Genomic DNA, 41074 nt, shown 5'->3' on the forward strand with positions numbered 1-41074 from the left:
GCGATCGCCTCATTCCCCTCATTGATTGACTACAGAAGCCCAGCCTATGTCTATGGCTTGCGTTACGGCTATCGCTTAACGACACGGGCTTTGCCCGACTAGCCGTAAGCCAAGGCTTGGTAGTTCACACCGAATTATCCGCGCCGAGGTAGCCCCTAAATTTTATTTATGGGGTAAGGCGCGGGCGATTTTAATCGCCGTCAAGTTTCTTTCTGGTTTTGAATGTACATTTTAATTGTGTCTAAAGTAGCACCTCCAACAGTGGATACAAAGTAGGAATTAGTCCACAGAGAAGGTAATCGGCTTTTTAATTCCGGGAATTCCAATCGTAAGTATCTAGATGTTACACCCTTAAATCTTTTTACTGCTTTGTGTACTCCAAATTGAGGGTCAATATCTATTAATAAATGCACATGGTCGGGCATTATCTCCATTTATAAAATTTCGACTTTTATCTCAATCGCTATTTTAGCAAGTAATTCTTTAAATCTAGACGCAACCGTGTTAACTAGTACTTTTCTTCTGTATTTAGGGCAAAAAATAACGTGATACTTGCAAGAGTAAACAATATTATTGTTTGATTTCAAACTTTCAGTTATTTTCCGAAATAGTAGTTTACTATATTGTATCTATATGATAAAATTCAGAAAAAAATAAACAAGCACAGGGAGGTGATTCAATCTTGGCAGCAAAAACATCTAGTTTCATAACGGAGATACCATTAATTACGACTTCAAAAGATTTGGCTATACTTGCTGCCAGATTGGAAGCAGGAAGACAACTTTATAACGCTGTATTATCTGAGGGTAAAACGAGACTTGAGTTAATACGTAATTCCGAACTTTACCAACAAGCGAAGGCTATTACCAAAACAAAGAAAAAATCGCGCTCTACAGCATTCCAAAAAGCTCGTGAAGCTTACATATTTAGCGACTATGATTTACAGGCTTTTGCCAATAAAACAGCTATTGCAAGCGTTTGGATTAAGTCTCAACTTGACGCAAATACCATCCAAAAAATAGCGACTAGAGCATTTATTGCTTTGGAACGAATGATGTTTGGCAAGGCGAAAAAGGTTCGATTTAAACAAAAAGGACAGTTTGCATCTTTAGAAGGTAAAACCAATAAGCAAGGTATTCGCTGGACTGGTAATTGTGTTGAATGGTCTGGATTAAAGTTAAAAGCCATTATTACCAATGACCCTGTAATCTTGCACGGTTTAAATTCAAAGTTAAATATGTTCGCTTAGTGCGTCGTAACCTCAACCAAAAAACGTACTGGTTTGCTCAATTGGTTTGTGAAGGGATGCCCTATCAAAAGCCCAAAAACATTATCAATGATGGTAATGTAGGTATTGATTTAGGCGTTTCAACTGTTGCAATTGTTGGAGATAATGAGACAATCTGGACTCGTTTTGCTGTGGAATTAGCCTCAAAACAAAAAGAGGTTAGAAAACTGCAACGTAAGATGGATAGACAACGGCGTGCAGGTAATCCTAACAATTTTAATTCTAATGGCACGGTTAAGAAAGGTAAAAAACGCTGGAATAAATCAAACCGCTATAAAAAAATTGCGATTAAAAAACGTGAAATTGAACGCAAACAAGCTGCTCACCGTAAGTCTTTACATGGTAGATTAGTGAACCAAACTTGAAGTTTGGTAAGAATATTAAAACCGAAAAAATTTCGGTTAAAGCTTGGCAAAAGAATATTTGGTAAGAGTATTGGTTTTAAATCACCATCAAGCTTTCAATCTGAACTAAAACGCAAAGCTGAAAATGCTGGTGGTACAGTTCTCATGTTTTCGACTCGCAAAACTGCACTCTCTCAAACTTGTCTGTGCGGAAATAAACAGAAAAAGTCACTATCGCAACGTGTTCATCATTGCTCAATTTGTGGGTTAAAGATGCAACGTGATATTTTATCTGCTTATTTGAGTCGTTACGTCGATCCAAAAACAGAAACTCTGTCAATCCAACTAGCTAGAGATGGTTGGTTAGGGATGGAACAATCCTTGCTGGACGGTTGGCGGAGTCGGGTCAAATCAATCTGCGAGAACTGCGACTAGTTCGCGCGTCACCTACTAATAGTGGGTCAGAGCGGATGTCCAGTAATCTAATAGCTTGTAAGGAGTCGGAATCTGTAAGGATAAACGAAACTTGCACAGCAAGTTGGAACCCCCTGCCTTCAGGCATGGCGTAGTTCAGAAAACCGATGCGCCGATTACGAATATATGCTAATTCGTCATTGTTTAGCGTAGTTAGGTTTCTGCCTTCTAGAACATAATGCCCGGATGTTGGGCGATCAAGGCAACCGATGATATTCATCAGCGTAGACTTCCCCGAACCAGACATCCCCATAATTGCGACATATTCTCCTTCCTCGATAGACAAGTCAATGCCCTTGAGTACCGGAACCTCGACTTCACCGAGACGGTATGTTTTCTGAATTCCTTCCATCCAAATCATGGTTGCCATATTAGGTAATCCTCTGCTTCAACAATGTTTTAATCGCTCCTTAGCGCCGCGATCGGGTCAAGACTGGCAGCATTGCGAGCTGGAATTACGCCAGCCAGAAGCCCAATTAGAAATGTCAAACCAAAACCAAGCAGGATTGACCACAGCGAAATCACGAAGGGAAATTTGAAGAGGTTTGACGCTGCGAAGGCGATCGCAACTCCTAGCCCAATCCCAATCACCCCTCCCATTGCCGCAATGATCACTGCCTCGGCTAAAAACTGGCTTAAGATGGCAGCGCTAGTTGCTCCAATTGCTTTGCGAATTCCGATTTCCCGCGTTCGCTCGACCACTGACACGAGCATGATATTTGCAATGCCAATGCCACCAACGATTAAAGAAATTGCGGCGATCGCCACCACCATCACCGTAAAAAGTGACGCTGTACTGGTGAGCGTGTTGATAATATCGGCGGAATTCACGATCCTAAAATCATCCGTATCTCCTTCTTCGGGAAAAATGCCATGTCGTACCCGCAAGAGATTCGTAATTTGATACTGAGCAGCGTCTAGCTGATCCTGGCTTTTGACTTTGACATAAATTCCTCTGACGGCAACTCCCTTGACAGAGTTGTTTCCCACTAACCGGGCAGACATATTGGTAAGCGGGATATAAATTTGTTCATCCGGGTTTTGTGGACCTTGCGACCCCTTCGCTTCCATAACGCCAATCACATCATAGGTTTGTCCAGAGATGCGGATTTGTGAGCCTTCTGCATTGCTTCGTGTCCCCAGCAGGTCATCTCGTGCGGTGGGACCGAGAACCGCCACAGGTTTTGCCCCATCGACTTCCTCCTGAGTGAAAAATCTACCTGTTTGAGGATGCGTGTTGCGTACATCTGGGTAATTGACATCAGTACCAATAATGGTCATCGAGTCGTTGTTTTGGGCATAGACGACTTGGGCATTCTGTTGCAGGAAAGCAGACACTTTTTCAACCCCTAAAACCTGCTGAGCGATCGCCTGAGAATCTTCCAAAGTCAATGTCGTGGCGCTTCCACTGCCCTGCCGCACCCCACCACTTCTGGCTGCACCCGATTGCACTTGCAAAATGTCGGTTCCGAGTGATTGTAATCGTTGCTCGGTTGCTTTTTGGGTGCCTTGACCAATGGCGGTGACGGCGATTACTGCTGTAATACCAATAATGATACCTAGCATCGTGAGCACGGTGCGGAGTTTATTACTCCACAGTGCCTCAATCGCCATTGTCAGAATTTCAAAGACTGATACCGAAGAACTCTCGATGAGAGCAGATGCCTGTTTAACCAGTGGTTTGCGCTTGCGTGATTTTATCATTGCTATACCTCGTTTGTAACACCAAGTCTAAAAACCACTGGGGGGACGACCACCACCGGCGGGAAAACCACCCATGCTGCCGGAACGACCACGCCTGTTACTGGAGTTACTATCTTTGTTAGAAGATCCTGGTGGCGCACTCACCAAAACTTTTTCATCTCCTTGTAAACCGGAGCGTACTTCGGTTTTGTTATTCACGGTAACTCCGGTATTAACTGGAACAAAGCGAGTGCCGCCGTTTTCCATGAGTACCTGCACCCCGGTACCGTTCTTCTGGCGTGCGATCGCCACCGTTGGGACAACAAGTACGTTATTCAATTTGCCTGCATCGAACTTTGCATTGACATTCATACCCGGACGCAGGAGAGTTTCAGGATCGGTGAGATCTACTCTGATTTCAAAGCTGGTGACATTAGAAGTCACCGTTGCCTGAGCCGCAACAGCCGCAACCTTCCCCTGAAAGGTTTTGTCGGGGTAAGCATCAGCTTTGATGGCGACCGACTGCCCTAGCTTAATTCTCCCAATATCAGTTTCGGCAACATTTGCCACAACCTGATAAGTTGATGCGAGCGATAGAATCGAAGAAGAGGTTGCACTAGATACTGCACTTCCGGATGTGGTAGGTGTGACGAAACCGCCCGGATCGGCATACTTGGCAGTTACAATGCCACTGAAAGGAGCACGAATGACTGTATCTTCAATCTGCGTTTGAATCGTTTTTAGGTTGCCTTGTTGCTGAATTACCTGAGCGCGTGCAGAGTCAATATCTTCCTGGCGTGTTCCCGCTTTCAGCAGTGCTAAAGCTTCCTGTCTTTGCTTCACCACCGCTTTTGCTTGCTCGATATCTTCTTTGCGTGACCCTGCTTTTTGCAATGCCAACGCTTGCTGTGCTTCGTTTACCTGAGCTTGGGCGCTGTCTTTGTCGGCACGTTTTTGGTTTACAGTCTGAAGGGAAATGGCACCAGCATTGTATAGTTGCTGATTGCGGTTCAAATCATCTTCCGCTTTTGTTAAACTTGCTTGAGCACTTTTTAAACGTGCCTCAGCCTGACCGATATCTTCAGGGCGGTTACCTGCTTGTGCTTTTTGCAGATTCGCTTGGGCTTCTTCTAATTGTGCCTGTGAAGCAGCAATATCTTGAGGGCGATTCCCTGCTATTGCTTTTTGCAAATTTGCCTGGGCAGAAGCCAGAGATCCCTGTGCTTGAATCAGTTGTCCTTGAAAGTTTGAGTCATCCATGTATGCTAGGACTTGTCCCGCTTTAACATAGTCACCTTCCTTCACAAGCAAGCTCTTTAGCCGCCCAGAGTTTTTGGGGCTGACGTTGGTTGATTGTTTTGCTTTAATTGTGCCGTTGGCTGAGATCGTGATAGGTAACGTCTCTCGCTCGACTGGGACTGTCAGCATTTTGCTTCTGGCTTGCTGGCTTGTGGAAATCATCGTCTGACGGTAAACGAGATATCCACTCCCCGTTAGTGAACTGAGAATCAGTAACCCAATCAGCCACTTGGTTAGTTTGTGTTTCATCAAGCCTTTTCTTGAAGGCTTGAATATAGTGGGTTGAGGAGAATCAAGTGTCATACGTTTCTTTGCACTTGGGTTGTAAACAACAATTGAGTCGTTGCAATGCCCTTGCTTCTACAAACCTTCGCTCAAATTTCTGGTGAGAGTTGAAAGAGTCGATAGTTTCAATTACGGAAAAACTGGGTTTAAAGCCCTTCCTCAAAATTAATCGGACAGACCACTACCTGTTTGCAGGAGGACGCGGTGGAATGCCCAGTGCCTCTGTCAACTGTTGTTCAGTTACACCCAGCTTTGCCGCCGCCGCCTTAAAATCGGGGCGAGGAGGACGCCCATTTCTATCGGCTCCATTTGGAGGATTGGCAGGCACTCCCAGCGCATCCTTTAACTGTTGTTCAGTTACACCCAATTTCGCCGCAGCCGCTGCAAAATCAGGGCGAGGAGGACGCCCATTTCTATCAGCTCCATTTGGAGGATTGGCAGGCACTCCCAGCGCATCCTTTAACTGTTGTTCAGTTACACCCAACTTCGCCGCCGCCGTCTTAAAATCGGGTCGAGGAGGACGCCCATTTCTATCGGCTCCATTTGGAGGATTGGCAGGCACTCCCAGCGCATCCTTTAACTGTGCTTCTGTGACTCCCAGCTTCGCCGCCGCCGCTGCAAAATCAATCCGGGGTCTTCGCCGCTGTCCTTGCGGTGGTTGGTTAGGCGCATCTGTTGCCTGTGCGATTTGATGCAATGGAGCTTCGGCATTTGCCTGATTGGGTGAAGTAAAAACCAATGTGCCAGCCAGAACAGAAATCGCTGTCAGGACTAATGCTTGATTAATTTTCATGCTCGTTCACCAAAAGGTAGATTGTTTACATTTCTCATTCAGCCAACCCAAAATGACACTTCGCCCTGCTTTTTAATTACAGTTTTGTAATTTTTGTCATTAAATAAATTGCGTCAAAACTCAAACTCAGTGTTATGTCAACAAGTAAGACTTAATGCGATTATTTGAATAATTATTGAAAAGTGACTGCTATTATTGACAAAGCAGTCACTTTGGGATATTTACGCAGCCAATGACTCAAATCACGCCATCTGAAGTCCAACATCAAAGGTTGCTGCGTAGCCTTGTCCATTCTTGGTGAGCTTGAGCAACAATTGGTCGCCACCATCTTGAAAAATTCCGTCCTCAACGTTCTTTTGCGTGCGCTGTCCCTTACTGGCGTACGGTGCTTGGGTGTATACGCGATCGCTAATCGAGTCATCAAAGTACAGCTGTGACGTAAACTCATAACGCTGCCCTGATGTCGCATCTGTGCGTACCTTAAAATGGATATGGACCGTTCTGCCTGGATACCAACCAGGATAAATGGTTGTGAACTCGACAATTCCATTTGCGTCCGTCACTTGATAGCCGCGCAGGAACTTTTTCCCGACGGTATTGAAACTTCGGTCTGTCACGTCCGAATAAACGCCTAGGGCGTCACAGTGCCAAATATCCACGATCGCACCTGCTAGAGGGGTGCAGCCACTACCGCTGATCTCAGAAACGCGAAGCGTCAGTTTGAGCGGCACACCGTCTTTCACCGAACCGTCCGACGGATCGGAGCGGATGTCGGAGCGGTTGAGCTTCTCGTCCACGAAATAGGGTCCTTCAGTCTGCTCCGGACGCACGATACATGCAGGCAAGGTAGCAAGATTGCCGATCGATGATGCTGCGACGGCTACACTCGACTGTGCCTGTGCGGAGCTAGACTTTCTAGGTGTGCATCCAACCAGAAATATTGCGGTTCCGGCTACCCTAAAGAAACCAAGTGCCTCTCTTCGACTTAAAATCCGACCTAATTGGTGATTGTTGTTTTTCATACTGCCTATTTTTTAAGTATCACAATTCAACTGCGAACGCATAACCGTGCAGAGCCTCTATGCCTTCCTTCTAGGGTGCCGCAGGCAGAGGGTCGAGTGCAACAATCTGGTTTGAAATGCAGTGTATTTACTTATCTGTCTCCAAATTGTTTACATTTCTGATTAAGCACAATCAAAATGACAGCTTGCCTGCTTTGTAAATTACAGTTTTGTAATTTGAGCCAAAGAGTAATGAATCTAGAATGGAGCAATAGGTGAAGTCATAACATAAATAGTTGTAATAATATAGTTGTGAACGTTCTGTTTGTCGAAGATGAAGCAAAAATTGCTAACTTCGTCCGGGCTGGATTGAAGGAGCAGGGATTTGTCGTAGACTACTGCGACAACGGTGATGAAGGCTATCTGCGGGCATTAGACAACGAATACGACGCGATCGTACTCGACATTATGGTGCCGGGAAAAGATGGGCTATCAATTCTTAAACAACTGCGGCAAAAAGGTCGGAATGCTCCTGTGATTTTGTTGACGGCTCGCAATGAACTCGACGATCGCCTGTCCGGGCTGAATTTGGGAGCCGATGACTACATTGCCAAACCGTTTTTTGTGGAAGAGTTAGCGGCTCGAATTCATGCCGTTGTGCGCCGGAGTGTGGGCGTTCGCGGAGCGACTCCTTCGGAGTATCGCCAAAATCTGCTTGCGGTTGGACAGCTCAAGCTCGATCGCATCACACGAGAAGTCACCTGCAATCAACAGGCGATAGAACTCACCAGCCGCGAGTTTAATCTTCTGGAGTATCTCATGCGCTCTCCGGGACGGGTTTTTACCCGTACCCAAATTCTGGAACACGTTTGGGGCTATGACTTTAATCCCAACACGAACGTCGTGGATGTTTGTATCCAGAGAATTCGTAAAAAAATTGACCCGATTGATGAAGCAGGCTGGATTGAAAGCATTCGAGGCGTTGGATATCGGTTTCGCAAGCCAGAGCCTCAATCATGAAACTGCGTTCGTTTCGACTCCGGATTGCCCTGTTGTCTACGGCTTTGGCTGGAAGCGCATTAGTAGGATTTGGCGCAGTCTCCTGGTTCCAAATTTACAATGCTCAGATCAGCCGCCTCGATGCACAACTGTTAAATCAGTTGATGCGGGCAACTCGTCCACCCGAACGAGAGCGATGGCAGTTCTACGGAGACTCATTAACCTATGCCTTTGGAACAAAGACAAAAATCCCGATCGCACTGCTGGTGCTTGACGCAAACGGCAACACACTTTATCAATCCAACGAAGTGCCTGGCGACAAGGACGTAAATCGTTTGCTGCTTAAGCGTCTTGAGTTGACTCCTCTGCCACAGTTTCCTAAGCGTCAACCACCGCCAAAACCTGAGAGTACAAATCCATCCGCCCTTGCACCACCCTTGATTCCCCCACGCCCACCTCGATTCGTCACCCAGCAGACGGCAACAGAAACCTGGCGGATTGGGGCAGTTAAATTTCGCAATGTTCAGGTTGCCATTGCTGTTAGCCTGCAAGCCGTCAATCAAGAGATGGCTACCATTCGCAATATCTTCCTTGTTTCAATTCCGGGGGCGCTTGTGCTGGTTGCCTCTGGGGCATGGTTGGTTGCTGGTAGTGCGTTGCGTCCCATAGGTCAATTAACAGGTGTTATTCAACAGGTGACGGTTAAAGGGTTAGATCAGCGAATTCCAATTGGGACAACGGATGTTGAATTTGTCGAACTGATTCGGGTGTTTAACCAAATGCTGGAACGCCTGGAACGCAGTTTTACACAAGCTTCGCGCTTTAGTGCTGACGCCGCCCACGAACTGAAAACCCCACTCACCATTCTGCAAGGCGAATTGGAACGAACGCTACAACAGGTGAAGAACGGAAGTGAAATGCAACAGCGCTTAAGCAACCTGTTGGATGAGGTACGCCGCCTGAGTGGAATTATGCGGAAACTCTTGCTGCTGTCTTTGGCAGATGCGGGACAAATGAGCTTGTATTTGGTTGAGGTGGATATGTCACAGTTGCTCATCGAGATGGTAGAGGATGTGGAACTGCTGGCTCCCCACCTGAGTGTACAAATTGATATTACTGATGGATTACGGGTACAGGGCGATCGCGATCTCCTCATTCAAGTTCTGCAAAACCTGTTGAGTAATGCCATCAAATACAATCTCGCCAACGGCTGGATACAGATTCACGCTCACCAAACTGAAACAACTCTCTACGTCACGATTGCTAATGCTTCAATTGACATTCCAGTCAGCGATCGCTCACGCATTTTTGACCGCTTCCATCGCGGTGATCCTGCGCGAACCCGCAAGGTAGAAGGAATCGGACTGGGACTCAGCCTAGCCCGTGAAATTGCCCGCGCACATCGTGGCGACCTCATCCTTGACTCAACATCGTCCGGTCAAACAGCGTTCACCCTCACCTTGCCGATTACGTTACACAGTTGAGCGATGGCTTCCCACCAATAATCTCTTTCTGCTGCTAACCCTGCTGAGCGATCCACTCTAAAATCCGATTCCATGCCCACCACTGGTCGGGGTCTTTTGCTTGGCGCTGGCACTCTTTACTACTTATATAGCCAACATGACCGCCGTAACGGGTTAGTAACAAATCTACCACGGGGTTGCTAGCACAGGCAATTTGCAATTCAGGTATGATTGCTGGTTCAAAGAACGGGTCGTCTTCGGCGTATATAATCAAAGTTGGTTTTGTCAGGTTTGGCAGCAGTGGTAAAGCGCTACTTGCGTTGTAGTAAGCTTCCACTGTGGGAAAACCCAATCGCTGTATTACCAGTTCGTCGTCAAAACCCCAGATACTGTTAGCTCTTTCAATCGCTTGCGGGTCAAGAGTTCCAGGATGAGCATCATGAATTCGCCATGCGAGTTTTTTCAACTGCCGCGCGATCGCCCTCTCAAAATATTTTCCCACAGGGTGTTTGACCAAAAAAGAGAGCGATCGCGCTGAATCCAAACTCGGACAAATGACTGCTGCACCGCCAATGTCGCTATCTTCTAGCCCTAAATTTTCATCCTCTTTAGTTAATTCCACAGCAGCTTTCACTGCCCATAGCGCCAATTGTCCCCCCAGAGAGTAGCCCGTAAACCAAAATTTTCCTGGGCATCCCATTGCTTTGGCAGTGGCGCTAATGCGAACAAAATCTTCTCCCTCGTACAACCCATCACTTGTTAACGTTGGCGACAACTGAGCCGTCTTACCGTGGGCACGCCAATCAAAGAGTACGACGGCATACCCTTGAGCATATGCTTTGCGCCCCAGCAGCCTCAAATACCATTGGTCATCCAAATCGCCTGTAATGCCATAAGTGCCGACGATAGTGCCATGAGCATTTTCAGGGATAGCTACCCAGCCAAAAATGGGTACTCCTTGGGCACCTGTAAAGATTTTTTCCTCATAGGGCGGCTCTGGGTTTTGGGTTGTACGTTCCCAATCACGACTAGCCCGAAGAGCGGTGTAGAGAGTCAGGACAACACCGTTTTGCAAAAACCACGCTGGACTGTAAGAGGAGTCACACATTAAGACCAAAATTTAGTATAGTTTAGGTTTGGTTGCACAATCCTTTATTCTTAATCTTTATGTTAGATTTAAAATATTTTTTATAATCAATAAAGCAATCTTTGTATCTACCAAAGGTTCTTATTTATCCTTAATAAGTAGTAATAAATTTTTACTAATGCCGAGGATTCTTGTCATAGACGATGACCCTGCAATTTCAGAACTCGTTGCCGTCAACTTAGAAATGGCTGGATATGATGTCAGCCAAGCTGAAGACGGCATCAAAGGTCAGGCGCTAGCTCTCCAGCTACAGCCAGATTTGATTATGCTCGACTTGATGCTGCCCAGGGTAGATGGATTTACCGTTTGCCAACGCCTGCGGCGGGATGAGCGTACAGCCGAGATTCCCGTGTTGATGTTAACGGCTTTAAGCCAAACTCAGGACAAAGTCGAAGGTTTCAACGCTGGCGCAGATGATTACCTCACCAAGCCCTTTGAAGTTGAAGAAATGCTAGCACGGGTGCGGGCGCTCTTGCGACGTACTGACCGAATTCCTCAAGCTGCCAAGCACAGCGAAATTCTCAACTACGGATCGCTTACCTTGGTTCCAGAACGGTTTGAAGCGATATGGTTTGGGCAAACAGTGAAACTGACTCACTTGGAGTTTGAGCTTCTGCACTGCTTGCTGCAACGCCACGGTCAGACAGTTTCCCCCAGTGAAATCCTTAGGGAAGTCTGGGGTTACGATCCAGATGATGATATCGAAACCATTCGCGTACACATTCGCCACTTGCGAACCAAACTAGAACCTGACCCGCGCCATCCCCGCTACATCAAAACGGTATATGGTGCGGGTTACTGCTTGGAGTTGCCCAGCGTACCTCAATCAACTGAAGGTGCTTCGACGACATCAGGAGTTGAGTAACGAAAGTTAAACAAGGGAGGTGATGACCCTGCGGAAAGTCGTTATGCGTCTTGTGCAGTCTTCTGCGCTGCTGATGGCTCGACCTGCTGCAAAGTGTCTCACATATTGGTTTCCAAGTCTACCAAAAAGGGGCGCGGTTTGATTTGATGGAGGATAAACTTACTCTCGCGCCCCCCGTGATAGATAATTGCGCCTCAATTCGACTATCATTGTCTTTAAGTTGATTCAAAAAATTGACACTCTACGCTACGGAAAATTTAGAGAGTGCCAATAGTGTATCGTGTACCCAATTTGTTTGATTTCAAGACCGCCGAGCTAGGGGTTTTAACCCCTGGCTATACGCAGAACATGAATACAGATGATGTATGAGCGGTTAGCAATTGATCAGTTGTTTGCCCTCAAGGATTTCTTACGTGTTATGAGGTAGATGCCTAGCACTGATAACCCAACTGTGCTTCCTGTTTCAGGAATTTTTTGCGGTGGTGTCACCCGAGTGATTCTGCCATAGAGACCTGGTGTCGTTTTCTGATCTTCAAGAACACGAAATTCGCGAACACTTGTATTACCGCCATCTTGGCTAAAGCCAATGATATTCAGTAAGTACTCATTGCCATCCAACTTGAAACTGCGAGTGCCAAAATTTTCTTTGACATACACAGTATCGGCATCGTCGTCAGGATCTTCTCCTGAGTTCGTTGTATTATCAAGCAGAAAGCCGAAGTTGAAAACTTCGCTGAGATTACTCGGGTCGGTAAATGATAAAGTGAGATTTAAAGGTACGGAATTAACGTTCGTATTTTCCTCAACCTTGCCGTTGTAGTATTCTAAAGCTCCTATCTTAAACAGTGAGCCGACGTCGTCTGTGGAAATAGAATTTCCAGTAAAGATCAGTTGATTTGCAGGTGTTCCATAGTTGTTTTCACGATCATCTGGACGAGGACGTCCCCAAGTAAATGTGTTAGTTCCCACACCAGAAAAAATGGGGTCGGTATTGCTCCCTGAATTAGGTGTTCCCCAGATACCACTCGAGTTGCCTAAAAAAGTTAGACCCTGAGCTTGACTGGAGAAACCAAGCGCTGTGATCACACTCACAGCAAAAGTTGACAAAGCAGTTGCAAAAACTGGACTTAGTTTCATAGCTAGGCTTTTACTCCTATTCAGGAGCTTGTCTCAAGTTGGTATCCCGTCCACCTTAGTAAATCCACGGAAAAGTTGCCAAGAAATTAATCGAATTTTCATGAAATCTTTATATAGACTTTGTAAATTCTTATCAAAGCAACTCTCTTTTGAGATTGTTCATAACGCTATTATTATAAGGCTTTCACAAAATATTTAGTGTTATTTAAAGGTTAACCTAAACTTAACATATAACTTTTTTATCAGAAAAACAAAGCAAAATGCACATATAACAGTGAACAGTTATCAGTTGTCAGATCAACAAGGATTTTTTTTGATTTCTCCACGTATGAATTCGGGAGCGTTTCACTTAGTGTTTTGTCCTCGGTCGGTGCGACTAGTTTGTTGCTGTATCCCTTTTTCGGATGACATGAGCACTGTTTACTGATAACTAATAACTGTTCACTGTTAAATTGACGAGGTATGGAGTTTTTTTTTACTTCCCCACCTCTTCGTGTCCCTTCTAAGGAGCAAGGGCGTTACCGCGAAGTAAGCTACCAATAGTCTTGGCAGTAATTTTCAGTTGAGTGATGGGATTAGCCGGCACAACTGTTTTGTAGAGATAGCTATCAAAAGTCAGCCGTTGGACATCCAGGTCAGCGCACATTTCCACAAAAGCTTCGCGGGTGGCGTCAGAACGGTAAAATACGGATTGCAGGAGATCCAGTACTTTGTAGGTCAGCCCGTATTTGCGATCCCAGCGCTTAATATACACCTTGAGGTCAGCTTCTGTAGGAATGCGGCTACCGCCATTCGACATTTCTACAATTGTTTCGGCACACATCCGTCCTGATTTGGCTGCAAAGTAAATGCCTTCACCAGAAGACTTGGTGACATAACCAGCAGCATCACCCACCAAAGCTATTCTGCCAACAACGCGACGCGGACGCGGATGTTCGGGAATCGGGTGTGCTTCTACTTTGATAATTTGACCGCCAATCAGCTTGCGGGCTGCACGGGCGCGGATACCAGCTTGCAATTGTTTGATGCTAGCTTTGTTAACGTGCATCGTACCAGTGCCTACTGCGACGTGGTCGTATTTGGGGAAAACCCAAGCGTAGAAATCTGGAGACACATCGTCGCCGACGTACATTTCGGCGAGATCTTCGTAGTAAGCCATTTTGTCTTTAGGTAGACGAATACGCTCTTGGAAGGCGATCGCATAGTTGTAATCCCCTGCATCCATTTCTTTGGCAATGCGGGAATTTGCCCCATCAGCCCCAATGATCACATCGACTTTCAGGGTTTTGGCAATACCTTGGGCACCGCCTTCTGTGTGGTCTACATAATGAATGGTATAGGGATCTGTATTATTGGTCGGAATATCGAGTTTATGAACGGTGGCATTAATTAAATTTGCGCCCAATTTTGCCGCGCGATTCCGCAGATAACCATCTAGCACCTCACGGCGGCACATTCCTATATATTCGTCTTGTTTTTCTAAATTGATGTCAACCTCACGATTCGAGGGCGAAATCATTTTCATCTTCCGCACTTGGCGGTCAATAATATTCTGCGGCAGGTCAAATTCACTCACCATGCACAAGGGAATTGCACCGCCACAAGGCTTGGCATTGTCTAGCTTGCGTTCAAACAGGTAGGTTTCAATTCCAGCTTTGCAGAGCGTTTCTGCGGCAGATGAACCAGCTGGACCGGACCCAATAACAGCAACCCGTAGTGTCAAAGGTCTTCTCCCAATCTTGACATTTACCGAAAGCATCGTATCACGGACTTTTGCTAGAGTCTGCACTCCACTTTCGAGATTTGATATAAATGCAATATTCCTTAATATTTCGCTACAAACACTTAGGTTGAAAATTGGTCATCGAAAATTTTTATGCAAATTTTACGGTATTGACGCACAAGGTGTGTTTATTGAAGCCGAGGAGATCCAACCAACCTTTCTGGTTGCCTTTGAACCTGATCAATTTCAAGAGTCCTGCATCCTGTATCTCTATTTTGAGGCGATGGGCAACGAGTTGCAGTTGCTGCACATCGCGAGCCGTGAATTCGTGAGGCTCCAAAGTGCCGACGTGCAGCACCCCAACCACTTCTTGATTCAAGGACACGGGGATGCCGACGAGCGATCGCAGACCCTTCTGGCGTAAAATAGGGCTAATAACCTCGACCTGCGCCAGGTTATTGACTATCATTGGCGACCTACTTGCGGCGATGCGACCAGCGACGCCCTGTCCCATTGGGATACGGATCTGTTGTACAATTTCCTCCTCAAGTCCGAGGGTAGCGTACACTGCTAAATTCTGCCGATCCGCAATAGGCAGCAGCAACGTAACGGTATCTACAGACATATACTCTTGCAGCCACGCGAGCAGCTTTTTCAAGGAAGCGGCTAGCTTTGTTGTCGTGCCGTTCTGCTCCCCAGCTACAAACACATCCCAGCCCCTATAAGGTTTTGGTAAACCAGTATAATCTCCCCAAAATACCATGATTGCACTCCAGTAACTGTAAAATACTGACGTTGCTACGGTTGCATAAGCTCCCACCTCCCCGTCCTTCCCTAATCCAAACGAAGTGGGGATTCGGGGGAGGGGTCGGGGGCTGGGGTACTTTTATTATTGACTTATGATATATGTAATATACGCTAATCTTCTTCCTAAACCGTAGATTAGTTGCACAGGTGCAGTAGCAGTGGGCATACTATGGGCATAGTAGTTGAGAACGTATCCAAACAGTTTGGCAGTTTTAAAGCAGTCGATCAGGTCAGTCTAGAAGTTGAAAGTGGCTCGCTGGTAGCGTTGTTGGGACCGTCAGGTTCCGGAAAATCTACCCTGCTACGGCTGATTGCAGGTTTGGAGTTGCCAGATACTGGTAGAATTTTGCTGACTGGCAAAGATGCGACATATAAAAGTGTGCAAGAGCGGAACATTGGGTTTTTGTTCCAGCACTATGCCTTATTCAAGCATCTAACAGTGAGGCAAAACATAGCCTTTGGCTTAGAGATTCGCAAAGCAACAAAAACAAAAGTCAAAGAGCGAGTCGAAGAATTGCTGGATTTAGTGCAACTACGTGGACTGGGTAATCGCTACCCATCGCAGCTTTCCGGCGGTCAACGCCAACGGGTAGCATTAGCACGGGCATTGGCAGTAGAACCCGAAGTATTACTCTTAGATGAACCATTTGGCGCACTCGATGCCAAAGTCCGTAAAGATTTACGGGCATGGTTACGCCGCCTCCATGATGAAGTTCATGTTACCACAGTTTTCGTCACCCACGACCAAGAAGAAGCAATGGAAGTCTCCGATCAAGTCGTGGTGATGAATGAAGGGCGCGTGGAACAGATAGGCACGCCAGCGGAAATTTACGATTATCCAGCGACAGCATTTGTCATGAGTTTTATTGGACCTGTTAACGTGCTGCCCAGCACAGCACAGATTTTCCGGAGTAATGGGTTTGATTCTGCACATCCAGAAACATTTTTGCGTCCGCAAGACGTGATTGTGGAAAGGATCGCCAATGGAGCTACGGTACCAGCTACGGTTAGTCGGTTGATAAATCTAGGTTGGGAAGTGCAAGCAGAGTTGACCTTAGATGACGGACAAGTAGTTACAGCGCATTTGACGCGCGATCGCTTTGACGAGTTGAAGTTGGAACCGCAACAAAAGGTTTATGTGAAGCCCAAGGATGCAAAGTCTTTCCCGCTTTATTACTCGATTTAGCCGTACTATTCCTGCACGTGGAATGACTTTGCTACCTTTGCCAAACTTGCAAGGGCGCACAACCCGTTTCTTAACTGCTGCTCAAATGCATTTGCCCTCAAGTTATGAGGATTATGACTTGAGCGCACTGACTTCTAATTTCACCATACGAACATGTACTAATCCATTTTGGTCAAGCGGAATCCTTTCCAGGTATGTCTCCACAAAATGAGTGATAAAATCGCCCCGTTTACTCTCAGGTACGCACTGTGTGAAAGGCATCCAGGTTGTGCGTATCCAACCTGTTAAACCCTCTTTACCAAAATGCGTCATGTCTTTTGGAATTAACTCAAGCCGCTCAATGTTAAAACCAGCTTTTTCTAACCATAGTGAATAGTCCTGATCCCCGTAGAAGAAATAGGGATTGTGAAAGCCATCAAAATAGTGCTTCCAAGGTTCGCAGGAGATAAGTTCAGAAAAAATTTGCACGCATATCCGCTGCAGTTAAGAGACCACCACATGCAATAACCAACCGACCCCCACGCCGCAACGACCGACTCGCACCTCCAAGAAATGCTTGGTGATCGTCAACCCAGTGCAGTGCCTCATTTGAAAAGCACAGATGGAACTCCTGCTCGAAATCGAGAGAACGTGCATCAACACAAGCGAAAGAAAGATTTGGATATACATGAGCCGCATAGGTGCGAGTAGCATAAGCAATCATATCGGGGGAACTATCTATACCAACCACTCTGCCTCTAGGTAAAGTAGTTGCAAAGTCAGCCGTAATTTTTCCATCTCCACAGCCAACATCCAGAACGGATTCATCACCTTGCAAATTAAGACTTTGCTTTAGTTCCTTTGCCCATTTCAATTGAGCATCCGAGTTTTTCGCATAGTCTTGTGGATTCCACTTCATACACTACTACCCAAGTTGAAATACAATCCGTGAAGATGTCCTGACATCTTATCACACAGCTTGTTGCTGAGCGGACTTTTGTAAAGCAATCTCTCCTGCACCACCTTCAGGCTGCGGTAGTCCTACACCCGACACTGGATCTGCCCTTACGGATACGCCTCTCTAAAGTTCGCAAAGGGCGCGAGTGAGGTTTTAACGTAACTTGGTAGGAAGTGAAACAGTAGCTTGGGATTCTCTTTAAAAATTCTTAATAAACAAAATTCAAAATACTATGATAATCATTATCTTAGTCGAAAATCAGACTTAGATGGAGAAGCATTGTGGTTGCGAATAACAGGACCTGGTTTCTTAAGCAACGAATTCAAACAGGGAAAGCATCTGTGTCTATTGCAGTCAGCTTTTTAGTGTCAGCACCCCTAGTGTTATCTACCGCACTGACATCAGCACAAGCTCATGACGCTCATAGTCATGCTGATGAAACTGAATACTTCATAGGGCGAGATACTTTGCAGGTTCTTACCAGCGGTACGTACGCTGGATTGGAAAACCCAAACTACAATCGTCTGACCTTTCTATACGCACATAGGGAAGAAGACCCCACAACCAACCATTTCCACGGCATTGGTGCTTACAGCTATTTAGGATCACAAAACAGTCCAACCATTACCTTAACCAGCACAAATAACAGAATTCCTGAACCATATACACAACGATCGCCTCTAACATTATTACCAGGAACAGGAGTTTTTACTGGTCGTTTAATTACCACTCCGACAAACGAGGAGTACAGCGATCTCAATATACAGCCTGTGCGATCGCTCCAAAATTCTACCGAACCAGAAAACCAATATCTGTTTAATAGCAGTAATAGTCGTTGGCAAGGATCGCTTAAGGGAGCAACAATTGGTTTACAATTGGTGTCATTAAGCAATGGTTTAAATATTGCTGACCAGTCAGGGTCAAATCTCTTCAACTCTGTTGGCGATATTTACACTATCGGCACTGGGGATGATTTTTCTTTCACTCCTACTTTTTGGACTGACGCTGCTACCCCACAAGGAAACTATTCAGCTACATTCAAGCTTATAGATTTAGGTACTGCTAATAACCGCACACTTCTCGGCGAGTCTGGCACCTTCAGTTTTGATTTTCAAGTCAAGCCAATACCTGAACCTACAACCACAATTGGACTCGGTGTTGTTGGGTTACTAGCGTTTTCGCTTTTTCGACACAAGAAACGTACTGCTAACAGATTGGGTAGCTAATCAGGTGACAATAGAAAGCGGGTTTCTTGGAGAAAGCCGCTTTCTGTCTACAGTCGATTAAATTTCAGGAAGATAATAAAAAGTCCCGAACCGCTTCAACCACAGCCTGTGGGTATTCCTCATGCATTCCTAACGAACCTGGAAGAACAACTGTTTGTACTCCCGGTAAAGTTGCCAAAGCATCCATTTCAGCACGAGATTTCGCAGGGCTGGATTCTCCAATAACAACTTTCAACGGTACAGACAAACCCCGAGCAAGTGCTAGAAAATCATCTTGGTTGTCTACAGCATCGAGGGTACCAGTGACAAACGCAGCCGGAGCATATCTTCCCCCTGGCTGTTGAGTATTGCGCCATTTATGCTGGATGAAGTCGGGCGTCAGTTTTGCCGCATCTACGTAGACGTGGCGGCGATACATAAAACTCAGGAAAGAGGGTAAGGTGTTGAGCTTGTAAAGAATTTGACCAACAAAAGGCGATCGCACTAACTCTCTAACCATCCCAGTAGTTTGCTGATTCAGTCCCATAACCCGTAACGGACCGCGCCAAGTCGGAGCTACCAAGACTACACGCGAAAATGCTGATGGTATTTTATTTGCAAGTTGCAGAACATACGCTGCGCTATGACCAGCCGCAACCACTGCTACTGGCGTCTTTATTACAGATGTGACGAAACCTTCCAGAAATTCCTGGTACAAAGCTGGTCCATAATTTACCGCTAGGCGTGAGGATTGCCCAAAACCAGGCCAATCCACTGCGACTACTTGAAAATTGGGAGAGAGCAATTTGCCGATTTCGCCCATTTCTGAGCGCATAGAAACGGTACTGAAAGCTGGGAGTAGCAAAAGCTGCGAACCTTTTCCTAAACTTTCATACACAGCACGCAATTGCTGGTTTTCCCAGTTCCAAAAATATTCTTGAACGACTCCACCAATCTCACTATAGGGAGATGCAGATAATAAGTTGGTTGACATGACAAAACATTTTCTTAAAAGGTTTGGCTATTTGAGTTTTCTGATAAGTCAATAGTCCGGTGTCCATAGCCTATAATCCATAGTTTTTTACTATTAACTATTGACTATTAACTATTAACTAACTATTGACGATTAACTATATGTTAGCCATTAGCGATTAACTGACATTCCAACGCTTTTTTTTGCATAGTTTTAAAAATGTTGTAAAATCCATTAGCTCGCGAGGGTGTCAGGCTGACATTTAAACCTGTTTCTTGAATAAAATCTGGAGTGAGTTGCACAATTTCACCACAGGTTAATCCATTTAACCCTTCGACCAAAAGCCCGACTAATCCTTTGGTTAATTGAGAATCAGAATCTCCTTGGAATATGACTTTATCGTCTTCCAGAGTCGCTGTGACAAAAACTTGGGAAGCGCAGCCAGAAACTTTGTTTTCTGGTACTTTGTCAGCTTCTGGGAACTCCTTGAGCCGCTGACCATACCAAATGAGCTGTTCATAACGTCGCTTAGGGTCAGAGGCTCGTTGGAAGCGTTGGACAATTTTAGCAAGATTTGGTGGCAAGGAATCAATGGTAGAGGACATAACACAGGTAGGAACTATGAATCTACATCACCTTGAGTTTAAATTATCTTCATGATGATTGCTTGTTTACTGTTAATTAACCTCTTTCCAGAAAGGCTCATTGACACTTAGCACTTGCCTGACTACGTGAAACATTATTTAGGGGTCATTCGTCATTACATACCGTAATACCCCAACCTACGGGTACCTTGAGGATGGGGCATTATGGTGCTTTTGGATAATTTATGGCTCTTGTGTGCCTATTTTCCTCGCTTGTTCACTATCCTGTCACAGGAGCAAGACCTCGCATTTGACGAATACCATTGATGCAGGCTACGCAATCACAGCCATATTTGGCTACGGCTGCTTCGCTTTCTTCATCAGTGAATTTCAGTTCTCCGGCGGCTTTATTTTGATCGCCTTGTGGTGCGGCAAATTCCACGGAGGAACCAGAAGTGTTGTTAACCCGCGAACACGTTAGACGAGGGGTTGCTTTGTGAGGGGAACTTGTGCAGGAGAGATTGTTGCTGGCTGGCTTCACTGTTTGATTTGCTCTAGCTGGTTGGGTCATCATTGCCAAAGACAGCATAGAAGCAAACAGTACTGGACTAGAAAGCAAGGTGAAGACAAATTTTCTGTTCATCTGCTTAAAAACATCTGTAACTACAGAAGGTATGGCTTTAATGTTTTCAGATCCTTTGGTTGGTATTCAGTAAATTTTGTGCAAAGTTGCGTCATGAAATTGCACTTAATACTAACAAAGTAGCCATCATTGTACCAGAAGCGATTTATCGCGTCCAGAAAAAGGCAAGAGGAATAAAGAGGTAGATGCAGCTAAGGAGAAACACTTGACACGAAAAATGAAACTGTTCTCTCGTCTTTTTTTACTCGCCCTTGCGTTCAAGCTTACTTTGTTTGATGTAAATGAGTCTTTACTGCAATTTTGAACTACCTTTAACCAAATGGAAAAATACGTAACATAGTAAGTCAAAGTTATTGACTGAGTTAGCATGAGCTAAGTTCCTGACTCAGGCGAAGTCAGTCAAAATCTCAGCATCCAACCAAATGTAGTTAGTAATAATAAAGACAAACGTGGTTTTAGCAGTTGATTGTACGCCGGGAATATGTCGAGTAGATCCCGCAAATTCATTTGTGGGCTGTGTTGCGAGCTTAAGCCAAATCTCGGTACACTGATAGTTCATCCACTCTCATTTCAAAAGGCATTCCTTGACCCTTGGGAGGACAGAGGCGAATTTTTGCACTGCTGACAAGTGTATGTAGCAATGCAGCCATCGTCACAAGTTTCTGTAACATACGCCAGTTTGTCACTTGGTCTGGACATTCAATGACTAAAGTCAAAGTACTCACGTGAGTGGTTACGTACCAGCGACAATTAGACAATAAATCTTGGATAGTGCGATCGCACCCTTCATAAAAGTATCTACTAATAGAATACTCGAGTTGCTGCCGCAGGATAATATCTGCTGATGTAGCTTGAACAGGGCGTGAATCCTCTTCGTGAAAAAAATGTTTGCTCTTCATCTCCTTGTCTCTCGATTACTCTAACTATTTTCCAATGACCATTGCATAGAGTACGTCTTTCTTTGTTTCTAAAAATTCCTGAGTTTCGTCATCATAGAAAGCACCAATACCGCTACACTGAATATCCCAATAGTTGCTGAATAAATACACTCTCTGTCCCAAAAAACCAGCAACTTGCATCGCCGTTTGATAATTGCTGTAGTTAGAAACAAAAAATAAAGTTACAGCACTATCTCTAGCAAGGGCTTGATTCACACACAAGTAACCCACCTTGTCATTGAAATTACCTGCTTTAACCAAACGCTTTCCTTGATATAAGCCAGGCGATATTCCCTCAACTCGATGAATAACAGAGTAAATTTCTATATCCTCGAAATTTTCTGTTGGTATCGGTTTTTCTACTTCCTGTAAGATATTCCAGAAATCTTTTGCAGAGATAGACTTTTTCTGAAAACGCCTGATTGAGCGTCTGTTCCAAACAGTTTGGTAAAATCTTTCCTTGTCAAAGTCAAACTGCGGATATTCTAGTTGTTTTTGGGAACTCCCAGAAGTAGCAGTTGCTTGATAGCCATCTTCAATCAGTTGATTAGCTTCAAAATAATCAGTTCCGCAAACGAAAGGCATTTTCAGCCTTAAACGTCTGACTGTCTTTTCTTGGAACTCACCAGAGATAGCACAAGCAGTTATAAACTCTTTATTCTCAAAGCCTAAATCAGCATTGAGAGCGAGTTTATCAAAATCAAAAAATAATTGTAGCTTTCTATTGTGTAGATAAGTTGAGGCTGCAATAGCGCCTAAATGGTGCCCGCTATCTAAACAGCAATACCTCACACTCCTTTCTTTATATTTCCAACTAGACCTATAATAAACGCAACTGATTAAAAAAATGAATCCGATGATACGATTATTCGGTAATATGTAACTCTCTAATCCATCATCAATCAATTCATAGATGAGTGTTAGACAATTATTTGCAACTTCTAGATGATAGATACCATCTACTATCCCCTCTATCCCTCGAATTTGTACGTAAACTTCAGTAGGATAGAGAGCGCCAGCTGATGGATTGACTCGCAGCTTATATGGACCATCTTGATAATTTTTTTCAAAAGTAATAGCGCTGGTTAGCCAAAGAAATGAATGAATAGGATTATTGACATTTAATTTCAATCTCCTATAAAACTTTGGATAGAATTTAAATGGTGATGGTTGGGTAGATGCATCGACATAATTTGGATCGAGCATCACTGATAAGTAAGAATGCTTTGTGGAGTCGTGATAAGTTTTACCTAATTTTTGGTATTGTTGCATCTTTCAGTATTGTTAAAACTTCTATAGTGCTGGCAAAATCTAGAGCTTTAAAATCATCTAAGTTCTTCAAATCTAGGTTAGGGTTATGCTTTAAAAGCAGCTTGACAACTTCTACTTTGCCCGCTGATGCTGCGTACATCAAAACAGTAGCGCCGTTATCATTTTGGTTGTCAATGTTAATATTCGTCATCAGTAATAAATTCATCAAATCGTAGTGGTTGCCAAAACAAGCAAACCACAAAGCATTATTGCCGTCATTGTTTCTAGCATTGATATTTGCACCTGCGTCAATCAGTTCTTTAACGACTGAGTAAACGCCTTCTCTTGTGGCTTTCATCAAAGCTGTATCGCCATTTTCACCTCTGGAATTTAAATCTTGAATATTGTAAGCTTTTGCTATAAGCCATTGGGTTGTCGTCTCACTCAAATATTGCTTCATAAACATTCGTTAGTTTTACTTTGAAATACTCTATTTATTTTTTTACCATTACTTTGTTGTTTAGTTTGTTAACGTATAACAATAACTTACGAATATCGGTGCATTTCTAGATTTCAGAGCATTGTCAAGACCAATAGTACTATTAATTCAATTTTCGCTTTTAGAAAAATTGATAACTAGCAAAAAACATTTTTGAATAAAATTTTAACTACTTTTTCAAAAATGCTAAATCAAAAGCATTGATTTTAGTAAAAATAGCAAACCTAAATTTTTTATGAAAACACAAGTTCTCCGACTTCTTTAAGAAGTCGGAGAACTGAATCACAAATGAAATAAGTCTGTTATTAAAAAAGAGATTGGAGATGCTTACAAGTATTATGAACTTGGTATAGCAAGCATTTAACTTGATGATCAGGAACATACTTACCCACAACTCCAAAGTCACTCTATAGATGGAAGGGGAGGATATTCCTGAGGTAGAAGTTTGAAGAAGCTACAGTAGTTACCTTTTCATAAGAACCAAATAAATTAAGCTCAAGCCTGCCTTAACAACTCAACGGCAACAAGGCTTGACTTGAATGCTCTTTTGACCTGTATTTGTGCGAGGAAGACCGTTAGAAGCAAAGCATCCTTAAAGTTCCTATTAAACTTGATTTTTGGCTTGATTTTTGGAACATACCTTGCTCTGAATCTCCTTCAAGAGCGCTCAGGAATCAAAATTATAACTACCTTTCAAAGATTCAAACACACAACAGATATCAACGAATATGCACAATCACACACGGTTAATCAAAAAGTTTGTTGGCAGCTTTGTGGGAGTGGCTGGCGTAAGTAGCTTCATTGTTTTGCAAGGAATAGCACAAGCAAACATTAGATCTGCTTCTTCTAACAGTTCCAGTCAGTTCATCCTTTCCCAAAATTCCCCAGGGACAACAAGCCCTTCTACTCCAACCCCGCCTTCTCCTCGCACTACGTCTTCTCCTGGTGGCACGTCTTCTCCTGGCACCACGAGTCCTAATCGTTCGCTCACTGCTGTGGATAAACAATTTATCACCAAGGCAGCGCAAAGTGACCAGACAGAGATCCAAACAAGTCAACTGGCACTTAAACGGTCTCAAAACCAAGAAGTGAGAAGCTTTGCAGAGCGTATGATTCAAGAACATACAACTTCGAGCGAACAACTGACGCCCATAGCCCAGCAAAAGGGTTTTACACCACCAAAAGACATCGGCAAGGAAAACAGAGCTTTATTGACGAAACTGAGCAACCTAAAAGGTACAGAGTTTGACCGAGCATATATGCAAGGGCAGGCTCAAGCTCATGCCAAAACTCTGGCTAATTACCAAAATTACCTCAAACAGGGACAAGATCCTGATCTGAGAGCGTTTGCAACTCAGTTTGCTCCAATCGTCGCCGATCACCTACAAATGGCACAGAACATGGCAGGAGGCTCGGGAACTACCGGCTCAAGCGGCTCTGGACATTCTGGCTCTGGACATTCTGGGACAGGAACCTCTGGTTCGGGCACTTCTGGTACAGGAACTTCCGGTTCGGGCACTTCTGGTACAGGAACCTCCAATCCAGGACGTTAACCACTAGTAAGGATACGGTGGGTACTGTCTATCTAATGATGAATGGGTAGGCAGTGCCTACTGATTTGCTTGGCGAAGATTTTCTATCATAAAAATCTTACTTTTTGCGAGCCACAACATGAAAAATATGCCAGTGCTTGTCTTCCCCTATAGCTGTTTTTCCGGGATGATCTTCTTCCTGTAACATTTCGATTTCAAAAGGTTGCAGCAGCATTTCTATCTGTTGGCGCGTATGATGATTCATCGAAGCATAAATTGCCCAAGAATCGCGTTCCCCAAACAATTGTCCACAGAAACGACCACCAGAACGCAATGATGAAATAATTTTTTCCCATAAAGTAGGGAAAGAGTTTGGCGGACAAAATGGTAATGAAAAGCTGGCGTTTACTAAATCTACTGATTCGGGTAGCACTACGTCTTTAAAGAGAACAACCTGAGTTTCTAGAAGTTGGGAGTTAATATCTGAACGATTTAATAAACGGGCGATCGCTTCAGCTTCACCATCAATAGCCAAAACCCGCCAACCCCGACGCAACAGTTCTACTGTATCTCGCCCTTCCCCGCAGCCCAAGTCAATTGCAAACCGTGGCTGTTGGACAGCTGTTTCTTGTTGGTTAAGACTTGCAGCCTCAAAACGCGCTAAAGCTTCAAGTAGGGTGTCTCGTGGTGGACGACCCACAACAGCGTTATAATAATCCGACCACTTGCGCTCAAAATCTTTACCTTCAGATTGATAATTATTGACTTCTGACATAATATATACAATTACAAGTGGAAATTTTCACAACTAACCCATATATAAAAATCCTATTTGATTTATGGAAATCGCGCATGTTCAGATTCCCGACTTCTTAAAGAAGTCGTGAATCTTGTTGTTGACGTAGCCGAAGGCAGCCCGTAGAGCTTATGATTTAGAATTACTATATTAATTAATATTAAAAAATTACATTGCTTATTCTATGATTAAATCATAAATCATAGGGTATTGGTTGCTTAGAAAAGCCGATTTGGTGGACATTTGAGATTTTCGCGAGCAATACCCACCCGAAAGAAAATCACTGTAATAGATTTTGCATCTTAGCTTCTTCGCCGTAAGCCCCGCGCTATAACGGTACTCCGGTTAGCGTCGGGATATAAGGCGGGGGAGAAGGAAGACATCCCCGACCTATGTTAAATGTCATTTAACGCGGGAATCAACATTAAGCGCGTTGGGCTGGGACTGTTCCCAACGATAAAACGGCGTAAAGGGAATCCGGTTGTAAGTAACTCTACTACCAACAGTACCTTGAAGGAAGTTCTGGAAACATTAAAAATGTACCAGAAGCCTACACCAAGTTGGGTACAACTATGGTGTAGGTAGTTCACTAAAGCTACGGTAGACGTTACCACAATAGTAAATTTACTGAGGACGGTAATCCTTCTAACAAGCTAGTATTAACATGATAATTGCTGTTGCTTGAGAAAGTGGCTGGCTTTTTCCTGCAACTCTTTATCTTGAACGAAAAATGACTCGGTTTGGACTTTGGATGTGAGATCAGCAATTAGGTAATGGTGTAAGGGAAAAGGTAAAATATACTATGCCTTTTTCCTTCTACCTTTTTTTTGTGTTATCTCCCATCTAAAATCTCAAATCTAAAATTGCTCCGATTAGCCGATGAGTTAACGGCAAGCTATCAATCACCATTCCAACGCATAGCAACATCATATAAAAAATTGAGTAGAGAAATAGAGAACGCGCTAGTTGTTTATCATCTGGATTGTGCAAAAGCGCCCAAGCTTTTTTGATGAAAATAGCCCCTAGTACAAGGGCGATACAGGCGTAAACAGCACCAGTAACAGCAAGCGGATAGACGAGTAAAAATGTAGTGGGGATAAGAAGCAAAGAGTACACCCAAATCTGACGAGTCGCAGCAACATTACCAGCGACAACAGGAAGCATCGGTACACTAACTTTGGCATACTCATCACGGATCATCAATGCTAAAGCCCAGAAATGGGGAGGTGTCCACAAGAATATGATCGCAAATAGTAACCATGCTGCCCAGCTTAAAGTATCTGTTACCGCCGCCCAACCTACTAAGGTCGGAATTGCTCCAGCAGCACCACCAATGACGATATTTGCAGAATTATGGCGTTTGAGTAAGTGAGTGTAGACGCCTATATAAAAGACAATACCAGACATTGTTAATAAAGCACTTAGCAAGTTGACGAACACAGCAAGTAGGCTGAAGGAAAGACAAGCAAGTGCGATCGCAAATATCAAAGCATGCGATGGCTGTATGCGACCGGAAACCAAAGGTCGATGACGCGTGCGTTCCATTTGGTCATCAATGTCGCGGTCATAGATACAGTTAATTGTCTGGGCGCTAGCAGCGGCGAAAGTCCCGCCACAGAGAGTCACAAGCAGCAATACTGGGTTGACGTTTCCCTCGGATGCAATCCACATACTAGCAGCAGTCGTCATGAGGAGCAGCGGGATAATCCTAGGCTTTGTGAGTTGATAGTAACTCTGAATGACTTGTAAAAAGTTTTGATGGTGGCGTACAGCGGTATTCTCAATCATGGTTCTAGAAATTCCTCATTGGTTTACTGATTATCAATGCGGACATAAATTCTTCCAGCAATTTCCTTTTGCAGTGTCAATCTGTTTTCTCCTACTGTGATGACAAAACAAGGAAACTGCTGTTCTAAAGTTATGGAAGCTCCTGGTATTATTCCCATTGATATCAGTTCTTCGAGAAATTTTTCGTCCTTAATGTTGCAGAACTTGACGATTCCTCGCTCTCCTATTTTCAGCAATTCTAGCGAGGAACCACTGACACTAAATTTAGAGAACATTAATAACTAAATTGCTATTGTTTGTAAGACTTAAACATCTTTAATAAAGATTGTAGAGACGTAGCATGCTACGTCTCTACATGAGTAAGGGAATTTATTTCCTTACGGGTGAAAACACTGCAACAAGATATGAACTAGACTAAGTACGGTTCTTGATGAGTCTTAATCGTGCAATTAGAACGTGGATAAGTCACGCAAAGTAGAGCGAAACCCTTCGACATTTGCTCGTCATCCAAAAAGCTTTGCTCCGATTGATCGATTTCACCTTCAACAACTTTACCAACGCAGCTAGAACAAGCACCTGCGTGACAAGAAAAGGGCAAATCAATACCCTTTTCTTCAGCTGCATCGAGGATGGTTGTCTCCTCATCAACTTCAATTGTGGTATCCAGACCTTCTTTCTTGCTGATTAATCGAACTTGGTATGTAGTCATTTTCTGATTCTTTTCACACGCGGTACAGTTCAGTTAGGTTTTATGACTTCAAGGGCTTTAACAATCCAAAAGTCAAAATTCAAAATTCAAAAAATTCTTGAATTCTAATTTTGAATTTTGAATTGCTTTCCAGGGGAACGAGCTAATTGGCTATTAGACATCTCCAGAAATTAGATTTCAGACCATACAGCATAAGGATCTGAAACTGATTTTCAATCATAGGTCTATTAGCTGCAAGGTACACCTTCAGAGGAACAGTCAGCCGTTCTAAATGACTTTCCACAACCGCAGGTATCAGTAGCCTTGGGGTTGATGAACCTAAACCCGCCGTCCATGACGCCTTCTACAAAATCGACAATTACCCCTTCCAATAACGGCGCACTTTTGGCATCAACGTAAACTTGCACCTTGCCTTGCTGGCTGACTAAATCATCTGGTTGGGGCGAGCTTGTGACTTCCATTGCATACTCATAGCCACTGCAACCACCATCTTTGACAGAGATGCGGATACCTTTAGTTGGCGTATTGGTTTCGGGAGTAGAATCCCGCAGAAACGCGCGCAGGCGAAATTCTGCTTTTTCCGTCAAAGTAACCGTCATCAAACCTCCTAATGAGTTGGAATTAGTTGTTGTGATTCAAAGTGTGAATTTGTCTAGTGGTGATGAGTAAAGCAATCACAATCAGCACTTCAATTGGCACAGGTGAAAAAATGAAGCTTAAACCTAGGCAGAACAAAGCAATCAATATAGCCAGGAACTGCCAAATTTGATTTGCGATTTTTGCACTGACTTGAGACAACGCTATGGCAAACCCTAAAGCAATGAATGAAGACACCAACATGACTCATATTTACTTGCAATGACTGGTGGTTTCCATAGGATTGGATTGCGAGTATCTCCAAGGCGCACTGTTACCGCATACAGGACACGAGCGATCGCGGTAAGAACGGCGCTTGACAAATTCCATCCGGGTTAAGTCAATTGTCAAAAGTTCTGACAACAGAGGTTGACTCAACCCAGTGATCAGCTTGATAGCCTCCAGCGCCGCCAGACAAGCCAGTGTTCCAGAAACAGCACCCAGAACTGCAAAGCCACGCGTATCCCAATCAGGCTTCTCAGGAAACAGACAAGATAAACAAGGCGTCACACCAGGAATAATCGTGGTTAAGTAAGCCTCCATCCCGTCCATTGCTGCTTCCACCATAGGCTTACGCCAGCGCACGCAAGCTTCATTTAACAAATCGCGCTCCGTAAAGTTATGAGCGCAGTCAAGAGCCATATCAGCTGATTGCACCAAGGAGTCTACATTTTCCGGGGTGACATATTCATGAACTGCTTCCACCTCGACATCAGGATTGATGGCTTTCAGAGTTTCTTGTGCTTTGAATACTCTGGGTTTGCCTACCCAATCGTGCGTCATCAGAATCTGACGATTCATATCATCAAGCCGCAGATCACCACCCCGAACCAGAATCAGCCGCCCAACGCCAGCTACCGCGAGGTATAGCGCCGCCGTACCGCCCAAGCCTCCTACTCCTGTAACCACAACCGTCGCTGACTTGAGGCGCTTCTGTGCTACTTCGCCAAAATTAGGAAGCATCATTTGGCGACGGTAACGTTCCAATTCGGTAGGCGTTAGGTTTACCACTTTTTACCTCCTAATCCGATGTGATTTCTGTCAGCGTGACTACATTTTTAGGCTTCTCATTAAACACTTTGAACAGCTTTTGTTCTTGGGGTGTTGATTCAAGAAATACCTCATAGGCTTTAGAAAAAGCCTCACGATATTTACTTAACCTATCTGAGAGACTGAGGTCAGTATAATTTTCATCAATTTCTTTGATAAGTTGAGAAAACTTTTTCAAAATATGCAAACGGTTTACGTGCACAACATTTTGGTCGTAGGGGAGTTCAAAAAAATCAAAATACTCCTCTGCATCTACGAGATTTTTGAATTTATTATAATCCCAGTTCATTTTGCCTGCTCCAGTTTTTTTAGCTGTTGCTTAAGTTCATCTAATTGACGATAAATTTCATATGTCTCAGAGGCAGCATCCATAAGCTGTTGATAATTTGTTGGTAATCCCTCTGCTAAATCATGCAAGTCCATTTTCATTTGACCTGCTTTACTATTGAGACGTTTTATCTGAGTTTTCAACTCCTCAATAGTAGATATTTCTTCAGCTTGTGCCATCAATATCTCCTTGTGTAAAAGAAAGAAGATAGAAGATAAAAGATAGAAAAAGTATTTTTTTCTAAATTCAATCTTCACTCTTCGCTCTTCGCTCTTCTTTTTTAAACCTTGCTGACTTCGGGAAAGCGCTTAGCCAAATCAATTCCCTTTTGTACGAACTTTTCTCCCTCTTCTGCTAATTTTTCCAACGAATCAAAGCCAAAGCGATGTGCATCGCGTAAGGTCTTTGTTACTAACAAAAGACGGCCGGAAAAGACGAGCGCCCAGCCAAATCCTTCATGACTCAAATCAATGACAACTTGCGATAAAAGACCTGTTTCCTTTTCAATACAAGCAGCTACAGCGCGATAAAACACCATAATGCGTGCCTGAGTCATTGGATCGACTTCACCCTCAAGAGAAATTTCGCGTTTCTTTTGTTTACTCACAATAAATGGTTTGAGCAGCAACTCATCCGACCAATTACGGTAAGTTCCATAACTATCTTGACCCCGGAATTGTTGCACGATCGCCTTGAGAAAAGGCGAGTTTAAGATTTCTGTTGGAGTTGTTCCGTTAACACTATTAGTTGTCGTCATACGGTTGCTTCCTCTTCCAATTCATCTTCAAAGCTTTGGGGTTTTTGTTGTAAAGCTTTACGCAGCCAAGGCGGAGGGCTTCCTTTGAGAGTTTGCACTAACTTATTGAGAATCTCAGCAATCTCTTCTTCTTCTGATTTCGCCTTGACTGGAGTGACACCTTTCTTGATTAACCGAGCAGCTGCACTACCTCCAATTGCCGCAACATAAACAATCGTGCAGTCAGCCAGTGCATCAAGTTTCGGTGTGACTTTATCCTCATTACCATCTTGTTTGAGATCACCATCAAAGGTGAGAGTTTCTAGAAACTGATATCCAGAATCAGAAATCTCATAAACATCAATTTCTTTCGCCCAGCCGAAGTGAGCATTAATATGAAGTCGGTCGCTTGTTGTGAAGGCAATTTTCATCCTTATTCTCCTCTACTCAATTTATGAGTGATGAGTAATGAGTAGTAAATAAACATTTACGACAACTCATAATTCATAACTCATATTTTCTAAATTTCATGAATGCTAAAACTGACACCGACTTCTCATTCTTTGTCGGGGTTTTCTGCGTATTTGTGGTTCATGAAATGCTTAGCTTTCCCTTCTTCTTCCTCTAAAAAGAGGTTCCCAATGTCAAACAAAAGCTGTATCGTGCCTCGGTAGCCAACTTTGGTAAACTGACCATTTCCCAAGCGGTCAAAAATGGGAATGCCTTGGCGGTAAACAGGAATTCCTAAGCGTTTGGCGATCGCCACTGTATGAGAATTACCAATCAACAAGTCAGATCCAGGTGCCAGTTGCTCGAACTCTTCCAAATCACCGATAGTGACGGTTTTAACGGGGAGTTTTTCCAGCACAGCAGAACGTGTTGTCGTCACTGCTGCATGAATCTGAGACCCCATTGATTGCAGAAAACGAACTGTTGACCAAAGCAAGTCCGGTTCCAGTGCTAAAGACACTCGCTTACAACCAAAGTAAAAGTGAGTATCCAACATGGCATCCTGTAACTGGCGGCGTTGGCGGCGGTATTTCTCTGGTACACTCATACCGCTGATGTCTGCCAATGCTTGTAGGAAAGAGTCCACCGCTTCTAATCCCGTCAGTTCACCAAACACCTCGTAAGGTATGCCAAACTGCTGTTCCAGGATTTGCGCTGCACCCCGCATACTTTCACCGAGTGCCAGAGTGAACGAAGAACTGCCGATTTGCCGCAGTTGTGTCAAACTTGTGCCAGATGCTGTTATGGGGCTGTAGGAATCCTCTAAGTGACCATCTAGTGAAGCGGAAAGATCGGGCACGAAGATTGGCTTTAGTCCAAAGGCGGTGACAATTTCTTTGATTTCCTGCACATCCCCTGGGGTGAAGGCAGAACTTGCCAAAATCGTGATTTGCTGCGCTTTGGTTTCGCCCTGTTGCGGAATTTCCTTAACTATACTCTCAACAGCGGCGGCAAAGCCATCCTGCAATGCACCCTTAAAATCAGGTGTAGAGACTAACACAATCGGCAGGTAATCCAATTCTGGGTGACGTTTGCGGATTTCCTTGAGAAAGCCCGGCATATCATCCCCTCTGGTTTCCGTCAGTCCAGTGGTACACAAACCAATAATTTCTGGCTTAGACTTTTGCACCAGCGTTAGGATTGCCTGTTCAACATTTTCCTCCCCACCCAAAATAGTTGAGACTTCAGTCATCGCTGTGGTGGAAAGGGGAATCGCCTCACGGAAATGCCGCACCAGAACTACTTTGGCAAAGGCAGTACAGCCTTGAGAACCGTGCATTAAGGGAATTATGCCTTTTAATCCCAAAAAGGCTAAGGCTGCACCCAAGGCTTGGCTTTGCTTGAGGGGATTAACTGCAACTGATGAGTTTGTGACGCTGACAATCGCCATCACCTCACCTCCTGTAGAAGAGATGGGGATGAGGAGGATATTGCTACCTCATCTGCCTTATCTCCTGCTGCTTCCCACGGAGCCGGCTTGCGTACTTGGTTCCACACAGGGCTATAAAGGGCTTCATACACTTCTCGTGCCATTTCTAACATCCCCACATAGCCTGCATAAGGATGATGGCGTTCTTGGTTAATGTCTAAGAAAGGAATCCGGGCTTTCAGAGCGGTGTATTGATTGCGACCACCAGCAATTAACATATCTGCCTTAGATTCGTCAATGATTCGCAAGATTTCCTTAGGACTTTCTTGTTCGAGAATGACGCCATCTTTACCTAGCAACCTCTTGATTCGGGCTTTATCCTCCTCAGTACTTTTTCTGGCGCTGGTTGCAACAACTTCCATCCCCAAGTCACGAGCCGCTGAAATAATTGACCAACTCTTGACACCTCCGGTATAAAGGACAACACGCTTTCCTTTGAGGCGATCGCGATAGGGAGCCAGTCCCAGATCCAGCGCGGCGGTTTCTTCAGCAATGAGCTTTTCTGTACGTTCTTGCAAATCAGGATCGCCCAATTTCGCGGCAATGTTCCGCAGACAGCGGTTCATGTCTTCTATGCCGTAGAAAGACTCTTCAATGTAGGGGATGCCGTAGCGCTCTTCCATCTTTCTGCCCATGTTGACTAGCGCTTTCGAGCAGATCATCACGTTGAGCTTGGCACGGTGGGCGTAGCAAATTTCTTCGTAGCGAGCATCACCTGTAATTTTTGCCAAGACTCGAATACCTAATTTCTCCAACAGTGGGAGCACTCCCCACATTTCACCGGCGATGTTGTATTCACCGATCAGGTTGATGTCATAAGGTGTGGTAAATTCAGGTTCGGCTGTTCCGACAACGTGTTCCAGCAAAGCTTCACCAGCAAGGCGGTTGCCGAGATTTTTACTACCGATGAACCCCGGTGCATTTACGGGGATAACAGGAGTTCCTAATTTCTTGGCAGCGGCTTCGCAGACTGCATCTATATCCTCACCAATCAAGGCGGTGACACACGTGGAGTAAACAAAGATGGCAGCTGGTTGGTAACGCTTGTGTATGTCCTGGATGGCTTTGTAGAGCTTTTTTTCGCCGCCAAAGATGACATCATTCTCACTCAAATCGGTGGTAAAGCCCGTTTTGTAGAGCATAGGACCAGAGGAGAGGCTACCACGACTTCCCCAGGAGTTACCAGAGCAGGCGATCGGTCCGTGGACTAAATGAGCAGCATCGGTAATTGGGACTAGGGAAATCATTGCACCATCAAAGGCACAACCACCCTGAGCAGCACCAGGCTTGGGTAATTGCGTGCAAGACTTGTTTTTCTTGTCTCCATGCTTGTCTTTATTGTGTTCGCATCCAGGCTCAGTGAGCAGCTCGTTGATTTTGCCTTGGGTGATTTTCATCTGATTTTTCCTTTGTCGTTTGTTATCTGTCTTTCATCCTTTGTCATTTGTTTTTGTTCGTTGCTTTGTGATTAACCAATGACTGATGACTAATGACCAATGACTAATGACTAATGACTCATGACTAATAACTAGCAAATATATTTTGTGACATCCTCTCCACACTCATCGCTTAGGTAAGATAAGGCACGGAAACGTAATCCAACAAAATTGTCATACAGGGGATTAAGTTTGCACAGTGGGGGAATGTGAAGGGTATGTCCAAAGAAATGAATCTTTCGCTCAAAGGGGCAACAACAAGGAATGACTTGGCAAATTAAATGAGCGAAGCGAGCATTTTTAACTTGAATTTCATCCACGCGACGGCGCAATGGATTTAGAATATCAAAACCAGATTTTTTATATTTAGGTGGATAATAGTTTTCGTGAGTATGAGTGTGAGTGTGAGTTACCGATTTCATAATACAATCCTTAGGAAAAAGGTAAAAAGAAAAAGGAAAAAGGAAAAAGGCATTCATTAAGAAATGTTCAATTTTACTTTTGCCTTTTCCTTTTCCTTTATTGGCACGACGCGAGTTGAAGCAATCTCTAACGAATCAAGTCGTAGGAGATATCGGTCTTAGCAGGAATGTTGGTGTTGCGATCGATTTCCTCGAAGATGGTATTCACGATCCAGTTGAGCAAGTTGATCGCACCTTGATATCCGATAGTGGCGTAGCGGTGCAGGTGGTGACGATCCATGATCGGATACCCAATTCTCACGAGGGGAACCTTGCAATCACGCCACAGGTACTTACCGTAGGTGTTACCGATGAGCAAGTCTACGGGTTCGGTGAATAGCAAAGAACGCATATGCCACAGGTCTTTACCAGGCCAGATGGTAGCACTCTTACCATTGGGGCTAGAATCCAGCAACTCTTTAAGTTCTTTCTCAAAGTGTTCATTGCTGTTATGAACCAGGATATGCACAGGTTCAGCACCCATTTCCAGCATGAAGCTTACCATGCAGTACACGAGATCAGGCTCACCGTAGATAGCGAAGCGCTTGCCGTGAACCCATGCATGGGAGTCAGTCATCGCATCAACTGCGCGACCGCGTTCGATTTCCAGTTCTTTAGGAATGGGTTTACCAGTCAGTTCACTGAGTTTCATCAAGAACTCATCAGTACCCAATACCCCAAGGACGAGAAACTACGGTCTGTTGCTTCCATTCTTTTTCAATGTATTCGCGGGTTTTGGGGGTAGAGTGTGCTTGCAGAGCAATTGTAGCTTTAGCATTAATTGAATCTGCTGCTTCTTCTAGGGGAGTACCACCTGGGTACATATCAAATTCACCTGTGTTGGGTGAATCCAGATAGTCACTGTTATCTGCCAGCACGGTGTAATCGATACCCATCAGATTACAAATCCGCTTGATTTCCCGGTTGTTACCAACATAGGTGTCAAAACCAGGGATAAAGTTGATTTTGCCATTGCTGGTTTCTTTCTTCTTACCTGCTGTGAGGTTAGAAAGAATACCCTTCATCATGTTGTCGTAGCCTGTGATGTGGGAACCAACAAAGCTAGGAGTGTGAGCAAAAGGCACTGGGAAATCTTGAGGAACTGAACCTGCATTCTTGGCGTTGTTGATGAAAGCCTGCAAGTCATCACCGATAACCTCTGCCATACAGGTGGTGCAGACAGCAATCATCTTGGGCTTGTAGAGCTGGTAGGAATTCGCCAAGCCGTCGATCATGTTTTGCAGTCCACCGAACACCGCTGCGTCTTCAGTCATTGAGGAAGACACGCCAGAAAAGGGTTCTTTGTAGTGACGGGTTAGGTGAGTACGGAAGTAAGCAACGCAACCTTGGGAACCTTGGACAAAAGGTAGAGTGCCTTCAAAACCAACAGCAGCGAAGATTGCCCCTAATGGTTGGCAGCCTTTAGCAGGGTTAACGGTCAATGCTTCACGAGCGAAGTTCTTTTCACGATACTCCCAACTCTTCGTCCATTCTGCAACCCTTTTTACTTCTTCAGGGTCGTGTCCGTTTTCAAATTGCTTTTTGTTCTCAAATAGCTGCTGGTATTCCGGTTGGTGGAATAGTTCGACGTGATCTTGAATCTTTTCCGGATTCTGAGGCATTTTCCTATCCTTAGGTTGCTGTAATGAGTTACTGGTCGAGGAATAAAGATTCGAGGCAATGGAGAGTGCGTAATAAGAGTTGGGAGTGGGGAGTGGGAAGTGGTGAGTGTTACATTCCCTACTTTCTACTCCCCCCTGGGGTAAAAACCCCAGGTTATCCCCACATCTTTTTTTCTCCCATTTCCCTAGGCGACAGCTTTAGCCTTAGCTTTAGCGTTTTGATTCCAGGGAGCGCCGATTAATCCCCAGGTGGGGCTGTTGAGTGCCAGATCCATGTCGCGGGCAAAGATAGCGAAGCCATCGTAACCATGATAAGGACCGGAGTAATCCTTTTTATGGTTTAATGACTCTAAACAGCCTAATGTTTGCAGCAATCAATGTCACTTCTAAACATTGTTCGCTGATAACACATTTATTTTTAGGCTAAATATAGGCTAAAAGCACAGCGATGCATAACCAGGATAAAGACAAGTATCAAGAAGCTTTTGAAGACTTGGAGCTAATTTCATCTACCGATGGCAGTTTTCTTGGCTCAAGTCAGCAAGCACAGCAGCAAAGAGAGTATATGAGAACAAAAGTACTACAAGAATTAGAGAAAGTTAATCAGCGTTTGAAGTCTGCAAAGACAAAGGTGACAATTAGAGAATCGAATGGAAGTCTGCAATTACGAGCGACCTTACCCATTAAACCCGGAGATAAGGACACAAACGGAACTGGAAGAAAGCAATATAATCTCAGTTTGAATATTCCTGCTAACTTGGATGGATTAAAAACGGCAGAGGAAGAAGCATATGAATTAGGAAAGTTAATCGCTCGTAAAACTTTTGAATGGAATGATAAATATTTAGGTAATGAAGCAATTAGAAAAGACTTTAAAACAATAGGACAGTTACTTGAAGAATTTGAAAATGAGTATTTTAAAACTCATAAACGTACGACAAAAAGCGAGCATACTTTTTTTTATTACTTCTCTCGAACCAAGCGATTCACTAATCCTAAAGATTTGGCAACTCCGGAAAATCTGATTAATTCCATTGAAAAGATTGATAAAGAATGGGCTAAATATAATGCTGCCAGAGCTATATCGGCATTTTGCATAACCTTCAAAATTGAGATTGATTTATCTAAATACTCTAAAATGCCTGAGAATAATTCCCGGAAGATACCGAGCGATGTAGAAATATCCGCAGGAATTATCAAGTTTGCTGATTACCTTAATAACAGAGGTAATCAAGTTAATCCAGATGTTAAAGATAGTTGGCAGCTTTGGCGATGGACTTATGGAATGTTAGCAACTTTTGGTTTACGACCACGGGAGCTTTTTATGAGTCCTGATATCGATTGGTGGTTAAGCCAAGAAAATGCAGATATGACATGGAAAGTTCATAAAGATTGTAAAACTGGAGAAAGGCAAGCATTACCATTACATAAGCAATGGATTGAAGAATTTGATTTAAGAAATCCGAAATATTTAGAAATGCTAGCAACAGCAATTAGTAAAAAAGATAAAAGTAATCATGCAGAGATAACGGCATTAACACAACGAGTTAGTTGGTGGTTCCGGAAAATAGGATTGGATTTTAAGCCGTATGATTTACGCCATGCATGGGCAATTCGGGCGCATATTTTGGGAATACCTATAAAAGCAGCAGCGGATAATTTGGGACATAGCGTCCAAGTTCATACTCAAACTTATCAGCGTTGGTTCTCGCTAGATATGCGAAAGTTAGCGATGAATCAGGCTTTAAGTAAGAGGAATGAAATTGAGTTGATGAGGGAAGAAAATGCGAAGCTCAAGATGGAGAATGAAAAGTTGAAGCTTGAGATTGAAAAGTTGAAAATGGAGTTGGTTTATAAGCGTAGTTAAATTTGCTAAAAAAATTGATGTGGTGCGCTTACCTTGTGCGAGAACGCACCCTACTACGTATCTAGCAAAAGTTTCACTCCTGGCTACCCTCAAATGCTGCTAGGATATCTTCCGGCAAAGGAGCGTTGAAGTCCTCTAGAATTACGAAACGCCCTCGATCCTGCCCTAGACTACTCCGTCGATTGGATGAGGATCGAAACGGAATCAGCTTGGCGATCGCAGTACCTCGGTTTGAAATAATGATTTCTTCTCCAAGTTCTACCCGCGACAAAAGCCCTGAGAGATTTGTTTTAGCTTGGTGGATATTGACTGTTTCCATAATGAGAATAAACTTAGTTTGTAGACTAAGTTTATTCTCATTATAATCTAAGCAAGCTAGCATTTTCTCTGGCACTCTACGCGATCGCCCTTTGGGCACTGGCAACTTTGCAATCGCTATTCAATTGCGCTTCGCCGTCAAAAATCATTACGTCTGGATCTACTCCGCGTCGATGTTCGGGAATCTACAGTCGCAAATCGTTGTTAATTGGCTGAAATTGAGTATCGCGCAGCACAGAGGTAAGATAGGTCAAAATTGTTATGACCGATGCGGCTGTGTTTGAGCGTTCCTCCAGCCATGGGTACGATTTCTCCATCTCGATATTCGCTGCGTCCTTCCGCTTTTTCTTCAATCACGCGATATTCTTCCAAACTGTAGCGGCGGTTGATGGTAGAAACCATAGCTCGTAGCCGAGCACATTGGCTGTAGGACAACAAAACTATTTGTCACAGATTTTGTTGTGAGGTGATGTCATGCTGCGATGCCTAGTACTGCTTGAGTGTGATGCACGATAGAATTTAGCCAAACACTTGATTAATCCTTTTGGCTAGCTGTCCACGATGTCCGCAAGAGATAGGTTTCATCAACTAGTCAGGACTGCCCTTGAGAACGAAGGGTGGATAATTACTCATGATCCGTACCACATTGATTTGGGGTTTGTTGATTTTTACATCGACTTGGGTGCAGAGCTGTTGCTAGCAGCGACAAAGGATGATCAAAAGATTGCAGTTGAGATCAAAACATTTTTGGCAGCCTCAACGATTTCTGAGTTCCATACTGCAATTGGACAATTTATTAATTACCGCATTGCGTTGGAAGATGATGATCCAGAGCGGCAGCTGTATTTGGCAGTTCCGCTCGACGTTTATAAGCGATTTTTCAGATATCCATTTATTCAAACGGTCATTCGCCGTAACCAAATTCCCCTTTTGGTGTACGACACAGAAAAACAGGAGATTGCAGAATGGATAAGCTAAATTTGTATCGCAAACTCATTCAGGAATTATTGACAGCGCGGGCAAAGTTGCGCTCTGAGAGTGATCCAATAGAAAGTCAAACCATTTTTGATACGACACAAGACCACTATCAGCTTGTGCATCTGGGATGGAAGGATGGCAGTACCCGGATTTACGGCTGTGTGCTGCATGTAGATATCAAGGATGGGAAAATTTGGGTGCAGCATGACGGAACGGAGGATGCAATTGCGGATCAACTCGTGAGAGAGGGAGTTCCTAAGCAGGACATAGTGATAGCATATCATGCGCCTCATGTACGGCAGTATACAGAGTTTGCAGTAGGGTGACTTACAAGCATAAATTCAAATATTGCACCGAACGATTTAATGCGATGTCTACGACAGCCAACGCCTACGCATCCCTCGCGTAGGGTGCGTTGTCGCAAAGCGCAACGCACCATGATCTCAAATATCCCAAATATCCAATGCAAGCTGAACCTCACCACTGCCACCCCAATATTGAGGTGGTGCGTTGTCACGCAGCGCAACGCACCCTACCATCTGTCAGCATTATGATCGGGTAGTTAACACTTATTCTATTTGTTAAGTATGAGTGACGATCAAGGCTTGTTTCAACTAACCGTTGATGATTTGTATTGCAAGGCAAAAAATGATCTTGAGAGTTTTCTTAAAAATCCGAACGATGATGTATTGCTGAATGTTCTGTTCTCTTTCAATCACTTGAGAGATTGGATCTATCCAAAAGGTCATGAAGCATATAAGAATAAAATTGAAAACCAACGAACTAAAGAGGAGAAAATTCATGCTCAGTTGCATGAGGATGAAGATTACAAAATAGTTCGAGAACTATGTAACAGAATAAAGCATGTAAACAAGAAAGATTCAGCAAGCGAAACTGAGGTGAAGCATGGATTATTTGCTGGTATAGCGCGTGCAGGGGATAAATTAGACAATCGGAATTATTTGGTAGACGGTCAAGATTTGAGGTCTATACTAGAGCGTGTTTTTGACTTATACAAAGGTTATTTTGGGAATGAATAGAAGTTTTAAGATTTTTATAAATTGGTATAGATAGAAAAATAGCGGAACAGTGAGGTCTGTGTTTGGCTGGTTGTTGGATAGAACTACCTACACTACCTTTAACAGTGAGAGCGATCACTATGCTCTGGGCGATCGCACTTATTCCCGCTTGACAAAATTTTGAGTAATAGCGCATATCTTAGCTTGTGGCTGCTGTGTTCTTTCCATTTTGATTGGCGTCCACACTGGCAACGTTCATTTTACTGCATCAGAATTTGTACCAATAACTCTGGTGCAATCCGAAATCCTGCTTTACTTATCAGTTCATCAATCAC

The 41074-nt window shown here is 44.0% G+C and carries 44 protein-coding genes and 6 pseudogenes; 14 read left to right on the forward strand and 36 right to left on the reverse strand.

Annotated elements, in window-relative coordinates; genetic code table 11:
- Positions 1-200 precede the first annotated feature (200 nt).
- A pseudogene (gene tnpA / locus V5G28_RS33240) lies at positions 201-599 on the reverse strand (IS200/IS605 family transposase).
- Positions 600-682: 83 nt separating this feature from the next.
- On the opposite strand from tnpA, the gene V5G28_RS33245 reads away from it, so the two are divergent.
- The 4 genes and pseudogenes from V5G28_RS33245 to V5G28_RS33260 all read left to right on the forward strand — a co-directional run bounded on the left by V5G28_RS33245 (position 683) and on the right by V5G28_RS33260 (position 2067).
- Complete coding sequence (locus V5G28_RS33245; protein WP_336231525.1) at positions 683-1249, forward strand: hypothetical protein; 567 nt, start codon at positions 683-685, stop codon at positions 1247-1249.
- A gap of 56 nt (positions 1250-1305) precedes the next feature.
- On the forward strand, positions 1306-1653 hold the full coding sequence (locus V5G28_RS33250) for a hypothetical protein (protein ID WP_336231526.1): 348 nt from the start codon (positions 1306-1308) through the stop codon (positions 1651-1653).
- Between the two features lie 144 nt (positions 1654-1797).
- Positions 1798-1872, forward strand: a pseudogene (locus V5G28_RS33255) (hypothetical protein); the annotation flags it as partial.
- 33 nt (positions 1873-1905) lie between these two features.
- The gene (locus V5G28_RS33260; RefSeq protein ID WP_332994288.1) at positions 1906-2067 is read left to right on the forward strand and encodes a hypothetical protein; all 162 of its coding nucleotides are present in this window, start codon (positions 1906-1908) and stop codon (positions 2065-2067) included.
- A gap of 136 nt (positions 2068-2203) precedes the next feature.
- Here V5G28_RS33260 and V5G28_RS33265 read toward each other — a convergent pair.
- From V5G28_RS33265 to V5G28_RS33285, 5 genes and pseudogenes are all read right to left on the reverse strand, one after another.
- Positions 2204-2476, reverse strand: a pseudogene (locus tag V5G28_RS33265) (ATP-binding cassette domain-containing protein); the annotation flags it as partial.
- Positions 2477-2505: 29 nt separating this feature from the next.
- Positions 2506-3720 carry an ABC transporter permease gene (locus V5G28_RS33270; RefSeq protein ID WP_332994366.1) on the reverse strand — a complete coding sequence of 405 codons (1215 nt, stop codon included), beginning with the start codon at positions 3718-3720 and terminating at the stop codon, positions 2506-2508.
- 117 nt (positions 3721-3837) lie between these two features.
- A complete protein-coding gene (locus tag V5G28_RS33275; RefSeq protein WP_442994313.1) occupies positions 3838-5391 on the reverse strand; it encodes an efflux RND transporter periplasmic adaptor subunit in 1554 nt (517 codons plus the stop codon).
- A 163-nt stretch (positions 5392-5554) separates the two neighbouring features.
- Complete coding sequence (locus V5G28_RS33280) at positions 5555-6166, reverse strand: hypothetical protein (RefSeq protein ID WP_332994292.1); 612 nt, start codon at positions 6164-6166, stop codon at positions 5555-5557.
- A gap of 242 nt (positions 6167-6408) precedes the next feature.
- On the reverse strand, positions 6409-7188 hold the full coding sequence (locus tag V5G28_RS33285) for an intradiol ring-cleavage dioxygenase (protein WP_332994294.1): 780 nt from the start codon (positions 7186-7188) through the stop codon (positions 6409-6411).
- Between the two features lie 291 nt (positions 7189-7479).
- Between V5G28_RS33285 and V5G28_RS33290 the strand changes: the two genes are divergently transcribed.
- Positions 7480-8187, forward strand: a complete 708-nt coding sequence (locus tag V5G28_RS33290) for a response regulator transcription factor (protein ID WP_332994296.1) — start codon at positions 7480-7482, stop codon at positions 8185-8187.
- Positions 8184-9650, forward strand: coding sequence for a sensor histidine kinase (locus V5G28_RS33295; protein ID WP_332994298.1), 1467 nt, complete (start codon positions 8184-8186; stop codon positions 9648-9650). Before V5G28_RS33290 ends, V5G28_RS33295 begins: the two co-directional genes overlap by 4 nt.
- A gap of 34 nt (positions 9651-9684) precedes the next feature.
- Here the strand turns inward: V5G28_RS33295 and V5G28_RS33300 are convergent, their stop codons facing one another.
- Positions 9685-10737 (reverse strand): YheT family hydrolase, encoded by a 1053-nt coding sequence (locus V5G28_RS33300; protein WP_332994301.1) that lies wholly within the window; start codon positions 10735-10737, stop codon positions 9685-9687.
- Positions 10738-10894: 157 nt separating this feature from the next.
- Here V5G28_RS33300 and V5G28_RS33305 point away from each other — a divergent pair, with 157 nt between their 5' ends.
- Positions 10895-11641: a response regulator transcription factor gene (locus V5G28_RS33305; RefSeq protein WP_332994304.1), complete on the forward strand. Its 747-nt coding sequence runs from the start codon at positions 10895-10897 to the stop codon at positions 11639-11641.
- Positions 11642-12025: 384 nt separating this feature from the next.
- Here the strand turns inward: V5G28_RS33305 and V5G28_RS33310 are convergent, their stop codons facing one another.
- The 3 genes from V5G28_RS33310 to V5G28_RS33320 form a co-directional block, all read right to left on the reverse strand.
- Positions 12026-12778, reverse strand: coding sequence for a choice-of-anchor K domain-containing protein (locus V5G28_RS33310; RefSeq protein WP_332994306.1), 753 nt, complete (start codon positions 12776-12778; stop codon positions 12026-12028).
- A gap of 502 nt (positions 12779-13280) precedes the next feature.
- On the reverse strand, positions 13281-14537 hold the full coding sequence (chlP, locus tag V5G28_RS33315) for a geranylgeranyl reductase (RefSeq protein ID WP_442994314.1): 1257 nt from the start codon (positions 14535-14537) through the stop codon (positions 13281-13283).
- Positions 14538-14652: 115 nt separating this feature from the next.
- Positions 14653-15264 (reverse strand): GAF domain-containing protein, encoded by a 612-nt coding sequence (locus tag V5G28_RS33320; RefSeq protein WP_332994310.1) that lies wholly within the window; start codon positions 15262-15264, stop codon positions 14653-14655.
- Positions 15265-15477: 213 nt separating this feature from the next.
- On the opposite strand from V5G28_RS33320, the gene V5G28_RS33325 reads away from it, so the two are divergent.
- On the forward strand, positions 15478-16494 hold the full coding sequence (locus V5G28_RS33325; RefSeq protein WP_332994313.1) for a sulfate/molybdate ABC transporter ATP-binding protein: 1017 nt from the start codon (positions 15478-15480) through the stop codon (positions 16492-16494).
- 111 nt (positions 16495-16605) lie between these two features.
- Here V5G28_RS33325 and V5G28_RS33330 read toward each other — a convergent pair whose 3' ends face one another.
- Both V5G28_RS33330 and V5G28_RS33335 read right to left on the reverse strand, forming a co-directional pair.
- Positions 16606-16962, reverse strand: coding sequence for a hypothetical protein (locus V5G28_RS33330; protein ID WP_332994315.1), 357 nt, complete (start codon positions 16960-16962; stop codon positions 16606-16608).
- Positions 16946-17392: a class I SAM-dependent methyltransferase gene (locus tag V5G28_RS33335; protein WP_332994317.1), complete on the reverse strand. Its 447-nt coding sequence runs from the start codon at positions 17390-17392 to the stop codon at positions 16946-16948. The genes V5G28_RS33330 and V5G28_RS33335 overlap by 17 nt, the downstream gene beginning before the upstream one ends.
- 380 nt (positions 17393-17772) lie before the next feature.
- Here V5G28_RS33335 and V5G28_RS33340 point away from each other — a divergent pair, with 380 nt between their 5' ends.
- Positions 17773-18657, forward strand: coding sequence for an all3515 family Zur-repressed PEP-CTERM protein (locus V5G28_RS33340; RefSeq protein ID WP_332994320.1), 885 nt, complete (start codon positions 17773-17775; stop codon positions 18655-18657).
- Between the two features lie 64 nt (positions 18658-18721).
- Here V5G28_RS33340 and V5G28_RS33345 read toward each other — a convergent pair whose 3' ends face one another.
- From V5G28_RS33345 to V5G28_RS33370, 6 genes are all read right to left on the reverse strand, one after another.
- The gene (locus tag V5G28_RS33345) at positions 18722-19630 is read right to left on the reverse strand and encodes an alpha/beta fold hydrolase (RefSeq protein WP_096569394.1); all 909 of its coding nucleotides are present in this window, start codon (positions 19628-19630) and stop codon (positions 18722-18724) included.
- Between the two features lie 143 nt (positions 19631-19773).
- Positions 19774-20214, reverse strand: a complete 441-nt coding sequence (locus V5G28_RS33350) for a SufE family protein (RefSeq protein WP_332994323.1) — start codon at positions 20212-20214, stop codon at positions 19774-19776.
- A gap of 259 nt (positions 20215-20473) precedes the next feature.
- Positions 20474-20836, reverse strand: coding sequence for a hypothetical protein (locus V5G28_RS33355; protein ID WP_096569388.1), 363 nt, complete (start codon positions 20834-20836; stop codon positions 20474-20476).
- A gap of 527 nt (positions 20837-21363) precedes the next feature.
- The gene (locus V5G28_RS33360; RefSeq protein ID WP_096569385.1) at positions 21364-21735 is read right to left on the reverse strand and encodes a hypothetical protein; all 372 of its coding nucleotides are present in this window, start codon (positions 21733-21735) and stop codon (positions 21364-21366) included.
- A gap of 24 nt (positions 21736-21759) precedes the next feature.
- Complete coding sequence (locus V5G28_RS33365; RefSeq protein ID WP_332994329.1) at positions 21760-23046, reverse strand: nitroreductase family protein; 1287 nt, start codon at positions 23044-23046, stop codon at positions 21760-21762.
- Positions 23021-23485, reverse strand: a complete 465-nt coding sequence (locus V5G28_RS33370; protein WP_336231527.1) for an ankyrin repeat domain-containing protein — start codon at positions 23483-23485, stop codon at positions 23021-23023. Before V5G28_RS33370 ends, V5G28_RS33365 begins: the two co-directional genes overlap by 26 nt.
- A gap of 767 nt (positions 23486-24252) precedes the next feature.
- Between V5G28_RS33370 and V5G28_RS33375 the strand changes: the two genes are divergently transcribed.
- The gene (locus V5G28_RS33375; RefSeq protein WP_332994333.1) at positions 24253-25077 is read left to right on the forward strand and encodes a DUF4142 domain-containing protein; all 825 of its coding nucleotides are present in this window, start codon (positions 24253-24255) and stop codon (positions 25075-25077) included.
- A gap of 97 nt (positions 25078-25174) precedes the next feature.
- Here the strand turns inward: V5G28_RS33375 and V5G28_RS33380 are convergent, their stop codons facing one another.
- From V5G28_RS33380 to V5G28_RS33455, 16 genes and pseudogenes are all read right to left on the reverse strand, one after another.
- Positions 25175-25831 carry a class I SAM-dependent methyltransferase gene (locus V5G28_RS33380; RefSeq protein ID WP_332994335.1) on the reverse strand — a complete coding sequence of 219 codons (657 nt, stop codon included), beginning with the start codon at positions 25829-25831 and terminating at the stop codon, positions 25175-25177.
- Between the two features lie 864 nt (positions 25832-26695).
- Positions 26696-27640 (reverse strand): heme o synthase, encoded by a 945-nt coding sequence (locus tag V5G28_RS33385; protein ID WP_332994338.1) that lies wholly within the window; start codon positions 27638-27640, stop codon positions 26696-26698.
- Positions 27641-27663: 23 nt separating this feature from the next.
- On the reverse strand, positions 27664-27915 hold the full coding sequence (locus V5G28_RS33390; protein ID WP_332994340.1) for a FeoA family protein: 252 nt from the start codon (positions 27913-27915) through the stop codon (positions 27664-27666).
- A gap of 134 nt (positions 27916-28049) precedes the next feature.
- The gene (locus V5G28_RS33395; protein ID WP_073636360.1) at positions 28050-28349 is read right to left on the reverse strand and encodes a 2Fe-2S iron-sulfur cluster-binding protein; all 300 of its coding nucleotides are present in this window, start codon (positions 28347-28349) and stop codon (positions 28050-28052) included.
- A 227-nt stretch (positions 28350-28576) separates the two neighbouring features.
- Complete coding sequence (locus V5G28_RS33400) at positions 28577-28948, reverse strand: HesB/IscA family protein (RefSeq protein WP_073636359.1); 372 nt, start codon at positions 28946-28948, stop codon at positions 28577-28579.
- Positions 28949-28970: 22 nt separating this feature from the next.
- A complete protein-coding gene (locus V5G28_RS33405; RefSeq protein ID WP_073636358.1) occupies positions 28971-29189 on the reverse strand; it encodes a hypothetical protein in 219 nt (72 codons plus the stop codon).
- Between the two features lie 9 nt (positions 29190-29198).
- Positions 29199-29996: a HesA/MoeB/ThiF family protein gene (locus V5G28_RS33410; protein WP_041037229.1), complete on the reverse strand. Its 798-nt coding sequence runs from the start codon at positions 29994-29996 to the stop codon at positions 29199-29201.
- Positions 29997-30006: 10 nt separating this feature from the next.
- Positions 30007-30324: a nitrogenase-stabilizing/protective protein NifW gene (gene nifW / locus V5G28_RS33415; protein ID WP_332994347.1), complete on the reverse strand. Its 318-nt coding sequence runs from the start codon at positions 30322-30324 to the stop codon at positions 30007-30009.
- Entirely contained in the window at positions 30321-30542 is a 222-nt protein-coding gene (locus V5G28_RS33420) for a CCE_0567 family metalloprotein (protein ID WP_332994349.1), read from the reverse strand. The genes nifW and V5G28_RS33420 overlap by 4 nt, the downstream gene beginning before the upstream one ends.
- Positions 30543-30643: 101 nt before the next feature.
- Complete coding sequence (locus tag V5G28_RS33425) at positions 30644-31120, reverse strand: NifX-associated nitrogen fixation protein (RefSeq protein ID WP_073636355.1); 477 nt, start codon at positions 31118-31120, stop codon at positions 30644-30646.
- Entirely contained in the window at positions 31117-31530 is a 414-nt protein-coding gene (gene nifX, locus V5G28_RS33430) for a nitrogen fixation protein NifX (protein WP_073636354.1), read from the reverse strand. Before nifX ends, V5G28_RS33425 begins: the two co-directional genes overlap by 4 nt.
- Before the next feature lie 125 nt (positions 31531-31655).
- On the reverse strand, positions 31656-32999 hold the full coding sequence (gene nifN, locus V5G28_RS33435; RefSeq protein WP_332994353.1) for a nitrogenase iron-molybdenum cofactor biosynthesis protein NifN: 1344 nt from the start codon (positions 32997-32999) through the stop codon (positions 31656-31658).
- Entirely contained in the window at positions 32999-34435 is a 1437-nt protein-coding gene (gene nifE / locus V5G28_RS33440; protein ID WP_332994355.1) for a nitrogenase iron-molybdenum cofactor biosynthesis protein NifE, read from the reverse strand. Before nifE ends, nifN begins: the two co-directional genes overlap by 1 nt.
- 131 nt (positions 34436-34566) lie before the next feature.
- Entirely contained in the window at positions 34567-34896 is a 330-nt protein-coding gene (locus tag V5G28_RS33445) for a Mo-dependent nitrogenase C-terminal domain-containing protein (RefSeq protein WP_332994356.1), read from the reverse strand.
- A 127-nt stretch (positions 34897-35023) separates the two neighbouring features.
- Positions 35024-36557 (reverse strand): annotated as a pseudogene (gene nifK / locus V5G28_RS33450) (nitrogenase molybdenum-iron protein subunit beta).
- Between the two features lie 185 nt (positions 36558-36742).
- Positions 36743-36895: pseudogene (locus tag V5G28_RS33455) on the reverse strand (nitrogenase molybdenum-iron protein alpha chain); the annotation flags it as partial.
- Positions 36896-37005: 110 nt separating this feature from the next.
- On the opposite strand from V5G28_RS33455, the gene V5G28_RS33460 reads away from it, so the two are divergent.
- Entirely contained in the window at positions 37006-38424 is a 1419-nt protein-coding gene (locus V5G28_RS33460; RefSeq protein ID WP_332994358.1) for a site-specific integrase, read from the forward strand.
- Between the two features lie 73 nt (positions 38425-38497).
- Here the strand turns inward: V5G28_RS33460 and V5G28_RS33465 are convergent, their stop codons facing one another.
- Both V5G28_RS33465 and V5G28_RS33470 read right to left on the reverse strand, forming a co-directional pair.
- On the reverse strand, positions 38498-38743 hold the full coding sequence (locus V5G28_RS33465) for a type II toxin-antitoxin system Phd/YefM family antitoxin (RefSeq protein WP_332994370.1): 246 nt from the start codon (positions 38741-38743) through the stop codon (positions 38498-38500).
- A gap of 112 nt (positions 38744-38855) precedes the next feature.
- A pseudogene (locus tag V5G28_RS33470) lies at positions 38856-39144 on the reverse strand (Uma2 family endonuclease); the annotation flags it as partial.
- Between the two features lie 159 nt (positions 39145-39303).
- Between V5G28_RS33470 and V5G28_RS33475 the strand changes: the two are divergent.
- The 3 genes from V5G28_RS33475 (at position 39304) to V5G28_RS33485 (ending at position 40760) form a co-directional block, all read left to right on the forward strand.
- Positions 39304-39720, forward strand: coding sequence for a XisH family protein (locus V5G28_RS33475; protein ID WP_096569323.1), 417 nt, complete (start codon positions 39304-39306; stop codon positions 39718-39720).
- Positions 39708-40046, forward strand: a complete 339-nt coding sequence (locus tag V5G28_RS33480; protein ID WP_332994362.1) for a XisI protein — start codon at positions 39708-39710, stop codon at positions 40044-40046. The genes V5G28_RS33475 and V5G28_RS33480 overlap by 13 nt, the downstream gene beginning before the upstream one ends.
- A 261-nt stretch (positions 40047-40307) precedes the next feature.
- Positions 40308-40760: a hypothetical protein gene (locus V5G28_RS33485; protein ID WP_332994364.1), complete on the forward strand. Its 453-nt coding sequence runs from the start codon at positions 40308-40310 to the stop codon at positions 40758-40760.
- The last annotated feature ends 314 nt before the right edge of the window (positions 40761-41074 follow it).

Source organism: Scytonema sp. PRP1 (genome assembly GCF_036697665.2).
Lineage (GTDB): Bacteria > Cyanobacteriota > Cyanobacteriia > Cyanobacteriales > Nostocaceae > Kalymmatonema > Kalymmatonema gypsitolerans.

Bases quoted from the DNA above. Each gene is read 5' to 3' on its own strand.
- V5G28_RS33385 (WP_332994338.1), bottom strand. From the start codon at position 27,640: ATGATTGAGAATACCGCTGTACGCCACCATCAAAACTTTTTACAAGTC.
- V5G28_RS33465 (WP_332994370.1), bottom strand. From the start codon at position 38,743: ATGGAAACAGTCAATATCCACCAAGCTAAAACAAATCTCTCAGGGCTT.
- V5G28_RS33370 (WP_336231527.1), bottom strand. From the start codon at position 23,485: ATGAAGCAATATTTGAGTGAGACGACAACCCAATGGCTTATAGCAAAA.
- chlP (WP_442994314.1), bottom strand. From the start codon at position 14,537: ATGCTTTCGGTAAATGTCAAGATTGGGAGAAGACCTTTGACACTACGG.
- V5G28_RS33345 (WP_096569394.1), bottom strand. From the start codon at position 19,630: ATGTCAACCAACTTATTATCTGCATCTCCCTATAGTGAGATTGGTGGA.
- V5G28_RS33390 (WP_332994340.1), bottom strand. From the start codon at position 27,915: ATGTTCTCTAAATTTAGTGTCAGTGGTTCCTCGCTAGAATTGCTGAAA.
- V5G28_RS33475 (WP_096569323.1), top strand. From the start codon at position 39,304: ATGTCCGCAAGAGATAGGTTTCATCAACTAGTCAGGACTGCCCTTGAG.
- nifW (WP_332994347.1), bottom strand. From the start codon at position 30,324: ATGAACTGGGATTATAATAAATTCAAAAATCTCGTAGATGCAGAGGAG.
- V5G28_RS33395 (WP_073636360.1), bottom strand. From the start codon at position 28,349: ATGACTACATACCAAGTTCGATTAATCAGCAAGAAAGAAGGTCTGGAT.
- nifX (WP_073636354.1), bottom strand. From the start codon at position 31,530: ATGAAAATTGCCTTCACAACAAGCGACCGACTTCATATTAATGCTCAC.
- V5G28_RS33280 (WP_332994292.1), bottom strand. From the start codon at position 6,166: ATGAAAATTAATCAAGCATTAGTCCTGACAGCGATTTCTGTTCTGGCT.
- V5G28_RS33405 (WP_073636358.1), bottom strand. From the start codon at position 29,189: ATGTTGGTGTCTTCATTCATTGCTTTAGGGTTTGCCATAGCGTTGTCT.
- V5G28_RS33380 (WP_332994335.1), bottom strand. From the start codon at position 25,831: ATGTCAGAAGTCAATAATTATCAATCTGAAGGTAAAGATTTTGAGCGC.
- V5G28_RS33325 (WP_332994313.1), top strand. From the start codon at position 15,478: ATGGGCATAGTAGTTGAGAACGTATCCAAACAGTTTGGCAGTTTTAAA.
- V5G28_RS33375 (WP_332994333.1), top strand. From the start codon at position 24,253: ATGCACAATCACACACGGTTAATCAAAAAGTTTGTTGGCAGCTTTGTG.
- V5G28_RS33460 (WP_332994358.1), top strand. From the start codon at position 37,006: ATGCATAACCAGGATAAAGACAAGTATCAAGAAGCTTTTGAAGACTTG.
- V5G28_RS33285 (WP_332994294.1), bottom strand. From the start codon at position 7,188: ATGAAAAACAACAATCACCAATTAGGTCGGATTTTAAGTCGAAGAGAG.
- V5G28_RS33485 (WP_332994364.1), top strand. From the start codon at position 40,308: ATGAGTGACGATCAAGGCTTGTTTCAACTAACCGTTGATGATTTGTAT.
- V5G28_RS33480 (WP_332994362.1), top strand. From the start codon at position 39,708: ATGGATAAGCTAAATTTGTATCGCAAACTCATTCAGGAATTATTGACA.
- V5G28_RS33260 (WP_332994288.1), top strand. From the start codon at position 1,906: ATGCAACGTGATATTTTATCTGCTTATTTGAGTCGTTACGTCGATCCA.
- V5G28_RS33305 (WP_332994304.1), top strand. From the start codon at position 10,895: ATGCCGAGGATTCTTGTCATAGACGATGACCCTGCAATTTCAGAACTC.
- V5G28_RS33445 (WP_332994356.1), bottom strand. From the start codon at position 34,896: ATGAAATCGGTAACTCACACTCACACTCATACTCACGAAAACTATTAT.
- V5G28_RS33300 (WP_332994301.1), bottom strand. From the start codon at position 10,737: ATGTGTGACTCCTCTTACAGTCCAGCGTGGTTTTTGCAAAACGGTGTT.
- nifE (WP_332994355.1), bottom strand. From the start codon at position 34,435: ATGAAAATCACCCAAGGCAAAATCAACGAGCTGCTCACTGAGCCTGGA.
- V5G28_RS33355 (WP_096569388.1), bottom strand. From the start codon at position 20,836: ATGAACAGAAAATTTGTCTTCACCTTGCTTTCTAGTCCAGTACTGTTT.
- V5G28_RS33295 (WP_332994298.1), top strand. From the start codon at position 8,184: ATGAAACTGCGTTCGTTTCGACTCCGGATTGCCCTGTTGTCTACGGCT.
- V5G28_RS33335 (WP_332994317.1), bottom strand. From the start codon at position 17,392: ATGAAGTGGAATCCACAAGACTATGCGAAAAACTCGGATGCTCAATTG.
- V5G28_RS33400 (WP_073636359.1), bottom strand. From the start codon at position 28,948: ATGACGGTTACTTTGACGGAAAAAGCAGAATTTCGCCTGCGCGCGTTT.
- V5G28_RS33365 (WP_332994329.1), bottom strand. From the start codon at position 23,046: ATGCAACAATACCAAAAATTAGGTAAAACTTATCACGACTCCACAAAG.
- V5G28_RS33420 (WP_332994349.1), bottom strand. From the start codon at position 30,542: ATGGCACAAGCTGAAGAAATATCTACTATTGAGGAGTTGAAAACTCAG.
- V5G28_RS33360 (WP_096569385.1), bottom strand. From the start codon at position 21,735: ATGAAGAGCAAACATTTTTTTCACGAAGAGGATTCACGCCCTGTTCAA.
- V5G28_RS33250 (WP_336231526.1), top strand. From the start codon at position 1,306: ATGCCCTATCAAAAGCCCAAAAACATTATCAATGATGGTAATGTAGGT.
- V5G28_RS33350 (WP_332994323.1), bottom strand. From the start codon at position 20,214: ATGTCCTCTACCATTGATTCCTTGCCACCAAATCTTGCTAAAATTGTC.
- V5G28_RS33270 (WP_332994366.1), bottom strand. From the start codon at position 3,720: ATGGCGATTGAGGCACTGTGGAGTAATAAACTCCGCACCGTGCTCACG.
- V5G28_RS33425 (WP_073636355.1), bottom strand. From the start codon at position 31,120: ATGACGACAACTAATAGTGTTAACGGAACAACTCCAACAGAAATCTTA.
- V5G28_RS33310 (WP_332994306.1), bottom strand. From the start codon at position 12,778: ATGAAACTAAGTCCAGTTTTTGCAACTGCTTTGTCAACTTTTGCTGTG.
- V5G28_RS33320 (WP_332994310.1), bottom strand. From the start codon at position 15,264: ATGGTATTTTGGGGAGATTATACTGGTTTACCAAAACCTTATAGGGGC.
- V5G28_RS33275 (WP_442994313.1), bottom strand. From the start codon at position 5,391: ATGACACTTGATTCTCCTCAACCCACTATATTCAAGCCTTCAAGAAAA.
- nifN (WP_332994353.1), bottom strand. From the start codon at position 32,999: ATGGCGATTGTCAGCGTCACAAACTCATCAGTTGCAGTTAATCCCCTC.